Source organism: Mediterranea sp. ET5 (genome assembly GCF_023337025.1).
GTDB lineage: Bacteria > Bacteroidota > Bacteroidia > Bacteroidales > Bacteroidaceae > Phocaeicola_A.
This window is the reverse complement of sequence record NZ_JAMBLN010000014.1, coordinates 57,672-110,668: the sequence shown is the minus strand read 5'-3', so window position 1 is coordinate 110,668 and position 52,997 is coordinate 57,672. Positions and strand designations below refer to the sequence as shown.

Annotated in this window: 34 protein-coding genes (1 of these 34 only partly in view); 20 read left to right on the top strand and 14 right to left on the bottom strand. The window is 56.5% G+C overall.

Annotated features, from left to right (window positions below):
- Nucleotides 1–983 (top strand): glycosyltransferase (locus tag M3087_RS09695; RefSeq protein WP_249095347.1); only part of this gene is annotated, 983 nt, incomplete at its 5' end.
- Nucleotides 984–1,013: 30 nt separating this feature from the next.
- Nucleotides 1,014–1,706, top strand: a complete 693-nt coding sequence (gene radC, locus M3087_RS09690) for a RadC family protein (RefSeq protein WP_022383609.1) — start codon at nt 1,014–1,016, stop codon at nt 1,704–1,706.
- A 71-nt stretch (nt 1,707–1,777) separates the two neighbouring features.
- Here the strand turns inward: radC and M3087_RS09685 are convergent, their stop codons facing one another.
- From M3087_RS09685 to gltB, 10 genes are all read right to left on the bottom strand, one after another.
- Entirely contained in the window at nt 1,778–3,238 is a 1,461-nt protein-coding gene (locus M3087_RS09685) for a RagB/SusD family nutrient uptake outer membrane protein (RefSeq protein ID WP_249095343.1), read from the bottom strand.
- A 21-nt stretch (nt 3,239–3,259) separates the two neighbouring features.
- The gene (locus tag M3087_RS09680) at nt 3,260–6,784 is read right to left on the bottom strand and encodes a SusC/RagA family TonB-linked outer membrane protein (RefSeq protein WP_249095340.1); all 3,525 of its coding nucleotides are present in this window, start codon (nt 6,782–6,784) and stop codon (nt 3,260–3,262) included.
- 40 nt (nt 6,785–6,824) lie between these two features.
- Nucleotides 6,825–7,994 (bottom strand): FecR family protein, encoded by a 1,170-nt coding sequence (locus M3087_RS09675; protein ID WP_249095338.1) that lies wholly within the window; start codon nt 7,992–7,994, stop codon nt 6,825–6,827.
- A gap of 864 nt (nt 7,995–8,858) precedes the next feature.
- Nucleotides 8,859–11,048: a glutamine synthetase III gene (locus M3087_RS09670; RefSeq protein WP_249095335.1), complete on the bottom strand. Its 2,190-nt coding sequence runs from the start codon at nt 11,046–11,048 to the stop codon at nt 8,859–8,861.
- 37 nt (nt 11,049–11,085) lie between these two features.
- A complete protein-coding gene (locus tag M3087_RS09665) occupies nt 11,086–12,348 on the bottom strand; it encodes an ammonium transporter (protein WP_106625476.1) in 1,263 nt (420 codons plus the stop codon).
- Between the two features lie 31 nt (nt 12,349–12,379).
- A complete protein-coding gene (locus tag M3087_RS09660) occupies nt 12,380–12,736 on the bottom strand; it encodes a P-II family nitrogen regulator (protein WP_249095332.1) in 357 nt (118 codons plus the stop codon).
- A gap of 73 nt (nt 12,737–12,809) precedes the next feature.
- Complete coding sequence (locus M3087_RS09655) at nt 12,810–13,499, bottom strand: hypothetical protein (RefSeq protein WP_249095329.1); 690 nt, start codon at nt 13,497–13,499, stop codon at nt 12,810–12,812.
- A 676-nt stretch (nt 13,500–14,175) separates the two neighbouring features.
- Nucleotides 14,176–15,852, bottom strand: coding sequence for an asparagine synthase B (asnB, locus tag M3087_RS09650; RefSeq protein WP_249095326.1), 1,677 nt, complete (start codon nt 15,850–15,852; stop codon nt 14,176–14,178).
- Nucleotides 15,853–15,885: 33 nt separating this feature from the next.
- Nucleotides 15,886–17,238, bottom strand: a complete 1,353-nt coding sequence (locus M3087_RS09645; RefSeq protein WP_249095324.1) for a glutamate synthase subunit beta — start codon at nt 17,236–17,238, stop codon at nt 15,886–15,888.
- Nucleotides 17,239–17,264: 26 nt separating this feature from the next.
- Complete coding sequence (gltB, locus tag M3087_RS09640) at nt 17,265–21,785, bottom strand: glutamate synthase large subunit (protein WP_249095322.1); 4,521 nt, start codon at nt 21,783–21,785, stop codon at nt 17,265–17,267.
- Between the two features lie 1,282 nt (nt 21,786–23,067).
- Here gltB and M3087_RS09635 point away from each other — a divergent pair.
- The gene (locus M3087_RS09635) at nt 23,068–23,481 is read left to right on the top strand and encodes a DUF5053 domain-containing protein (RefSeq protein WP_249095320.1); all 414 of its coding nucleotides are present in this window, start codon (nt 23,068–23,070) and stop codon (nt 23,479–23,481) included.
- A 76-nt stretch (nt 23,482–23,557) separates the two neighbouring features.
- On the opposite strand, the gene M3087_RS09630 is transcribed toward M3087_RS09635, so the two are convergent.
- Entirely contained in the window at nt 23,558–24,547 is a 990-nt protein-coding gene (locus M3087_RS09630; protein ID WP_249095318.1) for a DUF5106 domain-containing protein, read from the bottom strand.
- 604 nt (nt 24,548–25,151) lie between these two features.
- Here M3087_RS09630 and M3087_RS09625 point away from each other — a divergent pair.
- The 14 genes from M3087_RS09625 (at nt 25,152) to M3087_RS09560 (ending at nt 46,628) form a co-directional block, all read left to right on the top strand.
- A complete protein-coding gene (locus M3087_RS09625) occupies nt 25,152–25,718 on the top strand; it encodes a DUF3575 domain-containing protein (protein WP_022383726.1) in 567 nt (188 codons plus the stop codon).
- A gap of 20 nt (nt 25,719–25,738) precedes the next feature.
- On the top strand, nt 25,739–27,181 hold the full coding sequence (locus M3087_RS09620; protein ID WP_249095316.1) for a DUF3868 domain-containing protein: 1,443 nt from the start codon (nt 25,739–25,741) through the stop codon (nt 27,179–27,181).
- A 69-nt stretch (nt 27,182–27,250) separates the two neighbouring features.
- Nucleotides 27,251–28,966 carry an Mfa1 family fimbria major subunit gene (locus M3087_RS09615; protein ID WP_249095313.1) on the top strand — a complete coding sequence of 572 codons (1,716 nt, stop codon included), beginning with the start codon at nt 27,251–27,253 and terminating at the stop codon, nt 28,964–28,966.
- Between the two features lie 171 nt (nt 28,967–29,137).
- The gene (locus tag M3087_RS09610) at nt 29,138–30,082 is read left to right on the top strand and encodes a FimB/Mfa2 family fimbrial subunit (protein ID WP_249095312.1); all 945 of its coding nucleotides are present in this window, start codon (nt 29,138–29,140) and stop codon (nt 30,080–30,082) included.
- 33 nt (nt 30,083–30,115) lie between these two features.
- On the top strand, nt 30,116–32,065 hold the full coding sequence (locus tag M3087_RS09605; protein WP_249095310.1) for a hypothetical protein: 1,950 nt from the start codon (nt 30,116–30,118) through the stop codon (nt 32,063–32,065).
- A 94-nt stretch (nt 32,066–32,159) separates the two neighbouring features.
- Entirely contained in the window at nt 32,160–33,716 is a 1,557-nt protein-coding gene (locus M3087_RS09600; RefSeq protein WP_249095309.1) for a hypothetical protein, read from the top strand.
- Between the two features lie 12 nt (nt 33,717–33,728).
- Nucleotides 33,729–35,624 (top strand): hypothetical protein, encoded by a 1,896-nt coding sequence (locus tag M3087_RS09595; protein ID WP_249095307.1) that lies wholly within the window; start codon nt 33,729–33,731, stop codon nt 35,622–35,624.
- 76 nt (nt 35,625–35,700) lie between these two features.
- Nucleotides 35,701–39,975, top strand: coding sequence for a hypothetical protein (locus M3087_RS09590; RefSeq protein ID WP_249095305.1), 4,275 nt, complete (start codon nt 35,701–35,703; stop codon nt 39,973–39,975).
- 470 nt (nt 39,976–40,445) lie between these two features.
- Entirely contained in the window at nt 40,446–41,765 is a 1,320-nt protein-coding gene (locus tag M3087_RS09585) for an ATP-binding protein (RefSeq protein WP_249095303.1), read from the top strand.
- 235 nt (nt 41,766–42,000) lie between these two features.
- Nucleotides 42,001–42,987, top strand: a complete 987-nt coding sequence (locus tag M3087_RS09580) for a hypothetical protein (protein WP_249095299.1) — start codon at nt 42,001–42,003, stop codon at nt 42,985–42,987.
- 19 nt (nt 42,988–43,006) lie between these two features.
- Nucleotides 43,007–44,068 carry a phosphate ABC transporter substrate-binding protein PstS gene (gene pstS, locus M3087_RS09575; RefSeq protein ID WP_022384431.1) on the top strand — a complete coding sequence of 354 codons (1,062 nt, stop codon included), beginning with the start codon at nt 43,007–43,009 and terminating at the stop codon, nt 44,066–44,068.
- A gap of 49 nt (nt 44,069–44,117) precedes the next feature.
- Nucleotides 44,118–44,975, top strand: a complete 858-nt coding sequence (gene pstC, locus M3087_RS09570) for a phosphate ABC transporter permease subunit PstC (protein WP_022384430.1) — start codon at nt 44,118–44,120, stop codon at nt 44,973–44,975.
- Nucleotides 44,976–45,000: 25 nt separating this feature from the next.
- Complete coding sequence (gene pstA, locus M3087_RS09565) at nt 45,001–45,870, top strand: phosphate ABC transporter permease PstA (RefSeq protein ID WP_022384429.1); 870 nt, start codon at nt 45,001–45,003, stop codon at nt 45,868–45,870.
- Complete coding sequence (locus tag M3087_RS09560; protein WP_022384428.1) at nt 45,858–46,628, top strand: phosphate ABC transporter ATP-binding protein; 771 nt, start codon at nt 45,858–45,860, stop codon at nt 46,626–46,628. Before pstA ends, M3087_RS09560 begins: the two co-directional genes overlap by 13 nt.
- 172 nt (nt 46,629–46,800) lie before the next feature.
- On the opposite strand, the gene M3087_RS09555 is transcribed toward M3087_RS09560, so the two are convergent.
- The gene (locus tag M3087_RS09555; protein ID WP_022384427.1) at nt 46,801–46,941 is read right to left on the bottom strand and encodes a hypothetical protein; all 141 of its coding nucleotides are present in this window, start codon (nt 46,939–46,941) and stop codon (nt 46,801–46,803) included.
- 154 nt (nt 46,942–47,095) lie between these two features.
- Here M3087_RS09555 and M3087_RS09550 point away from each other — a divergent pair, with 154 nt between their 5' ends.
- Nucleotides 47,096–48,733, top strand: a complete 1,638-nt coding sequence (locus M3087_RS09550) for an ABC-F family ATP-binding cassette domain-containing protein (RefSeq protein WP_249095297.1) — start codon at nt 47,096–47,098, stop codon at nt 48,731–48,733.
- A complete protein-coding gene (locus M3087_RS09545; protein WP_249095294.1) occupies nt 48,730–49,377 on the top strand; it encodes an HAD-IA family hydrolase in 648 nt (215 codons plus the stop codon). The genes M3087_RS09550 and M3087_RS09545 overlap by 4 nt, the downstream gene beginning before the upstream one ends.
- A gap of 89 nt (nt 49,378–49,466) precedes the next feature.
- Here M3087_RS09545 and M3087_RS09540 read toward each other — a convergent pair whose 3' ends face one another.
- Nucleotides 49,467–50,462: an AI-2E family transporter gene (locus M3087_RS09540; RefSeq protein ID WP_022384424.1), complete on the bottom strand. Its 996-nt coding sequence runs from the start codon at nt 50,460–50,462 to the stop codon at nt 49,467–49,469.
- A 79-nt stretch (nt 50,463–50,541) separates the two neighbouring features.
- Between M3087_RS09540 and M3087_RS09535 the strand changes: the two genes are divergently transcribed.
- Nucleotides 50,542–51,450 carry a helix-turn-helix domain-containing protein gene (locus M3087_RS09535; RefSeq protein WP_249095291.1) on the top strand — a complete coding sequence of 303 codons (909 nt, stop codon included), beginning with the start codon at nt 50,542–50,544 and terminating at the stop codon, nt 51,448–51,450.
- A gap of 174 nt (nt 51,451–51,624) precedes the next feature.
- Here M3087_RS09535 and M3087_RS09530 read toward each other — a convergent pair whose 3' ends face one another.
- Nucleotides 51,625–52,997 carry the 3' portion of an SUMF1/EgtB/PvdO family nonheme iron enzyme gene (locus M3087_RS09530; RefSeq protein ID WP_249095289.1) on the bottom strand. The gene runs 628 nt beyond the window's last position, so only the last 1,373 of its 2,001 coding nucleotides appear in the window; the start codon falls outside the window, past its right edge — the gene reads right to left on this strand; the stop codon is at nt 51,625–51,627.

Below are 52,997 nucleotides of genomic sequence, written 5' to 3'. Positions count from 1 at the left end.
ACTCATTGATTATTCCCGTTTACAATCGTCCCGATGAAGTGGACGAGTTGCTTGAGAGCCTGACACACCAGACGTTCACCGATTTTGAGGTCGTTGTCGTGGAGGATGGCTCGGCACGTCCGTGTGACAAGGTGGTGGAGCGGTATGCCGAACGGCTGACCGTCCGTTACTACATGAAAGCCAACTCCGGACCGGGGCAGACACGCAACTATGGTGCGGAACGTGCCCGGGGAGATTATTTCATCGTGCTGGATTCCGACTGTATCCTTCCGCCGAGCTACCTGCAGGCGGTGGAGGATGAGCTGCGTCGGGAGCCGGCAGATGCCTTCGGAGGACCGGACCATGCGCATGCCTCGTTTACGAACGTGCAGAAAGCCATCAACTATGCCATGACGTCCTTCTTCACGACCGGAGGTATCCGGGGCGGAAAGAAGAAGATGGACAAATTCTATCCGCGCAGCTTCAACATGGGCATCCGTGCCGAGGTTTACCGAGCCTTGGGAGGATTTTCCAAGATGCGCTTCGGCGAAGACATCGACTTCAGTATCCGCATATTCAAGGGGGGATACCGTTGCCGTCTGTTTCCGGAGGCATGGGTGTGGCACAAGCGGCGTACCGACATGAAGAAGTTCTTCAAGCAGGTACACAACTTCGGCATCGCGCGCATCAATCTTTACAAGAAATACCCGGAATCGCTGAAGCTCGTCCACCTGCTTCCGGCGGTATTCACCCTGGGGACCGTGTTGCTGCTGATTGGGGCATGCTGGTGTCGGTGGAGCTTGCTGCCTCTGGGCGTGTTTGCGCTCCTGATAGCCCTCGACGCTACGTGGAGGAACCGGAGCCTCGCCATCGGACTGCTGTCCGTGGTGGCTGCCTTCATCCAGTTGATTGGTTACGGCAGCGGCTTCCTGCGTGCCTGGTGGCAACGCTGTGTGTTGGGACGGGACGAGTTCTCTGCCTTCAGGAAGAACTTCTACAAGTGACGACGTCAGAATGTGTAATGTGGTAGAATGATGGAGAAGAAACTGAACATCAACGAATGGGCGGTGGAGGACCGTCCGCGTGAAAAGATGATGCTGCACGGGGTGGGAGCACTGAGCGACGCCGAACTGCTGGCCATCCTCATCGGGTCGGGAAACCGCGAGGAGACCGCCGTGGAACTGATGCGCCGCATATTGGCCTCCTGCCACAATGACCTCAACGAACTGGGGAAGATGGGACTGGAGGAACTGTGCACCTTCAAGGGGATAGGCGACGCAAAGGCGGTCGCGATTCTTGCCGCATCGGAACTGGGCAAGCGCCGGGCTTCCGCCGAACGGTCGCGCGAACGCACGACGATTACTTCCTCGAAAGACATCTATGCCTACTTCCATCCGCTGCTCTGCGACCTGTCGGTCGAGGAGTGTTGGGTGCTGTTGCTCAACCAGGCACTGAAAGTCATTGACCGCGTCCGTGTGAGCACCGGCGGCTTGGCTGGTACGGCAGTCGACATCCGGCTGGTGCTGCGTGAGGCACTGATACGCCGCGCTCCCGCCATCGCACTGTGTCACAACCATCCCTCGGGCAACACGCGTCCGAGCAACGAGGACAACCGACTGACGGAACGCCTGGCAAAGAGCGCCGCCGTCATGGACATCCGTCTGATAGACCACCTCGTGCTGACCGACGGAGCCTATTACAGCTATGCCGACGAAGGGAGGATTTGAAGAAACATCCGCAAAAGATAAACGATGAAGAGCTGCCGTTGCCCCGACGTGCAGCTCTTCATCGTTTGTACCTACTTGGAATTCTGCTCCAGGGCGCTGGTCTGCATGGCGCGGATGGGGAAGGGGAATGTGAGCAGGTGGGAGTCTGAAGGCAAGGTGAACGTGTGGGTCGTGCCTTGGCTGTCGACGTAGGTCTTGCTCAACGATTCGTGGAACTCCGTGCAGAAACGCCTCAGGTCGAAGAAGTCATTGTAGCTGGTCACCAGCTCGCGACGCCGCTCTTCACGGACGAAGGACAGCGCACGGGACGCATCATTCCCGAAGTCGGCTGCCGTCAGTGGCGTGTAGTCGAGTAAACGCTTCTCGCGCAACGCATTCAGGTATTCCACCGCCTGGGCGATGTTGCCCTGGCGGGCATGGCACTCCGCAATCATCAGATAGACTTCCGACAGACGCATCCCCGCCTCGTTGAGCTTGATGTTCGTCCCGTACATGAACGCCACGCTGCCCGGTTCGGCTGTCGGACGCTGCGGCATGTTCCAGGAGAAGACACCCCGGTAGCGCACATCGTTCGTCTTGTCATACAGGTCCGCGGTGCGCTGGTTGAGCATCGTGGCGTTGAAGACGGCGTTCATCGGCTGGTAAAGCAGGTTCTCCGGGTGGTCATAGTCGTGCTTGCCCGACATCAGCACCATGCTGTAAATCCAGTCTTGCGACAGGTCCGTGCCGGTCCCGTAGATGCCGTCCGCCGTCTGCTGGAGCCAGGCAGGCATGTCCCACAGCTCGTGGTTGCCATGCTTCAGTGCTTCCAGGGCGGACTGGAGCGCCTCGTCGTAGCGCCGCATGTACAGCAGGACCTTTGCACGGAAGGCATAGCCGAATGCCTTGTCGGGGCGATAGCTGTTCAGTGCATGTTCGGGCAGTCCGTCGAGCGCCTCGTCGATGTCCTGGCAGATGAGCCGGTAGGCATCCGCAACACTGCTCTGAGTGCCGGCAGCCTCCAGGTCGAACTTCGTATGAAGGATGATGCCGCGGTCGGTCTCCGCACGCGCCGGGTCATAAGGCGCGGCAAACGTATTGATGAGCCAGAAGTAGTTGTAGGCACGCATGACCTTTGCCTGTGCCGTCCCGAGGACCTTGTCGCTCTCCGGACCCTCGGCATCGCCGATGTTGTCAATCAGGATATTGTAACGGCTGATGCGGGCATAGCAATCGCTGTAGAGCTGCGACTCGCCCGCCTGGTCGTCCATGTATTGGGTGCGGTCGATGCTCTCGTCCCAGAAATACGAAGAGGAAATGAGCGGGTAGGAGTACCCGTCGAGCTGACTGCGGTCGTAGTGGGTCACCACATTGGCGAGATAGCCGAAGTCGCTTCCCGTGTACGTCGGCATGGACTCTTCGAGCAATCCCAGGTAGTCGGCGGTGGTGTTGAGCACGGCCTTGCCCTTCGGTGTGATGTCCAGATAGTTGTCGCAGCCTGCGAAGGTCAGCAGCAGGCAGGCGGCGATGCATAGATAGCTGTATCGTTTCATGATTCTGTTTCGTTGAGGGGGTTAGAAGTTGACGGTTAGTCCCAGCATGTAGCTGGTCAGTTGGCTGTAGGCGCGGCTGCCCTGATTGGCGTCGAACCGTTCGGGATCGATGCCGTGTCCGCAGGCTGCCCAGTAGAACGGGTTGTCCACTTGGGCGTGAAGACGGACACCCTGCAGCCCCCAGGGAGCGATGAGCGGTGTCGGCAGGTCATAGGACAGACCGATGTTGCGCACCTTCAGGAAGGAGGCATTCAGCACGTGGGCGTCGGCGTACTTCCATTGCTGGTTGCGGAAGCTCTCGTAGCCGTCGTGTACCCCCATGCGCGGGATGTCGGTGTCCGGATTTCCGGCTGTCCACCGGCGGGCGATGTCCTCGTGGATGCCACCGACTGCCGTACCGTCCACCCGGTCGAAGAGATTGCGGTAGAGCGGCGTGACGTCGTTGCGCAGGGCATGTCCGGTGTAGTAGACGAGCTTCGTGTAGAACGACAGCCGTCTCCAGCCCAGGTCCAGGGTGAAGGCGCCCTGCCACTTCGGTGTGAGCTGTCCCTTGTTGACCAGGGCGGCGATGTTGTCCACATTGACATTGCTCACCACCTCGCCGTTCTCGTTGTACACCGACGGGTCGCCTTGGGCATTCAGTCCGGCATAGCGATAGGCGTACACCGTGCCGTACGCATCCCCCTTCAGGTAGTTGTCATAAGGATTGGCGAGCATCTCCGAGGCGCTCGACGGGGTGTAGCCCACCTCTTCGATGGTGTTCCGGTTACAGGAGGCGGTGAGCGATGTGTTCAGCCTCCAGTCGCCCGCCAGTGCCCAGTCGTAGGACAAGTTCGCCTCGAAACCGATGTTCTTCATGGCGCCGTTGTTCACCCGTGCCGTCTCAAAGCCTGTCGACGGGTCGAGTGTCTTGTTGGCGAGGAGGTCGGAACTGTAGCGTCGGTAGAACTCCACGCTACCGCTCAGCCGGCGCAGGAATGCAAAGTCGACGCCGAAGTTGAAGGTCGACGTCTTCTCCCAGCGCAGCAGGCGGTTCGGCGGCGTGAGGATGTCGGTGATTTGCGAGTTCGTGACGGAGGAAGTGGAGTAGTTGCCGATGAGGTAGGGCGACGAGTTCTGGTCCACGTTACCCGTGATGCCGTAGGTCATGCGCACTTTCAGCATATCCACCCATTCGTAGGGCTGCATGAACGCCTCGTTGCTCACATTCCAGCTGGCACCCACCGACCACAAGGGACGGTAACGGTATTTCGGGTCGGTGCCGAACAGGTCGGCCTGCTCCACACGCACGCTGGCATTCACCGAGTACGTGTTGTTGTAGGTGTAGCCCGCATTGGCGTATGCCGAGACGTAGCGGTGGGTGACATCCGTCACGCTGAGCAGCTCCGACTTCTTGCGCACGCCGGAGTACAGCTGCCCGATGACGCCATCCTGTGTCAGCGTCGCCCAGTCCACCTGCGCATTGGTCAGCTTGCGGCTGTCGAAGCCGTAGCGTTCGCTGGCGGTGCCCGTTGCCTTGTCCTGACGGATTTCGCCGCCGATGAGTGCTACCACGTCGTGCCGTCCGCCGAACGTACGCTGGTAGTTCAGTTGCGCACGCAGGTTCATGTTCCCGTACCGTTCGTTGAGCGTCTGCTGGTGTCCGCCGTCGGGGATGTGATAGGTGAACTGCCCGTAGGAGTCGGCGGTGGCAAACTCGTTAATCATCCGACGCATCCGGTAGGACTCCGCTTCGTCGTACAACTCCTGGTCGCGGCGCGTGTCCTCATACTGGAACTTGATGCCCAGGTCCAGCCCCTTGGCTAGCTTGAAGTCGGCATGGGCGAAGAGGCGCAGGTAGAGGTCGCGGGTGTCCGTCAGGTTGTAGCGGTTCTCCTCGGCGGCATTGTAGCGCATGGACTTCAGTCCGTCGGTCTGCTCCAGCTCCTGTGAGCGGTAATAGTTGTACGGGTACTGGTACACCGGGTTTCCGGCATCGTCGTAGATGCGTTCGTAGGCAAGGAACGAGTTCATGCCGTAGTCCGACTGCCCGGTGCGGTAGTTCGTGTAGCTGACGTTCGACCCGTAGGTGAAGCGGAACCAGTCGGTGAAGTCGATGGCACTCTTCAGGTAGAGCGAGAGCTTGTCGGTGTCGGCGTTCTTTTCCGTGTGGTCCGTCCCCTCGTAACGGGCGGAGAAATAGGTGTTGATGTGCTCGCCGCCCTTGCTCACCGAGAGGTTGTAGTCCTGCTTGAACTGGAGGCGTTGCAGCCGGTCGCGGTATTCGCGCGCATAGTTGTTGCTTCTCAGGGCATCGAGGCGGCTGTCCAGCTCCGCCTGGGTGAGGTTGCCCTGATAGAGGTCGTAGTACAGCCGTTCGATGCGGCTCAACGCGCCGAAGTTCCCGTTGCTGATGTCGTTACGCTCGGCAAAGTAGGTGCCGGGGTCCTGGCTGTAGGTCGGGTCCGTCAGCAGCCATTCCTGCTCGTAGTCGATGATGTCGCTCGCCGTGGCATAGTGCATGTAGTCCAGCGACGGGCGCGGGGTGAAGTAGAAGTTCGCCGACGCGTTGACCCGCGTCTTGTTGTCCTTCGCCGTTCGTGTCGTCACGACGATGACACCGTTCGAGGCACGCACGCCGTAGAGCGAGGTCGACGCCGCATCCTTCAGCACGGTGATGCTGGCGATGTCGTCCGGGTTGAGGGTCGAGAGGTCCTGATTGATCACCTGCCCGTCGACCACCAGGAGCGGGGTGGTGCCGGTGGCGAACGAGGACACGCCGCGGATGCTCAGGGCGGAACCGTAGGAGTTGAGACCCGTCACCATGCCCTCCAGCTTGTCCGTCAGGGTTGGCGCCTGCACCTTCTCCAGCTCCTCCCGGCTGACGATGACCGCCGAACCGGTGTTGCGCTCCCGCGAGATGGTCTGGAAACCCGTGGTCACCACCTCGTCGAGCATCGTCGCGTCGTCCTCCAGCACGACCGTCAGTTCGCGGGCACGGGCGTTGACCACGATGTCGCGCGTCTTCATGCCGATGTAGGACACCTGCAGCACGTCGCCCACCCGCGCACGGATGGAGTAACGTCCGTCGAGGTCGGTCACGGCTCCCGTCGCCGTCCCTTTCACCCGGACGGTGGCACCGATGAGCGGCTCGCCGTTCCCGTCGGTCACCTTTCCCTGATACACCGACGTCTCGTCAGCCGACGCCGTCCTCCGGCGGGTGATGAGCACATAGTCGTCCTTCAGTTCAAACGTAAGCCCCGCCTGCCGGCAGACAGCCTCCAGCGCATGTTGCAGCGAGGCGTCCTTCAGGTCCAGGCGTATCAGCAGGGACGTGTCGATGTGGTCTTCGCGGTACATCACGTTCACGCCGCTTTGCCGGGCGATTTCGTCCAGTGCCGTGCGTACGCTGACCTGATGCTGACGCAGGGTCACGGGATGCACGTCGTCCAGGTTGATGCTCCAGGCGCACGTGGCGGACGCGAATGCCAGCAGCAGGGCAGGCAGGCGTCGCTGCACGCGCAGCCAGGCACCGGAATAGGTCTTTGAGGTTGGATGGCTTTTCATATTGCTTCTGTTTTTTTGATGGTTGATTCGTTGTCTTGCGTCAGTCGGCAGATTCACGGACGAGGATGCTGCCGTCCGTCTGCCGCTCAAAGGTCACGCCCGCTACGCGTTGCAGCAGTTCGAACGTGTAGCCCAGCTCGCGGTTCCGGTACACGCTGCCCGCCAGGCGGATGTCGCCCACCTGCGGGGTGGCGCAGCGCACGTCCACGCCGTACCAGCGGGTCAGCAGACGGGTGATGTCCTCCAGCCGCGTGTCCTTGAAGCGGAAGACGCCCCGTACCCACGACGTATACAGTTCCGGGTTCACGCGGCAGACCTCCAGACGTCCGTCCGCCGGTTCCGTCCGTGCCTGTTCACCCGGTTGCAGGCGGACACACTGACGGGCGGTGCTGACTTCCACACTTCCGCTGACCAAGGTGGTCACGGCGGCTTCTCCCCGGTATGCCGTCACGTTGAACACCGTCCCCAGCACCCGCAGGCGGCACTTCGGCGTCACGACCTCGAACGGCGTGCGTCCGTGCTGCACCTCGAAAAAAGCTTCTCCCTCGAGCGTCACCTGCCGCGTGCCGTGGAAGCTCACCGGATAGCTCATCCGCGACCCGGCATTCAGGTGTACCCGTGTGCCGTCGGCAAGGACCACCGTGTAGCTTCCCCCTTGCGGTACGCGTATGGAATGGAGGCGCGCCTCCCCGTCTTCCGGTGTCGGGGGCGCCGATGAATAGTCGATGACCCCCGGTTCGCTTCCCGCGGGGCAGAACACCTCGTCGTCTCCCGTCGGAAGAGCGGTGCGCGGGTCCAGCCCGATTTCGCGTCCGTCTGCCAGGGTGAGCACGGCAACCGTGTCCGTCCGGTCGGGGAACAAACGGACGAGCGCGTCCTCTTCACGCAGCCCGGTGCCCGTCGTCGGCTTCCACAAGAGCCACGTCGCGACGCCCAGCAGCAGTGCCAGTCCGGCAGCCAGCGGAAGCCAGCGCAGAGACCTTCGCGGACGCCGTTCCAGCCGCCTTTGCAGCCGTTCCCATGCTTTTTCCTCGTCCATCAGTTCCAGCTGACGCAGGGCGCGTCCCAGTGTCTCCGTCTCCCGCCAGTTGCGGAACGCCTCGGCGTCCGTGTCCGACGTCGTCACACGGCGGTACAACTCTTCAGCTTCCTCCGCCGAGAGCTTTCCCTCCGAATATCGGGTCAATAGTTCTTCAATGTCTTTTTCCATCCTGTCTGATATGATTTTGTTTGCAAATGCTTTCATCTATATATTCCCCTCCGGGATAAAATGTACTAGAAAGCCGATTCTTTTTTCTTTTCACTGACGTTGCCTTTCCTGTTCTCCGTTTCCAGTTTCCCGCAAAACATTTTGGCATTAGATACAGCATATCCAGCTCCTCACAAAACATTTTGGCTCTGGATACAATATATCTTTAACCTCACAAAACATTTTGGTGCTGGATACAACGTATCCTTAACCTTTCAAAACGTTTTGGTGCTGGAAATGACTGAATCTTCGTCCGCAGAACACAAGAGAGGGCTTTGCACGCCTATTCCGGCTTCGTGCGGAACAAAGGAAGGAGGATTTTGAAGTTTCCGGGAATTTATATGAAACAAACAAAGGTTTTCTGTTCAAATATGCATAGCTTTGTGGCACAGCTTTCGAAGAACGTTTAAAAACAAATAAATATCAATATTGCTATTGGTAGGTACTAACCTCATTTTCGTGCCGAAAAACAAGCGGGACGTGGTGCGTATGTTGTTGGGAGCCGGAGCGTCCGGAAAGTCAAATCTGCTGTTCCTGCTTGTCGGGATAATCGGTGTTGCTGCCGGCATATGGACCGGAAGCCTTTTCCACCTCATTGTATGGTGCTTCCTGTTGGCGATTGCCGTGATGTAGCTTGCCTCTCCGACGAAACTGGAGGAGAGGTAAGCGGGAGCATTCAAATCACATCCAGTGGCGACTGTTTGATGACCAACGGGTAGCGAAGATAGCAAAAAAAGAGGAGAGGCATACCTCACGTACACCTCTTCTCCGTGACATGCGTCAGTATCCCTGACACGTGCGAGTCTGGTCATTAGTAAAACCTTCTTATCTTATGAATAGCAACTCGCGGTATTTGGGCAGCGTCCACATCTGGTCGTCGACGATGAGCTCCAGCTTGTCGATGTGGTAGCGGATCTGCTCCAGCATCGGGGCGATGGTGTCGTGATAGGCGATGGCCTTCTCACGCTCGTCGGCTATCCGGTTGGCGACCTTGCGCGCTTCGACCATGGCGTCGACATGCTCCTTGATGTAGGAGGTGTGTTCGGCTATCTTGCAGATGATGGCGAGGTTCTCTGCCGACAGGCCGTCGGCTTTCTCCGTCGGGAAGAGTCCCTTCATCTTGTAGACGTTGTCGATGAGCTTCGTCTGGTATTCCGTGGCGACGGGGACGATGTGGTTCATCACCAGGTCGCCCAGCACGCGCGCCTCGATCTGTATCTTCTTCGTGTAGGTCTCCCACTTCACCTCGTTGCGTGCCTCCAGCTCCTTCCGTGTCATCACACCCACCGACTCGAACATGCGGACGCTGCCTTCGTCGAGGTAACGGTCGAAGATGAGCGGACAGCTCGTCTCGCAGTCCAGTCCGCGGCGTGCCGCTTCCGCTTTCCATTCCTCGCTGTAGCCATTGCCGTCGAAGCGGATGGGCTTGCTCTCCCGGATGTATTTGCGGATGACCTGTATGAGGGCGGACATCTTCTCTTCACCGCTTGCCATCAGCGCGTCGACCTCCTGCTTGAAGAGCTTCAGCTGCTCGGCGACGGCGGTGTTGAGGGCAATCATCGCGCTGGCGCAGTTCGCTTCCGACCCCACGGCACGGAACTCGAAGCGGTTGCCGGTGAAGGCGAAGGGCGAGGTGCGGTTGCGGTCGGTGTTGTCGATGAGCAGCTCGGGGATTTGCGGGATGTCGAGCTTCATGCCGTGCTTGCCCGCGAGCGTCACCAGTTCGTCGGTCGAGCTCTCCTCCATGTGGTCGAGCACGCGGCTCAGCTGGGTGCCCAGAAATGAGGAGATGATGGCGGGCGGTGCCTCGTTGGCTCCCAGACGGTGGGCATTCGTGGCACTCATGATGGAGGCTTTCAGCAGTCCGTTGTGCCGGTAGACGGCCATGAGCGTGTTGACCACGAAGGTGATGAAGCGCAGGTTCTCTTCCGGTGTCTTGCCCGGTGCCATGAGCGGAAGTCCCGTGTCGGTCCCCAGCGACCAGTTGTTGTGCTTGCCCGAGCCGTTCACGCCCTTGAAGGGCTTCTCGTGGAGCAGGACACGGAAGCCGTGGCTGCGTGCCACCTTCCGCATGAGCGACATGATGAGCATGTTGTGGTCGACGGCAAGGTTGCACTCCTCGTAGATGGGCGCCAGCTCGAACTGGTTGGGGGCAACCTCGTTGTGGCGTGTCTTCAGGGGGATGCCCAGTTCGAGCGCCTGGATTTCCAGGTCCTTCATGAAAGCGGCCACACGCGTGGGGATGGCACCGAAGTAGTGGTCCTCCAGCTGTTGGTTCTTCGACGCTTCATGCCCCATGAGCGTGCGGCCTGTCAACAACAAGTCCGGACGGGCGGCATACAGCCCTTCGTCCACTAGAAAGTATTCTTGTTCCCAGCCCAGGTACGCCATGACCTTCTTGACTTCGGGGTTGAAGTAGTGGCAGACGTCGGTGGCTGCCCGGTCGACGGCGCGCAGGGCTTTCAGTAGCGGCGCCTTGTAGTCCAGTGACTCGCCGGTGTAGGCGATGAATACCGTGGGGATGCACAGCGTGTCGTCCACCACGAAGACGGGTGAGGAGGGGTCCCATGCCGAGTATCCGCGTGCCTCGAAGGTGTTGCGGATGCCGCCGTTGGGGAAGGACGAGGCGTCGGGCTCCTGCTGTACGAGCAACTTGCCTGAGAACTCCTCCATCATGCCTCCCTTGCCGTCGTGCTCCACGAAGGCGTCGTGCTTCTCTGCCGTGCCTTCGGTCAGGGGCTGGAACCAGTGGGTGTAGTGTGTCACGCCCAGTTCGGTCGCCCAGCGTTTCATGCCTTCGGCTACCTGGTCGGCGATGTCCCGGTCGAGGGCAGCCCCGTGGTCCATGGCATCGACCAGGCGGCTGTAGACCGACGTGGGGAGGTATTTGAACATCTTTTCCCGGTTGAACACGTACTTGCCGAAATATTCCGACGGACGTTCTGCGGGGTTGGGTACTTCCTTCGGCTTGGCGCGGAAGGCTCTTTCTACGACTCTGAATCTTAGTGTTGACATATTGCTTTTGGTTTGTGAGTTCGTTATGCGGATGAGATTATCGGTTGTAGGCTGATTCGCCGTGCTCGTAGATGTCCAGTCCCTCTTCCTCTACGCGGCGGTCGACACGGATGCCCACGGTCTTGTCGGTGAACTTGAACAGCAGGAAGGTCATCACGGCGCTGAAGACGATGGAGACGACGGTGGCGGCAATCTGTACCCACAGCTGGTGCCAGTCTCCGTAGAGCGCGCCCTGCGCTCCTCCTTCGCCGGTGATGCTCTGTGTGGCGAAGACGCCGGTCAGGATGGAGCCGATGATGCCTCCCATGCCGTGCACGCCGAAGGCGTCGAGCGTGTCGTCATAGCCCAGCTTCGGCTTGATGACTGCCACCATGTAGAAGCAGGCGGCGGAGGTGATGATGCCGATGCAGAAGGCTCCGGCGATGTCCACGCTCCCCGCTGCGGGAGTGATGGCGACTAGTCCGGCGACGGCACCCGTGCAGACGCCTACGGTGGTCGGCTTGCGGTTGCATATCCAGTCGATGACCATCCAGGTCAGTGCGGCGGCGCAGGTGGCAAGGTGTGTCACGAGGAAGGCGTTGGCGGCAATGCCGTCGGCTGCCAGTCCGCTACCCGCGTTGAAGCCGAACCAGCCCAGCCAGAGGAAGGCGGTGCCCATGAAGACAAAGGTCACGTTGTGGGGTGTCATGGGGTGTCCCGGACGGTAGTCGCTGCGTCGGCCGACGAGCAGTGCCATCATCAGGGCGGAGATGCCGGCATTGATGTGCACGACGGTGCCTCCGGCAAAGTCGATGGCGCCCATCTGCTGCAGGAAGCCGCCGCCCCATACCCAGTGTGCCATGGGGATGTAGACCAGGACGCTCCACAGGAGGGTGAACAGCAGGAAGCCGGAGAACTTGACGCGCTCGGCAAAAGCGCCCAGGATGAGTGCCGGCGTGATGATGGCGAACATGCACTGGAAGAGCACGAACAGCAGTTCGGGGATGCGTCCGGTGGTCAGTGTCCCGGTGGTGATGCCTGACAGGCAGACTTTGTCAAAGCCGCCGATGACCGCTCCCAGCGGACTGCCGGCGTCCATCAGTCCCGTGCCGAACACGAAGCTGTAGCCGAACAGAATCCACAGCACACTGACGGCAGCCACGATGAGCAGGCTCTGCATCACGATGCTGAGCACGTTCTTCTGCCGGACGAGACCGCCGTAGAACAGGGCGATGCCGGGGATAGTCATCAGGAGAACAAGGATGGTGGCAACGATAATCCATGCGGTGTTGCCGGTGTCGAGTATGTAAGTTGTGTCCATAATCAATGGGTTTTTATCGGGTTGTGTTGTGTCATTTTTCAGTCTCTGCGTTGTAGAGCGAGGTATCTCCGCGTACGCCGGTGCGGATGCTGATGGCATCTTCCACGGGAATGATGAAGATGCGTCCGTCGCCGATGTCTCCGGTCCATGCGGCTTGCATGACTGCCCGGACGGTCTTCTCGACATTCTTTTCACGGACGACGATGGACAACAGGATGCGTTCGATGGAACTGGTGTCGTACATCACGCCGCGGTAGATACGTTCCTCTCTCATTTTTCCCACTCCTCTCACGTCATAGTAAGAGAACCATTCGATGTCGGCAGCCAAGAGTGCTTCCTTCACATTCTCGAAGCGGCTCCGTCGGATGATGGCTTCAATCTTTTTCATAATGGTCTTTGTCTGGTTGTTGTATTTGTATATTGTATGGTAATCAATTTATCCTGAAAACATCTGTTTACCGTCATAAGCTGATTCCTGCCACGAGGTAGGCGCCTCCTGTTGCCGGGTTCCATACGGCACGGGCGGACAGCGGGAGGGAGAAGCGTTCCGTGAGGGGGATCTCCTTGCTTACCCCGATGGCGATGTCGGTGACTTCGAAGCCGCCTGCTCCCTGGTTGTAGAAGGAGGTCTCCCACGGGGTGGCTCCCAGGGAGGCGGTCCAGTCGAGTCCGCCCAGACGGAAGGGCGCCGTGAGGCTGACGTAGGAGGAGTAGGCGCGTTTGCCCTTGTCGTTCACGCCGTCATTCCCGGCGAAGTTTGTGTACCAGTTGACGGCAAGGGGACCGAAGTCATAGCCCGCCTGCACCTCAAACACGTGTGCCGTTGTGCCTGCTCCGTAGCGGAAGTAGCCTGCTCCGCCATTGAACCAGTAGTCGGTGATGGAGAGGCTGAAGCCTCCGGTGGCATATCCCAGCGTCAGGTCAAGTTCCTTGGTGTCGTTCTTGTCGATGCCGACCGAGCCCCATGCCGTCAGCGAAAACCCCCGAAAACTCACCGATGCGGACGGCTGGATGCTCACGTTGCCCAGGTCTTGCCCGCGCCAGATATAGCCACTCACCAGATCGGCACCTGCCGTAGCTTCCACACGGTCCTGTGCCATTGCCCCGAAGGGCAGCAACGCCGCCGCAGTTGCCAGCAGCGTTGCTTTCATTTGCTTTTTTCTCTCTATAAACATAATCGTATTGTTTAGTGAATAGTCTGTTATACTATCTTCTTGTTTTGCTTACGCTGCAAAGTTATGACATAAAGAAAGCATATCTCGCATAAAGGAATCACAATAATGCTGTATTTCTTCGATTACTTACATATTGTAATGTTTGCGTACTCTCGTGTGATAATGTGTAAGCCGATGCGACCGAAAGCCTTATAATTTGCCATTTCCGTCCGATGCGGAGTTATTTTTTAGGATTCTTTTGCAGGGGTTGCAGTCTCATTCCGGAAGGGGGGAAACGGATTGATGGTTGTCTTCATGGGGTGGGCATGGGGCAAAAAGAAAGCGTGGTCACCGAAGTGACCACGCTGAAAACAAAAAGCAAATGGTGTCTCAAATCAGGCATTGTCTTCTTTGCTGTATTCCACGGAACCCTTGTAACCTTTGTATTCCAGATAATCCATATTTCTTATATTAAACCGTTATTCTTCAAATGCTGATGAATCGCTTTCTCGAAGCGAGCACGGGAATCGGAAGTTAGTCCTTTACAGGCGTAAAGGTATCGGATTTAGTACTAGGTACAAAGTGTTTTGTGCTTAAAAAAACACAGGCCTTTGCAGGATAACGGGGTGTCTTCGTGTCTCTGTATTGGACCGGGCGACCAGACCGGTCGCCCCTACAGGGATGCCGGTTGGTCGTAAGCCTCTTCGTGGATGCCGGCGACGGCGCGTCCGCTGGGTTCGTTCAGGTGTCTGAATGCCTCGTCCCATGCCAGTGCTTCGGCGGTGGAGCAAGCCACGCTGGGGACGCTGGGTACACTGCGGGCGGCGCTCTCGCTCGGGAAATGCTCTTCGAAGATGCTGCGGTAGAAGTATTCCTCCTTGTTGCGCGGCGGGTTGATGGGGAAACGGACCGCGGCTTGTGCCATCTGTTCGTCGCTGACTGCCCGGGCGGCCGTGTCGCGCAAGGTGTCTATCCAGCCGTAGCCTACCCCGTCGCTGAACTGCTCCTTCTGCCGTCGGATGATGGCGGGCGGGAGCAGGTCGGCAAACGCCTCGCGCAGGATACGCTTCTCGATGGTCTGTCCCGGGCACATTTTGGCTTGGGGATTGAGGCGCATCGCCACGTCGAGGAACTCCTTGTCGAGGAAGGGGACGCGCCCCTCCACGCCCCATGCCGACAGCGCCTTGTTGGCGCGCAGGCAGTCGTAGAGATGCAGCTTGGAGAGCTTGCGCACCGTCTCTTCGTGGAAGGCGCGGGCGTCGGGCGCCTTGTGGAAGTAGAGGTAACCCCCGAACACCTCGTCGGCACCTTCGCCGCTGAGCACCATCTTGATGCCCATGCTCTTGATGACCCGCGCCAGCAGGTACATCGGGGTGGATGCCCGGACGGTCGTCACGTCGTAGGTCTCGATGTGGTAGATGACGTCGCGCAGGGCGTCCAGTCCCTCCTGGAGGGTGTAGTGTATTTCGTGGTGGACGGTGCCGATGTGGTCTGCCACCTCGCGTGCCTTGGCAAGGTCGGGCGCGCCTTCCAGTCCGATGGCGAAGGAGTGGAGCTGAGGCCACCATGCCTCCTGCCGTCCGCCGGTCTCAATGCGCCGGGCAGCATACTTCTTGGCGACTGCCGAGATGATGGAGCTGTCGAGTCCGCCCGACAGCAGCACCCCGTAGGGCACGTCGCTCATCAGCTGGCGTTGCACGGCGGCTTCCAGGGCGTCATGCAGTTCGTTCACGGACGCCGGGTTGTCTTTCACGGCGTCATAGTCCGTCCATTCGCGTTTGTACCAGCGGGTCATCTTGCCTTCGCGGCTCCAGTAGTAGTGTCCCGGCGGGAACGGTTCGTAGCGCTCGCACTGCCCTTCGAGAGCCTTCAGCTCGCTGGCACAGTAGACGGTGCCGTCGGCATCATACCCGATGTAGAGGGGAATCACGCCGATGGGGTCGCGTGCGATGAGGAACTCGTCGCGCTCCTCGTCGTAGAGGGCGAAGGCGAAGATGCCGTTCAGCTCTTCCAGGAAGTCCACGCCCCGCCGACGGTAGAGGGGCAGGATGACTTCGCAGTCGCTTCCCGTCCGGAAGGGATAGTCGAGCTGTTGCCGCAGCGTGCGGTGGTTGTAGATTTCCCCGTTGACGGCGAGGACCTGCCTGCCGTCAGCCGAGAAGAGGGGTTGTCCGCCGCTCTGCGGGTCGACGATGGAGAGACGTTCGTGTGCCAGGATGGCAGAGCTTCCGCAGTAGATGCCGCTCCAGTCGGGGCCGCGGTGACGGATGCGCTTGGCCATGTCCAGGGCTTTGCCCCGTAAGGCGGACGATGGCTGCTTGAGGTTGAATATGCCTACGATTCCACACATGGTTGTTGTCGTTTAGAGATGGATGGATGGGGTTCATTCCGCCGGTGCGGAGGTCAGGAAACGGTCGATGTCGGCAGCTGCCCGGCGTCCCGAGGCGATGCAGCGCACCACGAGGCTGGCGCCGGTGGCGGCGTCTCCTGCCACGAACACCTGAGGGGCGAATGCCGGGAGCTCCGGCTTGAGGAAGCCCATGGCGAGCAGGACGAGGTCGGCTTTCAGTACCTCTTTCTTGCCCGTGGGTTTCATCAGCGGACGTCCGCCGTCGGGGTTGGGCTGCCAGTCCACCGCCTCCACCTCGACGCCCGTCACGTGTCCCTTTTCTCCGAGAAAGCGGACGGACGAGAGGCTCCAGCGGCGCACGCATCCCTCCTCGTGGCTGCTGCTGGTCTTCAGTATCACGGGCCACTGCGGCCAGGGCGTTGCCGGGTTCTTGCCGACGGGCGGTTGGGGCATGATTTCAATCTGGGTCACGCTCTTTGCTCCCTGCCGGTTGCTGGTGCCGATGCAGTCGCTGCCGGTGTCTCCGCCGCCGATGACGAGCACGTCCTTGCCTTTGGCGGTGACACGTTCCTTGTCGGAGAAGGTCTGTCCGGCGAGCACGCGGTTCTGCTGGGCGAGCATCTCCAGGGCAAAGTGGATGCCCTTCAGTTCCCGTCCCGGGATGTTGAGGTCGCGTGCCTGCGGCGTCCCGGTACAGACGCAGTAGGCGTCGAAGCCCTCGGGGAGGTGGGTGAGGTCGATGTCGGCGTTGACCTCAAAGCGGATGCCCTCGGCCTCCATCACGCGGATGCGCCGGTCGATGATGGGCTTGTTGAGCTTGAAGTTGGGGATGCCGAAGCGCAGCAGTCCCCCGACGTACTCCAGCCGTTCGAAGACGGTGACCTCATAGCCGCGCCGGTTGAGCTGGTTGGCTGCCGCCAGTCCGGCAGGTCCCGAACCGATGACCGCCACCCGCTTCCCGTTCCGTCGGTAGGAGCGGGGCTGCACGTAGCCTTCGCGGAAGGCGGCTTCGATGATGGCGGCTTCGTCCTCCCGGATGGTGACGGGTGCGTCGATGCTGAGCTGCAGCACACAGCTCTTCTCGCACAGTGCCGGGCAGATGCGTCCGGTGAATTCGGGGAAGTCGTTCGTCTGTGTCAGGATGTCGTATGCCTCGCGCCACTTCCCCTTGTAGAGGGCGTCCTGGAACTCCGGCGGGCGGTTGCCCAGCGGACAGGCCCAGTGGCAGAACGGCACGCCGCAGTCCATGCAGCGCGAGGCCTGTAGTTTGCGTTCACTTGTGTTCAATGTCTGTTCCACTTCACCGAAGTCGGTGATGCGGTCGTGCACCGGGCGGTATTCCGCCTCCTGGCGCGGTATGGTAAGAAATGCTTTCGGGTTTCCCATAAGTCTGTTGTCTTGTCTCAAATCGGTCAGTAATCTCTCTGTACTTCGGCAATCTTCTCCTGGAGTTTGCGCATCTGTTCTTCGGCGAGCACCTTCTTGTATTCGATGGGGGTCACCTGGATGAACTCGTCGACGTAGCGGCTCCAGTTGTCGAGCATCTGGCGTGCCAGCTCCGAGCCGGTGTAGCGGTAATGCTGGCGGATGAGCTCGTGTACCTCCTTGCGTGCGGTGGCGTCCTCCAGCAGCGACAGCTCGACCATGTCCATGTTGCAGAAGTAGTCGAAGTGGTGGTTCTTGTCCCACACGTAGGCGACGCCTCCGCTCATGCCGGCGGCAAAGTTGCGTCCGGTCTCACCCAGCACGACGACCCGTCCGCCGGTCATGTATTCGCAGCAGTGGTCGCCCACGCCTTCCACCACGGCAATGGCGCCGGAGTTGCGCACGGCAAACCGTTCGCCTGCCCGTCCGTTGATGTAGACCTCGCCGCTGGTGGCTCCATAGAGGAGGGTGTTGCCCGCGATGGTGTTGTCTTCCGCAGCAAAACCGCTGCGCACGGGCGGCTGTACCGAGATGTGTCCGCCGCTGAGCCCTTTGCCCAGGTAGTCGTTCGCCTCTCCTTCCAGACGGAAGCTGATGCCGTGGGCGAGGAAGGCACCGAAGCTCTGTCCTGCCGACCCCTTGAACTTCACCTGGATGGTGTGGTCGGGCAGTCCTGCCTGTCCGTAGCGGGAGACAACCGCCCCCGAAAGCATGGCGCCCACCGAACGGTCAGTGTTGGCGATGGCATATTCCAGTGAGATTTCCTTCCGGCTCTCCAGCGTGTCCCTGACTGCCGACAGGATGGCGGTGTCCATCACCCGGTCGATGTCATGCTGCTGCGGGACCACCTGACGGATGGCAGCCTCGTTGTCCACCCGGTGGAGGATGCGGCTGAAGTCGAGCAGCGAGGCCTTCGTGCCTGCCGTTGCCGGTGCCAGCTCGATGAGCTCGGTGTGTCCCACGATGTCGTCGAGCTTGCGGAAGCCCATCTCAGCCAGGTATTCGCGCACCTCCTGGGCGAGGAAGCGGAAGTAGTTGACCACGTATTCATAGTGTCCCCGGAAGCGTTGGCGCAGCACCGGGTCCTGGGTGGCGACACCGACGGGACAGGTGTTGGCGTGGCACTTGCGCATCATCACGCAGCCCAGCACGATGAGGGCAGCCGTGCCGAAGGCGAACTCTTCCGCTCCCAGCAGTGCCATGCAGATGATGTCGCGTCCGGTCTTCAGCTGGCCGTCGGTCTGCAGGCGAACCTGTCCGCGCAGCCCGTTGAGGACGAGGGTCTGCTGTGTCTCGCTCAGCCCTATCTCGGGCGGGATGCCGGCATAGCGCATGGAGGAGGCGGGCGATGCACCCGTTCCCCCTTCCGCGCCGGAGATGACGATGAGGTCCGCCTTGGCTTTTGCCACGCCGGCAGCGATGGTCCCCACGCCGCTCTCTGCCACCAGCTTGACGCTGATGCGTGCCCGCGGATTGACGTTCTTCAGGTCGAAGATGAGCTGTGCCAGGTCCTCGATGGAGTAGATGTCGTGGTGCGGTGGCGGCGAGATGAGCGAAATGCCGGGGATGGAGTGCCGCGTGCGGGCGATGACCTCGTCCACCTTGAAGCCGGGCAGTTGTCCGCCTTCTCCGGGCTTCGCTCCCTGTGCCACCTTGATTTGTATCTCTTCGGCATTCACCAGGTAGGCAGTCGTCACGCCGAAGCGTCCGGAAGCCACCTGCTTGGTCTTGCTGCACAGTGAGATGCCGTCGTGTGTTCCCCGGAAGCGGGCTTCATCCTCGCCGCCTTCTCCCGTGTTGCTGCGTGTCCCCAGCTTGTTCATGGCGAGTGCCAGTGCCTCGTGTGCCTCCTGACTGATGGCGCCGAACGAGATGGCTCCCGTGACGAAGTGCTTCACGATGCTCTCCACCGGTTCCACTTCGTCAATGGGGATGGGGTTGCGCCTGAAGCGGAAGAAGTCGCGGAGGAAGAGGGGCTGTTCCTTCCGGTCTGCCTGCGCGGTGAACTCCTTGAACTTCGCGTAGCTCCCCAGCCGGGTTGCCAGCTGGAGCTTGCTGATGGTCTCCGGGTTCCAGGCATGCCGCTCCCCGTCCTTGCGGTAGGAGAACTGACCGATGTGCGGCAGCAGGTCGGAGTCACTGTCTTCCCCGTCGGCAAATCCTGCCCGGTGGAAGGCTGTATAGTCGCGGGCGATCTCCTCCAGGCGGATGCCTCCGATGGTCGAGGAAGCCGTCCCGAAGCAGGACCTCAGGAGTTCCGCACTCACCCCGACGGCTTCGAATATCTTCGCGCCCCGGTAGGAGCGGATGGTGCTGATGCCCATCTTGCTCATGATTTTGTACAGTCCCTTGCAGACCGCCTTGATGTAGTTTTTCTCTGCCGTCTCGTAGTTCATCTGCACCTCACCCCGTTTCACCCGGTCATCGAGCACGGCGAACGCCATGTACGGGTTGAGGGCGCTGGCACCGTAGCCCAGCAGCAGGGCGGCGTGCATCACCTCGCGGATTTCCCCGCTCTCGACAATCAGCGCCGTCTGTACACGCTTCTGTACACCGATCAGGTGGTGATGCACGGCACTGACGGCAAGCAGTGACGGGATGGCGGCATGGTCCGCATCCAGTTCCCGGTCGGAGAGGATGATGTAGTTGACACCTTCCTTCACGGCTTCCTCTGCTCGGCGGCACAGTTCCGTCAGTGCCTCCTGCAGGGCGTTGCGTCCCCCGCCGACGGGGAAGAGGGTCGGCAGCTTCACGGTCTTGAACCCCTTGTAGCGTATGTTGCACAGGATGTCGAGCTGCGTGTTGGTCAGTATCGGGTGGGGCAGACGCACCATCTTGCAGTGGCTCTCGTCCGGCAGCAGGATGTTGCAGCCCACGGCGCCGATGTATTCTGTCAGCGACATGACCAGCTCTTCGCGGATGGGGTCGATGGGCGGGTTCGTCACCTGGGCGAACTGCTGACGGAAGTAGTTGAACAGCAGTTGCGGCTTGTCAGACAGGACGGCGAGCGGCGTGTCGTTGCCCATCGAGGCGGTCGGTTCCGTCCCGTTGACCGCCATCGGGATGAGGATGCGCTCGATGTCCTCCCGCGTAAAGCCGAAGGCACGCAGCCGCCGGTTGTAGTCCGGCACGGCATTGTCCGGTTTCCGTCCGCTGCGCAACGTGTCCAGCTCGATGCGGTTCGCTGCCAGCCATTGGCGGTACGGTCTGGCGGAAGCCAGTTGTGCCTTCAGTTCCTCGTCGCGGAAGATGACCCCTTCCTGCATGTCCACCATCAGGAGCTTGCCCGGCTGCAGCCGTCCCTTCTCCTTGATGTTCTCCGGTTCGAAGCCGATGACTCCCGCTTCACTCGCCACGACCATCATGTCGTTCCGGGTGATGAGGTAGCGTGCCGGACGCAGTCCGTTGCGGTCGAGCATGCCCCCCGCATAACGTCCGTCGCTGAAGAGCAGCGCCGCCGGTCCGTCCCACGGCTCCATCAGGATGGAGTGATATTCGTAGAACGCCTTCAGGTCTTCACTGATGGGATTCCGGTCGTTGAATGACTCCGGGACCAGCATCGCCATGGCGTGCGGCAGGCTCAGTCCCGACATCACGAAGAACTCCAGCACGTTGTCGAGCGAGGCGCTGTCGCTCATGTTGCTCTGCAGGATGGGGCGTATCTCCTTCACGTCCCCCAGCAGCGGCGTCGACAGGACACTCTCGCGCGCCTCCATCCAGCCCCGGTTTCCCCGGATGGTATTGATTTCCCCGTTGTGTGCCAGCAGACGGAAGGGCTGTGCCAGGCTCCAGGTCGGGAACGTGTTCGTGCTGAAACGCGAATGGACGATGGCGAGTCCGCTGGTGAAGTAAGGTTGCGTCAGGTCGCAGAAGTACTCGCGCACCTGGACCGATGAGAGCATACCTTTATATATAATGGTCTTGCTGGACAGCGACACGATGTAGAACTCCTTGTCCGTGACGCGCCGTTCGATTTTCTTGCGGATGATGTACAAGGTGCGTTCGAGGTTCTCCGGGTCTGTCGTGCCGGTGATGAACACCTGCTTGATGTCCGGTTCCGTAGCCGCGGCGCTCGCTCCCAGTATTTCCGGACGCACCGGGACCTGTCGCAGGTGCATCAGCGAGAGCCCTTCGCGTTCGATTTCCTCGATCATGATGCGCAGGATTTCCGCCTGTGCCCCCTTGTCTTTCGGCAGGAACACCAGCCCCGTCCCGTATTTACCCTTCTCGGGGACCGGTATCCCCTGCAGCAGGATGAACTCGTGCGGTATCTGGAGCAGGATGCCTGCGCCATCCCCCGTCTTGTTGTCCGCCCCTTCTGCACCACGATGTTTCATGTTCTCCAGCACCTTCAGTGCGGCATCGACCAGCTCGTGCGACTTGTTGCCATGAATGTTGACAATCATGCCTACGCCGCAGGCATCATGCTCATGCTCCGGGCGGTAAAGCCCCTCTCCGGCATGCTGCGGCACTTTTCTCTTCTCTTTGTCAAATGTGTTGCTTTTCATTGAATAATACTTTCTTTTTGTATAATAAAATAAGTATTTATATTTCGTATTGCCTGCAAATATATTGTTTTGCTATCATTTGAACAATGATTTCGCTGTTTCTTCTGACAGAAAATGAAGCCCTTCGGGCGTTTGCTTACAATCGTGTGTTAAAACAAAGGAATTTAACACTGCAGTGTAATCACTTTTCGACTTTTTCATTTCAATCTATCAAAATCGAGTCGAAAAAGATATTTTAATGAAGTTTCTCACCCCTCCGATTTCCCCGTTGGAAACTCCCTGTATCGTTTTGTCGGCATTCCCTCCCTTTCCCTATACAAAACACCCTAAATCCCCCTTTTCGTCTGACGCGTACTTTCCCGTTTTCCATCAAACTAGCGCGCGATTGCAAACAAATGCAAACAAAATCCCCCGAAAAGCCCTCTTATTTTAGAAAACTATACATCTCATTTTCGAAATACTTACATTTTAGCGCCCAAACAATATTGTTTCACGCGTCAAACACTTGTGTTTGGCAACTCAAACAATATAGTTTCACCACCCAAACCATATTGTTTCATCCGCGGAAGTCAAATGTTTGAAGAATGAAACGCAAAAATCCCAGGTTTCATTCTCCAGAAGGAGTACCGTGTCAACAAATCGGAAGCTATCACTACGCCCATCCTATTTCCCTCCCACTGTCATTCAGAAACCACTACCGCTCCATGAACATCCGAATAACACCCCTTCTCCCGAATCCGCATCAATCTGTATTTTGCGAATCGCCCGAGAACGCCCTCGGAATCCACCCAATCGTATTTTTGTGCGAGCAAGGCCTCTGTAGAGCCCTTCGTTTGACATTTTGTCAATTGGAACGATTGCCATCAGGTGACGATGTATTGCACCTCATACATTATTACCCCTCTTATTCCGCATTTTGATTCGATTGAAATCCTCCAATAGAAATCCCTACAATTGTACCATTCCTGATTGGACCGGGCGCCCAGACCGGTCGCCCCTACATTTTGTTTTATTGGACATCGTGCCGGGAGGATAATTGTATAATTGAAGAGGTTACCGTTTGTCATTTGCATCAGATGATGGACGATAACAAAATAATTATCAAAATACTTGTGCGGCGATAATAGAAATGTTATCTTTGTGCCGTCATCAAAAAGAGCTCTTTGAATGACTGATGAAGCAGCTCACAGGCAAACAGTAGAAAGGTGGCCTGTCGCAAAGCTAGCAGCGGCAGGCCTTCCTTCATCACTTATGAGTGTAAAACCCCAAAATCTCCAAAAATATGGATACAATACAGGAATACAGGATGCTGAAACGTCGTTGGGTTGAAAGCCGCGGCGAAGAGCGCGAACAGGTTCAGAAGGAGCTTGATGTTTTCTTTGATTCACTTGATGAGGCAGAGCGTCGTCAGGTTATTGAGGCTGTTGATGATGATTTTGAAGCGATTCATCAGTGTATAGAGGAAGCAAAGGATTTGAAATTGCGTTCACAAATGGAGCAGGTATTGCCTTTCCTGTCGATTTCAGCCCTTGCCAAGCATTATTTCGGAAAAAGTGCCTCGTGGTTTTATCAACGTTTAAATGGTAACATCGTTCATGGCAAACCTTGCCGTTTTACTCCGGAAGAGTTGGAGAAGGTGAAGCTTGCACTCAATGATATCAAGGATAAATTGTCGGCAACAGTGTCAAATATTTGAGACGATGCTAGGGGCGACCAGACCGGTCGCCCCTACGGACATACATGCCGCAAGGAACATTGTCAATTGTCAATTGTCAATTATCAATTGTCAATTGAATAGGATTGCCAATTGAATCAAACAGGCTCGCCGCAATCAACACATACGGGCGGTCCTTCACCAACACATTCTTGGCGGCATCGAGCAGGTAGAGGGAGGGCAGCGCCTTCAGGTCATACAGCGCCTGTTCCTGGACGACGTAGCGGTCTGAACCGACGAGCCATCCCTCAGGGAGCGACGAAAGGGTCGACTTCCAACGCTCCTGGTCCTCCTCCGCATAGATGGCAAGGACCGTCAGCCTGCCATCCGCCACAGCCTGTGACAACTGGTCGTCCTGCTTCATCCTTGCCAGCGTACGGCGGCAGTTCGGGCAGTCGGCATCGTAGAAGAAGAGCAGCAGGCGGTCGCCCTTGACAGCGGTCTGCAGCAAGGTGTGGCGACGTCCGTCCGGTGAAAAATACACGAAGTCGGTCGCCCGTGTGCCCGGCATGTTCCGTTCGACCAGATGCAGGCGGAATGCCAGCGTGCTCTTCCGCGCATCATCCAGCATGCGGCTCTCCAGCATCCGCCGGAGGTAGACGAGGTAGAGCTCTTCGTTGTAATAAGGTGAATTGGCATCGTAGAGATAGGTGTCAATCATGTCCATGAACACCCGCCGTGCCTGTTCGTGCGGTTCCATCTTCTCGCAGAGCGCACGGATGCCTGCTTCAGCGGACGCCTTCTCGATGGGCACCTGCAGGTAGAGGTTCAGCTGGTTCAGGAATCCCCGTTCGCACAGTTCCCGGTCGCCCGTCAGCGTCGTGTCTGCAAAATCGAAGTTGTCCCACAGATGGGCGAACAGGTAGTTCGCCTTCCCCTCCTGGGTGGTGTACAGGGGCGGAATCTCCGGAAATGGAAATTCCTTGGTCACACGGACGGAATCGCGGTCCTGCACCTCCGCCGTCCCGGTCTGTCTGCCGGACGAACTGCATGAATAGCCGGCAAATGCCATCCATCCTGCCAATACGCAAAAAATGATTTTCTTCATAGTCATGTCGTTAAAGCGCGACAAAGATAATTATTCAATTGACAATTGACAATGGACAATTGACAATTGACAATCTCTTCAATTGACAATGGACAATCTCTTCAATTGACAATGGACAATTGACAATGGACAATTATCCTTGCGGCATGTATTCCTGTAAATAAAATGTAGGGGCGACCAGACCGGTCGCCCCTACATTCTCCGCCTGATGCCGCAGGGTTGTTGTCAATTGTATGAATGACACTTCTATTAAATTTTTCATCATAATGTGAAGGCTCTATAATCTTAATTTGGTTAATCTAAGTTAAATGGGGGGGGGTAATTCTGTCTATGACGTTGCGAACCTTTACTCCGACGGGGAAGGTGTATGCCTTTAGAAACAGGGAAAATAAGGACTTTGATAATTCATTTATTTAACTTTTCTATCTTGGAAGAAATTGCAGAAGTGGAATCAATGTGTTGCAGATATGAAATAAATACAATAGCTTTGCAATGAAACTTGAACAAAAGTTTACACATTTTTAATCGGGCGTCTGTCTTTCTTGCCCGGTTGGATGAGTGACTTTAGGAGACAAAATATAGAATGAAAAAGACGAGTTGTTGTATGATTCTTGTTGCCCTGACTCTCTTTATATGGGGCATACAAACCGCATCGGCGCAAACATGGGGCATCAAGACCAACGCGCTGTACGATGCAACCCGGACCGTGAACATCGGAACCGAATTCGCCTTGTGCAAGAAATGGACACTGGACGTCAGCGGAAACTACAACGGATGGAACGCCGGAAGCCGCTGCGAGAAGATGAAGCATTTCATGGTCCAACCCGAACTGCGCTACTGGACTTGCGACGTGTTCAACGGTCACTTCTTCGCCCTGCACGCGATGGGCGGAGGATACAACATCTCAAACGTCCGCTTCCCCTTCTTTACCCGGAAATTTGATGACGGCAACCGCTACGAAGGCTGGTTTGTCGGGGCAGGTGTCGGCTACGGCTACTCCTGGGTGCTCGGCAAACGCTGGAACCTCGAAGCCGAAATCGGAGCGGGCTATGCCTATTCCCCCTACGACAGCTACGAATGTCTGGAGTGCCGGCGGAGCCTCGATTCCGGTACGCGGCACTACTGGGGCATCACCAAGGCTGCCATCTCACTGATTTATTTCCTTAAATGAAAAGACACGGAGGAACCATCATGAAAAGATATACGTTCATTCTCGCAGCGATGCTGATCGCCGGTCCGCTCTATGCCGACGGCAGAAAAAGCTACCTCGAACAGATTCAAGTCAATGACCTCAACGTCCGCAGGGAAGGGCAGAGGGTCAATCTCTCTTTCTTGCCGGACTTGAGCAACCTCCGTGTGCGGACGCAGGACCGCCTCTCGCTGGTCCCGGTACTGGTCAGTGCCGACGGACGCCACGAGCGTGCCCTGGAACCGATTGTCATCTACGGACGGGTGCGCGGCGTAAAGCTGGACCGCCAGCTGATGCGTCAGGCGGACGTTCAGGACTACGGCGTCACGGTCCGTCGGAAGGGCGGACACTGGGAGGCGCCTGCCTACACGGCTTCCGTGCCTTTCGAACCCTGGATGCGCAACGCCACGCTCAACCTGCGCGAGTATGTCACCGGCTGTGCCGGCTGCGAGAAGGGCGACTTCGTGACCACCATCGACCCTCACATCCTGCCGTTCGTGGCGCCTGCCTATGCACGGGCAACCGTCGCTCCGCGTGAGGAGGGGGTGAAGCACCGCAGCGTGACCTTCCGCGGACGCTTCCAGTTTGAGCTCGACCGCCACGATGTCTTGCTGGACTACAAGGGGAATCGCGCGAAGCTCGACGAGATGCGTGCCCGCATCGACTCGGTGGCAAACGACCCGACGGTGACCATCTCCGCCATCGAGGTGCAGGGTTACACCTCACCCGAGGCTCCCGTGGAATACAACGAACGCCTGGCACGGAACCGCGCCATGGCACTGGAAGAATACATGAAGCAGCAGTTCCCGCAGATTCCTGCCGACAAGTGGAAGGTGTCCTGGCCCAACGAGGACTGGACGGAACTTCGCCGGCAAATCGAGGCGGACCGTACCCTGGAGGGGCGCGACCGCGTGCTGCACATCATCGACACCGAGCCGGATCTCGACCGGCGCGAGTGGCTCATCAAGATTCTCCGTCCGGAGAGCATCTACCGCACCATCTACGAACGTTATTATCCTTATTTGCGACATAATGATTACGTGGTGAGCTTCACCGTACGCAATTTCAGCGTGGAGGAGGGGCGGCGCATCATCCTGGAGAAACCGCTCCGCCTGAGCGCTGCCGAGGCTTACCAGGTGGCAATGAGCTATCCCGAGGGCTCGCCCGAACGGTTGCGTTCGATGCAGATTGCCGCCGCTACGTTCAACCGCGATGAGGCTACGCTGCACAACCTGGCGGTGGAGCTGATGTCGAGAGGCTTGCATGCCGACGCGCTGAAGGCGTTGGAGGAAGCACCCGAAACGGGCGACCTGCTCAACCTGCGCGGAGCTGCCCTGGTGAACCTGAACCGTTACGCAGAGGCAGTCAAGGACTTCCGCCGGGCGGCTGAACTGGGCAATGCCGATGCACGGACGAACCTCGACGAACTGGACGGGGTGCGTTGATACGTCCCTATATATAATAAGGAAGAGATTTTTTTAATTAACTATATTACTAATCTAAACTCTGTAACAATGAAGTTGAACAAGTTTTTTCTTTTCAGCGCAGCCGTGGGCTTAGCCCTCGCGTCTTGCTCTGACGATGTTGTCAACAGCGTTGACAATGGTAAGGATGTCAAAGGTGATACTTATGTATCTCTCTCTGTGGAATTGGCTGCCCAAGGTGGTACTCGTGCTGCCGGAGATGAGGCGAGCTCAGAAGCGGGCGAATTCGTAGGTGAAGGTGGCGAACGCAAGGTAGCTAAGCTTCGTTTCCTGATGGATGACGGAAAAGAGGATATGACGATTGCTGACGGCACTTATTATCAGAATCTGCCCATCAATAGTATAGAAAATGAAAAATTCTATAAATGGAATGCAGATACTGATGAGTACCATTCTTATATCTGGGAAACTCAAGAGTCTACAGCTGCTAAGACGATGAATATCATCTTGAATGGTAATACTGCAACTGAGAATGCTCGAGCTCTTACGAATCCTGAGATTGACACGAAGGATAACCTGGCAATGATTGCCGATTTTGCTTCGGCAGATGGATTCACCATGACCGGTGCTAAGAAGTCTTATCCTATCTTCAAGAAGACCAAGCAGGAAGTGTTTGATGGAAAAGACTTAGGTCCTGCTGCAAACAACTTCCAGTTTAATGTAACACGCGTTTTGTCAAAGGGTGTTGTAGTATACAACATTGCTGATGGCGATGAAACGGTGAAAGCCGGTACTGTAACTTTGGGTAAGATTGCCAAGGATGCAGGTGAAATCACATTCTCCGGAAAGAATGGTGCTACCAAGTTCTACCTCTTCGATGGTGAAGGTAAATCTGCTATTGCTGGTTCTACTTATGCTGCCAGTCCTGCAGATGCTGCAACACAAGGTTTGTTCCGTATGTCCAACTTGGCTACACAGTATGCTGACAAGAACTCTAAACAAGTAAGTGAGGTTAAGAATGAAGATCTTGCAGCTGCTTATCAAGCTAAAAAGGCTGTCGCTCTTGCCGGTGGTTTCACTGCTGCTACTCAGTTGGAGGGTAAGGCTGGTGTGTACTTCTTCGAGAACACAGCCGACTCTTATACCGGTGACAACATGCTCCACGGTTACAACCGTTTCGCTACGGCTAAGGTATATGTGACCTTTACTCCGTCTGAAGTTTACTCATATGACGATGCTGATTTCATCACGAAGGAAGCTTATGAGGCACTTGATGATGCAACGGTAGAACAGACTTTGGGTAAGGATGCTTACGAAGCTGTTGAGTATAAGTCCGACGCGACTAATAAAACAACTGTTTACTTGAAGAAGGCTGCTGAGTTGAAAAAGAACACCAGCTATGAAGTGGGTAAAACTTATGTATTGGGTCAACAGACCGGTAAGTTCTATGCTAACAAGCAGTCTGCTATCGCTGACGATAATACGACAGCTGTGACTTATGCTAACGGTCGTGGTGGTTACCAGGCTTTGTGGAATGTGAAAGCTCTGGATGATCAAAAGAACCCGACAAATGCTGAAACATGGCGTAACAGCATCTACGTACTTGAAATCAACGGCTTCACCGGTATTCCGTTCGCATGGGATCCCTCTGACCCCAACGACCCGAACTTGCCTGAGACTCCGGGTGATGACAAACCGAACGTAGACGATAACCCGGGTCAAGGTTCTGCAACCTATATGCGCGTGAAGGCTACCGTCCTGAACTGGAAAGTTTCCAAGCGTAAGGTAAACCTCGGTGAATATTAATCCCATATCCAATAACCTAAATCATCCGGCGCGGAATGTCAGGCACATTCCTGCCTGACTCACGCCCGGAGCACATTCTATCGGGCAGGCGCACTGCCTGCCTGATAGAATGTTTGATATCCCCCTTGACGGGGTATCCCCCCAACTAGAAACAGTACTTTTGAGAAGATTATGAAAAAGAAATTGCTTACATACCTCGCACTGATTCTCCTCGCACCGCTTGCCGGGTCCTGTATCTATGACCATCAGGACGTCTGCCAGCCCGACCTGCAGGTGGAGCTTACCGCCATCGCCGACGATGAATGTGCCACTGCCGGTGGGGAAGGGGACTACTACAAGTATGACCTGAGCGCACTGCATGAGGTGCAGGTGGCTGTCTTCGACCGCAAGACGGGAAAGCTCGTGGATGTCCGGTCCGAGAAGAACGCGACGGCACTAAGCAATTACAAACCCATTTTCCCCATGCTTCCTGCCGGCGACTACGTCATCACCGTCTGGGCTGCCGAGACGCCCAACGACTACAACACCGTGACCGATGCCGTGCCCTGGAAGATGGACCTGCAGAAGGTGGCTGCCAACAACGGAAAGCTGCCCCAACTGTTCTACGGCGTGACGGAACTCAGCGTCCCCGTAAACCAGGACGAACATTTTACCCTGATGAATGCGACTGTGAATTTGCGTCCTTACGTCCAGACCTTCAGCGTCGGTTTCTCCGGTGCGAAAGCGGGCGAACAGCTGACCCTTACCTATAAGGACGAAAACCCACAGGTGAACTTCAGGCAGGGCAACATCGAACGTCCTACCCGGTACACCTCCACCACCACTGCCCGCGGTGCGGATGATGCCCTGCGCGTTGCCGTCCTCCGCATGGGAAACAGCTATGAGGGTGTACGCCTCACCCTGGCTTCTCCCGAGACAACCTATCTCGACAAGAGCCTTGCCGCCCTGCTCGACGACATCAGCAAGGCGAACGGAGGTATAAAGTGGAATCTGAACTGTCTGGCGGACATCCCCATCCATGTCGATGTGGAACCGCAAGAAACTTATATGCGCGTCACCGTACGCATCCTCGACTGGCAAGTCATCTACCGCCCCGTGAACCTCGGCGAGTATTGATAAAGCCCACGTCAACTAAAATACGAATTCTCTATGCGAAGAATAACGAACATACTGCTGACCACACTGGCTGCCGGTTCGCTGGTGGCATGCTCGGATGAGCGTCTCGTGCCTGCCGACCCTGACGGAAAGGCAGGACTCGGTGGAAGCTCCTATATGAACCTCAGCGTTTATGTGGGCGATCTGCCTTTTGGAGGTACCCGTGCCGGAGAGACGGAGGAGGAGACCACCACCACTGAAGGACTCAACGACGAGTACACCAAGGAGGGACGGGTGGCGTTCTTGCATCTCGCCATCAAAGACCCGGATGCGGACCAGGTAGTAGACAAAGGCTTTTTCACTGACGAGAAGACGCCGGAGGAAAGCTTGCTCATCTACGAGCCCCCTTACTATAAGTCAAAACATGCGTGGGAGATACGCCCCAAGAAATACTACTTCGGGATGTTTGCCAATCACCCCTGGAAGTGGGATCGTTACCCGGATACGGAGGACCAGACTCCGGACATTGATGTGGAGAGTCATCACGATTATTTCGACTCTGTCATCCTGAATCCTGAGTTGGGGAAGTTTGTCCTGATGTCGGATGTCAACCAGCTGGTGGACAACGGCTACCTGATGCAGCCGCAACTTGCCTTGGGTGACTATTGCTACACACACGACTTCACCATGTTGGCGAAGACCACGCAGGCTAAGACCATCATCCCCGGTGTAACGAAGGAGCAGGCGGAAAGCCCCATCTTCAATCCGCAACTGAACAACAACGTGGACTTCGACCTGGAACGTGTCGTGGCGAAAGCTGCAGTGACAGGTCCGATGTCGGCTCCGCTCACCCTCCGGGGCGAACAGGTCGGCACGTTTTATTTTGACTACTACACGGTGACCCGCCAGCCGGACCGTTTCTATGCACTCAGTGGTGCCGGGCAGAACCCTCCGCACACCATCTTCCTGAACAACGGGACTTATTCCACGGATGCGAATGCCGACGAGAACATTCCCATCGGGTTGCGCAGCCGTATTGACGAAGCCTATGACATTGGTATCTATGAATACGGTGTCATCGGACAGGACGGTTACCGGGATGGTTATCCCTCGGTTTACAAAGTGCTGCGTGTCAGCGATACCAATACGCCGCTCAACAAGTTGTACGGCATCTACCTGCCGGAGAACTTCCTGACCCGGGGCGAAGAGATGCGCTGGTTCAACACCTCGCACTTCAAGGTCTATGGTGTCTTCGACCCCAACGCGGACTTGTTTGTGGATGCCGAACTCTACAAGAGCAATGCGGACAAACGTCCTGCCGGCTGGGATCATACCTTCTACTACAACAAGACACTCAACCGCTTTTGTTATAAGCTGGCAAGCCTGTCTTCGGTCAATACTTCGACTGAAGCCGAGCGTGAGCAGATGAAGCCGGAGTATTGGTACAAGTATACCAACGGGCGTGGGTTCTACCGTACCCCCGTACACGTTTATCCCGCGGATGCCGACTTCAACCTCTACAGCAGACCCGTGACCAATGCTGATGTGGTGCGAAACAACTTCTACATCGTGGACATAACCGGTATCTCGGACATGCCCTCCAACTGGGACAACGTGGACAGCGGAAACCCCGGTCTGACAGCCGACAGACGACGCAAGCATGGCAACAGCGATTACCCCAGCCATCTCTTCCGAGACGAGGATCATAGATACGACACAGAGGCTGATCTAGGACACACAGAAGGCGCCGACCTGATAACGCCGCCCGATTATGTGGGCTTGACTCGCGATGTCCCCAACCTGAAGTATAACTACGAGTGGGGCAACCAGCTCTACATTGCCAAGCCTACTGACGGCAAGACCGACAAGCCCTATGACAACATCGACGAGAACACGCCCATCAACAGCAAGCGCGTGACCCTGCGTGTCCGTGCCCGGGTGATGAGGTGGAATGTGCGTATGGTGGACAGCCCCATGGGGTTGGGAGATGCCTCGACGTACTAATCCCGGAGAATCCCTTGCTGTCTCCCTTTCGGAGACGTGGGGGAAGAGACTGGAGTAAAACTTTTAACCTGATGAATAAACAAACGTGTAACCTATGAAACATACCTTATTCTATGTTTTCCTGCTGGGACTGCTGGCTGCCTGTGCCGACCGAGACTGGGAGCCGAAGGGGAACCCGGGACTGGAGGCTGGAGAGACCAAGCTGGTGATACGCACCACGCTCAAGCTCTTTGGCGACCAACCGGCAAACGGGATAACGTCGCGTGCTGCAGAAGAATACACCGATGCACCGGGTACCTCGGACGATGAGACTGCCTACCAGGAGCTGGTGAATAAATATTCCCTCACCAACGATTACGAGAACTATGTGGGCAATCTGCGCGTCTTCCTGCTGAAGGGAGATAACATCTACTATACGAAATCATTCACTTCAGCGACACCCATCCTCACCGAAGGCATGGAAGAGGGGTATCTCGCCCAGCCGGGGAACGAGACCATGGGTGGCGAATCGACCTATCAGGTGGAAATCGACCTGAGCGACCTGGAGCCGGGTGAGGTGACTGACTGGAGTCAGAAGTTCGACCGGGTGGTCCTGATTGCCAACCAGCCTTATGATACGGATGGCAAGAACCTCTATTTTGACGGGTTGAAGAACAAACCGGAGAGCATCACTTCCTTTGCCAGTTACAACGTGCCGCGCCGGATGGTCGTCCGAACCGATGACGAGCTGGAGGAGAGCATCGGCCGTCGGCAGGTGGGACTGCTGATGGTGGGGTATGCCGATGCCCTGTTTACTACCATCGCCGAACTGCAGGAGTTCAACTCCAACACCCTGATCAACCTGTGGCGTACCACGAACAAGACGGTGGTCGATGTCATCCGCGACAAGACGCAGAGTACCACGCAGTATCAGGTTGTCTACGGAGGTACGCTCATCAACCTGCCGCGTGTGATGCCGCTCGTGGCACCCATGTACTATACGCCGGCTGGCTCTACCTCGAAATACGGTACGGGCGAGTATCCCTACCTCCCTCTTTGGCAGGGGTACAACGGGGGGCAAAACCTGAAGCATCAGAACCTCAAACAATACATCGACGACAACACCAATCTCTATCCGGAGCTGGTGAAGGCGGATACCATCACACGTCCGGAAATCTATTGGAAGGAGGAAAAGGCTTACTTCCGCCTCGGCAAGGGATACGACCCCAACTATGATGAGTTCGATGCGTCGACCGACCGGAATGACAAAATCCGTTACGTGTTTTACCTGCCGCCGTTCTTCTATGCAAATGCCGACCAGCAGAAGACGGAGCCTTCACCGGGTGACCTGCCCAAGCTGAACATCTATTCCGCCTATCCCACGGAGGGGGTATCCGTGCCCTACGATGAGGAGAAGGAGCTCGCAGACCAGAACCTCCAGGTGAAGGCCTACACCTTGTTCCTGTATGGGAACGGCGACCCGGCAAAAGATGCCATGAGTGAAGAGAACAAATATTACCTGTCCAACCGCCTCAACTACTACCGCGTCATCTTCAAGGGCGACAAGCCGCGCGTGGTGCAGATTCAGTTTGACCTGCAATTCAACGAGGTGTTTGAGCGCGAGGTCTCCATCCTGGAGAAGCAGTTGGACTATGTGGACTCTGACCAATAAACCCGAGAGACAATGAAGAAGAACACTTATCTATATGCAATCATGCTCTGTGCAGGCGCTGCCCTGAGTGCCTGTACGGACAACACCCCTGTGCCCGGCGCGGGGGAAGGGGAGAAGCCCTTGGGCGGTGTGGCTATCGACTTGTCGCAGACACGTGCTTCGTCCGATTTTGTCGATGCTGGGCAGCTGATTGACCGGGTGACCATCTCCCGGACGGATGTCGACCCGCAGAATAGGACCAACTGGATTAAGAATGCGGATGGTGACCCGTCGAACCGGATTGACCTGCCCGAGAATGGAGACGGCTCCTACTACGACAAGGACCGCGACCTCTTCTTTATCAAGAAGGACAAGAATGCCGAGCTGTTCACAAACTGGCTGCAGAAGGACGGCACGTTCGTATATCTAGGCTATCATAACTCCGACCAGTTTAGCGGCTATCCCGACCCGGCGAAGTATGGCAACTACAATCCGAAGGGCATCAAGCAGTATGGCGGAATCCAGTGGTATGACTTCAAGCCGCTGGATGTCATCAAGTACAATGCGAAAGACTGGCAACCCAAGTATTCGCAGATGGGTAATCCGAATGACCCTTCGGAAGCATACCATACCCTGTCGACCAACGGCGTCTATGGCTATGCCAAGGACTTTCTGAATATCTGCGGACTGCGCTGGATGAATTACGCTTCGTTCAATGACTTCCCCAAGGATACGTGGAAACCGCTGTTCGGTGGTCTAGGCTATCGAGATAATGAGGGGTATCTGTCGGCTGAATATGTGCGAGGTGCCATGGTTTACCAGTGGCGGACGGATGTCATTGGGGCTTTGTCCAAACAGCGGCTGATGTTCTTCGGCCGCCAGCCTTACAAGGCAAACACCGCCCCGAGCGACGCTGCGGCGGGCTTCAGTCCCTACGTGTATCGCAACTTCCCGATGCAGAGTGTCATGAGTCGCCTGATTGTGAAGGTGCAGGTCAACAAGGATGTGCTTATTAAGGATTTTGTATATATAAACGACTTGCTCGTGATGCAGATTCCGCAATTCTTCCGGGTGGACGGGCAGAAGATGGACTTCCCGCTTCTGGATAGAGATGACCACTCAGACCAAGGATTTGCATACGATGGAAAGACCGACCAGAATGACTTGTTTGGTAACAATGGTTATTCGCAATACAACTTTTTGTGGCTTGAAGGCTTTGAAACCGCTTCAGAACTGACTGAGGGTACCATCAGTGGAAAGAATTATCAGGTAGCCATGAAGTTCCATCCCATCCGTTTTCAGAGAGGAAAACTTTATACCGGTTCTCCAAGAGACAAGGACGATTTGGAGGTTCCTGCAAACTATGAAGAGTTTAATGATGGCGCGTTGCACACGGTGCTCGATGTCTATATCCCCCCGTTTGACCCGGTGGGGACGAAGGTGGAACGCTTCGTTCGCGGCAGGGACCGGCGCAACAATCTGTATGATTTCAACAGTCCGAACTTCCGGCAGGGGCAGGGACTGACAGAGACAGATGCCACCTACCTGAACCAGAATAAGAAGGAGTGGCTGAACACGCCCTACTTCCCGCATATCCGCGTAGACTATGTTTCTCCCAACTCCACAGGTACGGGTGTGGTTGCTGCCAACTACGACGACATCCCCATCGGGGAGTTCAACCGCGCACTGCAAAACCAGAATGGGCTCTCCGAACGCGGTATCCGTTTCGTGCCCTCCATCATCCGCCCGGGACACACCTACGTCGTGACCATCCGGGTGGGCTTCGGCGCCGACCTCATAGTGGAGACGTACGACCCCGACCCGCAGAACGGCTGGTCTCGTGAGATGGTTTTCGACAAACGCGGAATGGTGCACAGCTCCATTAAGGACCTCTACGAACCTTATGAGGAGGTGTATACGACCTTCTAGGAGGAGGCATCCCTGTACCGGATGCTGGAGATAACGTATATTGATTAGACAATCGTGAAAGACAATGACTGACAAGATGAAAAAGATACTGACATTATGCTTGACGTTCATGGCGCTGACCTGGCTGACCGCCTGCGTCGACGATGACTCGGAACTGAAACAGACCGTGGAGAACGATGTGCTCAACATCGACCTCAGCATCGACCGCTATCCGCACGTGCAGGTAGGGGCGACTCGTGCTGCCCTGGAGCAGGCGGAAGAGAACATCCCGGAGAACGTGTATGTCATGCTCTTCGACAAGGACGGACTCATCATCGAGCTGGAGCCGGGCGTATTCACGGCTGAATCGGCCATGACTTCTTACACTGACCCCAAGAATCCCCAGTTGCGGGCGCAATACCGTGTGAGCCTCTCCGTGCTCCGGGCGCACGCCGAGAAGTATAACTTTTCCAATGAGGATATACAGAAATTCAAGCTGACAGCCGTCTCCATCGGCAACATGCAGCTCAACTCGCCCGAATACTGGTTCGGTGAGAACGGAAAGCTGGAACGCCTCAAGGATTTTGTCAACGACAAGGGAGCAGACCTGACGCTGGCTGCACTGCAGCAGCAGGTGGCCTATTTGGCAAAGCTGAGACGTGGAGAAGGCTACATCGGTGGCGACCGAAATGACAACCGGGGGTACGTGGACGATGCCTCGCTCGTGCCTGACCGCGACGGCATCACGGAATATGACGGACTCACCGAGCGTGCACAAGGCTTGCTCATGTCCGGTCTGGGTACACAGACGGTCAATGCGGCTTCGGTGCGAGGGGCGACCATCCCTGTCAAGCTGACCCGCGTGGATGCCAAGGTGGAAATCCGCATCAAGAGCGGCAATCCCAATCTGCGCTTCCTGCCTCGTGGCGTGCGCTTTCACAACATGCCTACGGGCTCCTACCTGATGGCGGATGCCAATCGTGCGACCTATTTTGACCAAGACCTCTACAATCCTGCTGCAATGAGCTGGCGTCAGTTCGAGTATGAAGGCAAGCTGGAGGAGCATGGGCTGAAGTCTCCCCGTACCGGCAACGACTCGCTTGTGGTGGCAGACATCTATACGGGCGACAGTACCAACGTTTCCGGCATCGTGTTCTACATGCCCGAGGTGAAGCTTAAGGCGAAGAAGAAAATCAATGCTGCGGAGTGGGATGCGAAGTACAGCAAAATCTTCGGTCCCGGTTCCTCCGTCACTTCCATCAAGCAGTTTGATGAGGCGGACCGTCTGCGTTACCTCTACGGCATGCGTGCCCGGTTGGAGAAGAAGGCGAATGCCAAAGCCGGGTCGGGTGCAGTGACTTTCAACCCGCAGAACGGACAGTACTACCATAACGGACAACCGCTGACCAACCTGGATGACAGCGGCAACTTCCTGCCCTTCGAATATGCGCCGGACAAGGCGGTGTGGGTGGAAATCGTCGGCGATGTCTATGAGACCGTTACCTCCGGAGTGGCAGGAGGCAACCAGATGAAGAAAGAGCGTGTGGCACACAACGTGGTCTACCGGCTACTCTTGGGCGGCAACGCCGAGTCGGAAGACGGAATCAACTCGTACAGCATTTCCCGTGACAAGTATTACACCTACAATGTCAGCATCTATTCGCTGGAGGACATCAAGGCGGAGGTGCGCGTCAACAACCTGAAAGACGAAAACCAGCAGTTTGAGGACAACTCCCATGACGACGCTTTCGTCACCGAGGCTTCGACTGCCATCCTGGACAGCCACTTCGACGCCCGGGCGGTGCTCATCAACTTCTTTGACCTGCGCAGCAAGATGCGGGTATCAGAGTGGCAAAACATCAATCCCACTGCCACGAATGATGCACGCAACCACTTTGAGGTGAATACTCCCTTTGACCCGCTGCCCCAAGGTGGTCGCAACGGCTATATGCCTTCCAAGACCGATACAGCCTGGGTGAGCTTCTTCATCCATCCGCTGACACATATTTACAGCAGCCAATATGCGAGCCAGGACGAATCAACTCCTCCCCGCATCCCCCGTTTCACCATCGGCAAGCCGCTTGCTTATGAGATGTTCCCTCCTCAGGATGACCGGTACAAGGACTGCTACCGCAAGGGTCCCCAGGACCTGATACGCTACATCCGTCTGGCGATGAAGGACCTGACCACCAAGTGGGAAAACAAGACGGCATCCGACCTGATGTCGCGTCCGGAGTTTAAGAAAGACCTGGAGAAGTGGCATTTCGACTCTGAAACAGGTGATATGATTATCTCCGTGCATGCCCATGAGTTCTATTACGATGAGATGCCGTCTTGGGCGACGGGTTTCCAGGTGAACGGCAATGGTGTAGCTTTCGCCGTGAACAGTACCAACTGGGAGAACAACGGCTGGCGACTCTTTGTCAACCGTCCGGACCGTATGATGAAGATTTTCTTCTCCGACCGTCGTCCGTCCTATTCATCCGATGGACACAGCTCGTGGGACGATGCGGAAATCAACGTACAGCAACACTCCATCATGGCTCCCTACAACATCGACAGGCTGCCCCAGGACTACGTAGGCTTCGGCGTGGAGTTGGTAGAAGAGGAAGAGTGGATGGAGAACAAACCCGATAACATCACTGCCAGTTCCAAACAGCTTCGCCAGGCACACTGTCACGTGTGGAACGAGAACTACTACGTGCCGGTGCAGGGAACGACCAATATCTATGACGGTCGGTTGCTCTTCACTACACTGGTCCACCCCGGTTGGCTGGACGGGTCGCATAAGTGGAAAGACTTGCTCGACTATACTTTCAGTGGCAACAATGTGAATGCCCGTGTCTACATTCCCCGTGGTTCCATTGAGAACCGTCCGGGCTATGTCTACCAGTGGCAGATTATCTATCCGCGCCACATCAACAACGGCTCGTTCAAGTCGCAGGGTGGTTGGGCAGGACTGGCGGTGTTGAGCCGTAACGAGCCTTCCAACCCGTACGACCTCCAGAGCGGTATGATTTATGACAAGGATGTGAAGTGGTATCTGCCTTCGCTGCCCCAGTTGGAATACCTGTGGATGGCACAAGTCTCACTGGCTCCTGCCTACCGTCTGCGCAACGACTATCCCTACATCACCTCCACACGTCTGACCAAGTCGGACGACGGTCGCTGGAGTGAACCGTTCATGTTCATGGCACGCTATGGCGCGACCATGCGCCAAAAGATGGCGGAGGCACGTGCCCACCTGATGTGGTGGCCTTGGGCATGGGACCTCGGGGACATCAAGACCCGTTACTACTACGGCTATCAGAGCTTCAACCAGCCCATGGGCGGTAGCTATGACAGTTGGAAGAGTAAATATAAGGATGAGTTCTGGGATGCTCCGTTGCGCGTCCGTGCGGTGCGCACCTTGGGCAAGTATGACCCGAACAAGATTTACCGTCCTGCCCAGCGTTGGCTGACCGAGAGCAATGACTGGACCCGTGACACGTCTGTTCCTGCTGACAACAATGCGGGTGGTGTGTCGACTTCCGGCTTGATCATCGACTGTTCGCGTTTCCCCTCTGACCTGATTCGTCAGAACTATGTGGCAAACGGTCCGTTGCCCAAGCACACCATGAATTCGGTGTGGGCACGTCCGTACAAGTATTTCCGTGTCGCCCGTCTGTCGGTGGCTGTGACCAAGCGTTCCTTGGGTTGGGGCAAAGACCAATATGTCTACCGGATGACTACTGATTTCGGCTATCCGGCTCGTTCTACAAATCCCGACTATAAGTCCGTGTATGATGCCGAGGCTTCGCGTCCGTCCATTATGCTGGATGACAGCCGCGACGAGCATCCGTGCGCCCACTACATCGAGGTGGACCGCTATACGGGTAATAAAATCATACGCGGCTGGCGCATGCCGAATGCCTACGAGCTGATGTTGATGATACGTCTCTTCCCACCGCAGCAGATGCTTGACATGCGTACGCAGAACTGGAATCCGACCTGGTGGGCAGCATCCAACGGTTGGGGTGTCGGTTCGGAAAACAATTGGTCGAGCAACAATGACCCGAATACGGAAGGACGCATCGAGACCCTCTCGACCTCATCCAACAACGTGGCCTATTATATGACCAAGACCGATACCGAGGAGGGTTACCGCTTCTACGGCGCCCACTACTGGGCACAGCAATACGGTTTCCGTGCCCGCCCGATGGACTTGAACCGTTGGACTCGTCAGGAGTTGGTCAAGATGACCGGTGGCAGCATCTGGCTCACCGAGTTTGATGTCCGCTGTGTGAAGGATGTATCCGAGGCCGAGATGCAGCAATACATCACCAACCAGGGCGGTTCATCGTCACACGACGATTTCATCAAGCCGTACTAAGTAATTGACAATGGACAATTGACAATTGACAATTTCCGTTCGGCATGTACATCTGATAATAAGGGAATCAGCTTCTATCCGACCGTGACACACGGTCTCATGAAATGCCGCTGTTTGGACGCATCTAGCCTCCGGACAGCGGCGTTTGTTTTCATCCGGCATTTGGGGGGGATATTGGACTATCAATGGATTGGACCGGTCTGGTCGCCCGGTCCAACATACGTCCAATATCACATCCTCGTGCACGTCCAACAGTATACATCCTCATACATTGCTGTCTTTCATCCTGCATTTTGGGCGATATTGGACCATCGATGGATTGGACCGGGCGACCAGACAGGTCGTCCCTACAGAGGATCTCATGCTGCATGGAAGCATTGTCCATTGAAATAAATACGTTACATTTGCAGTAGCGAAACGGCTGTTTCGGAAATGGCTGTTTCGGAAGTCGAAAGAAAAGGAAGAAGGATATGAGATTTTTTGATAGAACAGAAGAGATTGCATCGCTGCGTGAAATCCGCGAGATGTCAAAAGACAACGCACAATTCACGGTCGTGACCGGACGACGCCGTATCGGCAAGACCTCCCTTATCTGGCAAGCCTATGAGGACGAGGCTATTCTCTATTTTTTCGTCGCTCGCAAGGCTGAAGGCGATTTATGCGAAGACTACCGGCTTGAGATTGAAAACAAGTTGGGGATTCCGACGATGGGACGGGTGGAACGTTTCATTGATGTCTTTGAATTTCTGATGAAACTGTCCATGGAACGCCCCCTGACGCTGTTCATTGATGAATTTCAGGAGTTCTTCCGCGTGAACAAGTCGGTGTACAGTGACATGCAACGTATTTGGGACCTCTACAGCCCGAAATCCCGTATCAATCTGATTGTTTGCGGTTCCATCTATTCCATGATGTCGAAGATATTCAAAGACAAGAAGGAACCACTGTATGGCAGGCAGACACGTTTTATGACAGTACGCCCCTTTACACCTGCCGTCCTGAAGGAAATTCTGACAGAGTATAACCCCGGTTACACGGCAGAAGACCTGTTGGCACTGTATTCCTTTACGGGAGGTGTGGCAAAGTACGTACAGCTGCTTATGGATGTCCGGGCGACGACCCGTGAAAAGATGCTGAATCAAATCGTGAAGGCAGACTCCATATTCCTGGGAGAAGGAAAGGCCATACTGATTGAGGAGTTTGGCAAGGACTACGGAGTTTATTTTTCCATCTTGTCAGCGATAGCAAGAGGCAAGACCTCCCGTTCAGAGATAGAAAATGTGGTAGGCAGAGAGGTCGGTGGTTACCTGACGAAGCTGGAAAATGAGTATGAGGTGATTGCCAAGAAACAGCCTCTGTTTGAGAAAAGCACCAGTAAAAATGTCCGTTATACGATAGAAGACAACTTCTTCACGTTCTGGTTCCGCTTTATCTACAAGTACAGCTACATGCTGGAAATTGAGAACTACGAGAGCTTGAAGACCATCATAAACCGGGACTACGAGACATTCAGCGGTCTGATGCTTGAGCGTTATTTCAGGCGTGTGCTGATTGAGCGTAAAGCCTATACACGCATCGGCGGCTGGTGGGACCGTAAAGGTGAAAATGAAATTGATATCATAGCCGAGAATGAACTGAATGATGAAGCTACGTTTTTTGAGGTAAAACGTAAAGCTGCGAACATTGACAGGAAGTTGTTGGAACAAAAGGCTGCCGTATTCCAGCGTGCCACGGGCGAGTTCAAGGGCTATCGCATCTCCTGCAAGGGACTGTCAATGGACGATATGTAGACATACGTTCCCCTTGCTTATCTCCCCACTGCCTTTTCGGGAAAAGATACCAGTGAGAAGCTCATCTCGTCACGGTGAGAAGCTCATCCCGTCACCGAGCTGATGCGCATCAGCCGAATTGTCCATTGTCCATTGTCAATTGTCCATTGCATTGTAATACGGATGTAAAATGTTTTGCATCTCATTGTAACATCCCCTCCCTACATTTGCAGCGTCAAAACAACAATAGGACAACATGATGAAGAAACACCGGATGATTGCTGCTTTGGCTTGTTGTGCACCTCTTCTTGCCGGAGCACAAACCAACGACAACGAACCGAAGGCTGAAGGGAAAGCCATCATCGCTATCTTCAGCGATGTACATACGGGCTTCGGAAGCAACAACAACGACCGCGGATTTACACTCGACCGCAGCTACCTGGGCTATCAGTACACGTTGAAAAACGGCTTGCAGTTCAAGGCCGTCATGGATGTGGGACAGTCCGACGATGTGCATGACTACGAACGCATTGCCTACATCAAGAACGCACTCGTCACGTGGAAGTACAAGAACCTGACGCTGAGCGGCGGACTCATCTCGACCACCCAGTTCAAGACACAGGAATCCTTTTGGGGCAAACGCTATGTCATGAAGTCGTTCCAGGACGAATATAAGTTCGGCAGCAGTGCCGACATGGGTGTCTCCCTGGCTTATGACTTTACGCCGTGGTTCTCGGCGGACGTCATCCTCGTCAACGGAGAAGGATATAAAAAGGTACAGGTGAACGACGGATTGCAATACGGTGTCGGACTCACCTTCACTCCGCTCCGTGGACTGACTCTCCGGGCCTATGCCTCCTACAACGAGGCGTCCGATAAAACACTGGAGGGCATCACCAACTGGAACCTCTTTGCCGGATATGCCACCGGGGCGTTCAGCCTCGCAGCCGAATACAACAGCCAGACCAATGCACGGAACATCAAGGACCATGACCAGAGCGGCTGTTCGGTCTACTCCACCGTCGGCGTCGGCAAACACGTCAACCTCTTCGGTCGGTGGGACTACCTCACCTCAAAAGACCACTGGAACGAGGCTGCCGACGGTATGGCAGGCGTCGTGGGCGCGGAGTTCAAGCTCGGCAAGTATATCAAGCTGACGCCCAACATGCGCGTCTGGTCTCCCAAGGCGGACGATGCCAAGAAGAGCTATTACGCCTATCTGAACTGTTCATTTACGATTTGAAAACCAAATACTAGCAGTTATGAAGAAAATGTATGCTTTAGTTGCAGGCTTGCTGGCACTGACCATCAGCTCCTGCGGCGGACAGAAGTCAAACTCGGTAGACGGTCGCGAAGCTGTGGAGCTGACCGGTGCAGGGGCAACCTTCCCCTTGCCGTTCTATACGATGACCTTCAACACCTATAATGAGAAGGGTGGGGACAACGTGTCTTACGGAGGTATCGGAAGCGGTGGCGGTGTGCGCAACCTGAAGGACGGCATCGTGGACTTCTGTGGAAGCGATGCTTACCTGAGCGATGAAGAAATGAAAGAGATGAAGCCCGTGGTGCACGTGCCGACCTGCATGGGAGCCGTCGTGCTGGCTTATAACCTGCCGGGCGTGGAGAAACTCAACCTCGCGGGAGACGTGATTGCCGACATCTTTGCCGGGAAAATCACACGCTGGGACGATGCCCGCCTGAAGGAACTCAACCCCGACGCCAAGCTTCCGGCTGCCGACATCATGCCGGTCTACCGTTCGGATGGCAGTGGGACAACCTTCGTCTTCACCGACTACCTGAGCAAGGTGAGCGAGAACTGGAAGAATACGCTCGGAGCTGCCAAGTCGGTCAACTTCCCCGTCGGACAGGCTGCCAAGGGAAATCCGGGAGTGGCAGGCATCGTGGGCAACACCCCGAACACCATCGGCTACATCGGTTCTGAATATGCCTTCGCACAGAAGCTGGCTTACGCCAATGTGAAAAACAAGCAGGGCGAGATGATTACTCCGTCCACGGAAAGCATCTCGGCTGCCGCAGGAGACATCCCGCAGGACACGCGCTGTTCCATCACGGACGCCGATGCTCCGGGAGCTTACCCCATCAGCTGCTTCACCTGGCTCATTATCTACCAGGAGCAGAACTACTCCGGACGCAGCAAGGCACAGGCACAGGCTACGGTTGACCTCCTGGAGTATGTCCTCAGCGACAGTGTCCAGCAGACGACTACGACCGTACACTATGCACCGCTGCCCCGACAGGCTGTCGACCTGAGCCTCCAGAACCTGAAGACCGTCACTTACGACGGACAGCCCCTTGTGAAATAAGGACTGGTTCAACGTTCACAAGCGAAACCAAACCAACGCAGACACAACTATGCAAGACAAGATATTCAGGTTTATCCTTATTCTGTCGGCAGTGGTCATCCCGATCATCGGTGGGGGAATCATCTATTCCCTCACCAATGATGCCGCAAGCGCGTTCCGCCAGTTCGGCTTCTGGGAGTTCATCTGCTCCGACGACTGGAACTACACGCCCGGCAACGAGAGCTACGGTGCACTGCCCTTCATCACGGGTACGCTGCTGACCACGTTGCTGGCACTCATCTTCTGCATCCCCTTCTCGCTGCCCGTCGCCCTCTTCGTGGGCGAATACTTCCGCGGGAAGAAGATTGCCACCATCCTGAGCACGGTGACCGACCTGCTTGCCGGTATTCCCTCCATCATCTACGGACTCTGGGGTTTCTACACCCTGCGTCCCCTCTTCATGGAGCTGAACATCTCGCCGCAAGGCTCCGGCATCCTGACCGCCTCCTTCGTCCTCGCCATCATGATTGTACCCTACGCCGCCTCGCTGAGTGCCGAGTTCATCAAGATGGTGCCCTCTGACCTGAAGGAAGGAGCCTACGCCATGGGTGCGACCCGTGCCGAGGTCATCCGCCGCGTGGTGTTCCCCACTGCCGGTTCGGGAGTCTTTTCCGCCTACATCCTTGCCATCGGACGTGCCCTGGGCGAGACCATGACCGTGACGATGCTCATCGGCAACACGAACCAGATTCCCACCAGCCTCACCACCACCGGAAACACCATGGCGAGTATCATCGCCAACCAGTTTGGTGAAGCCGACGGGCTGAAGCTCTCTGCCCTGATTGCCATCGGACTGATTCTGTTCCTCATCACTGCCATCATCAACCTCATTGGCAAGATTCTCATCCGGCGTGCCCAACATGTCTAACCGTATGCTCTAATCACAGATAGTTATGTTACAAGATAAAAACCTACAAGTACGCATCTTCAAGAACCGTCTGCTCTACTTCGTGGTCTGCTTCTTTGCCGCCCTGACAGCCATCCCGTTGCTGGCGATTCTGGGCGAAGTGCTGGTGCGGGGCTGGAAGCAGCTCTCCTGGACCTTCCTGACCGAGGCGACGCCCAACGCCTACGAGGCGATGATGGCGATGTCGGCAGGCGAGGCGTTGCCGGGCGGTATTGCCAACGGCATCGTCGGCACGTTCCTCATGCTCGTCGTGGCTGCGGTCATCGCCATTCCGGTGGGCATCTTCTGCGGAATCTGCCTTTCGGAATACAAGGGAAACTGGTTTGCCACGACGGTGAGCTACATCACCGACCTGTTGCAGGGTACGCCCTCCATCATCATCGGTATCATTGTCTACATCTGGGTGGTCGTGCCGATGAAGGGCTATTCGGGCTTTGCCGGCAGTGTGGCGCTGTTCATCATGATGCTGCCGCTCATCATCCGTTCCACCGAGGAGACCATGAACATCCTGCCCGAGACTCTAAAAGAGGCAGGTCTTGCCCTGGGCGGAAGCTACTGGCGCGTGATGCTGCAGGTGATGCTCCCCTCGGCGTTCGGCAGTATCTTCACCGGAATCCTGCTCGCCATCTCGCGCGTCATCGGCGAGACTGCCCCGCTGATGTTCACCGCCCTGGGTGGAGCAGCCATCAGCTGGAACATCAGCCGACCCATGTCAGCCGTTCCCCTCATGATTTGGGAGTTCTTCAACGACCCCAACCTGCAGAGCCTCATCTGGGGAGCTTCCCTCTTCCTCCTCACCTTCGTATTATGCCTCAACTTGTTAGCTAAAAGAATTCAAAAGAAATGGAAAGTATAAAAGACCCTATCCTTCAGATAAAAGACGTATCCATCGCTTACGGCTCGAACAAACTTGCCGTGAAGCACGTGACAGCCGACGTGGCAAAGAACACCATCACGGCCATCATGGGACCTTCGGGGTGTGGCAAGAGCACCCTGCTCCGTGCCGTGAACCGCATGCACGAGCTGTACAAGGCCATCCATGTGACCGGTGAAATCCTGCTCAACGGCGAGAACATCCTGTTGATGCACCCCACGGAGGAACGTCGGCGGGTGGGCATGGTGTTCCAGCGTCCGAATCCTTTCCCCACGATGAACATCTACGACAATGTGCTGGCGGGTTACATCCTCAACGGCATCAAGTTGTCGAAGGGGGAGAAGGATGAGATTGTGGAGCGCAACCTGCGCAATGTCATGCTGTGGGACGAAGTGAAAGATTCGCTCACCAAGCGGGGAACCTTCCTCTCGGGCGGACAGCAGCAGCGCCTGTGCATTGCCCGTTCGCTGGCACTCCAACCGGACATCCTGCTGATGGACGAACCGACGTCGGCGCTCGACCCCATTGCCACCAAGTACATCGAGGACCTGCTCGTGCAGCTGAAGAACGAGGTGACCATCATGATTGTGACCCACAACATGTCGCAGGCAAAACGCATCTCTGACTATTCCATGTTCATGTATCTGGGCGAACTCATCGAGTACGATGACTCCAGTGTGATGTTCTCCAACCCGAAGGACGAGCGTACCCGTTCCTACCTGACGGGAAAGATGGGATAACCGGTTTCAATTGACAATTGACAATGGACAATTGACAATTGCCGTTCGGCGTTGGATGTTCGGCATTGGACGTTTGGCAATCCATTATTATACAGAAAGGACAGGATGGAATGGCTCATGCCAGACCGTCCTGTCCTTTTGAGTGATGTCCGATGACACCGTCGGGTGTCTGTCAGTCTTCTTCTTCCACTTCTTCCTCCTTTTCGAGCATCATGGGTTCATGACAGCAATAAGGCGGGTTCTGTTCGGTTCCGTCAGTCTCTACCACTCTGCCACACAAGGGGCATACATACGTTCTCACAATTTTCTTCATAGGATTTCTGTTTAATTGGTTGCCGCAAAGATAAAAAGAATTTCGTATTTACAATCATTTCAATTGATAATCGTTTCCAATTGTCAATTGTCAATTGTCAATTGAAATGTTCTTCGTACTTTTGCACGCACAAACCTAAAAACGCATAAACTTAATGATATCTGTAGAAGGACTTGCCGTAGAGTTCGGCGGAACTACCCTGTTCAGTGACATCAGTTTCCAGATTAACGAGAAAGACCGCATTGCCCTCATGGGGAAGAATGGTGCCGGAAAGAGTACCCTGCTGAAGATTCTGGCAGGCGTGCGTCAGCCTACACGCGGACACGTCGGTGTGCCCAAGGACTGCACGGTGGCTTATCTTCCGCAACACCTCATGACCGAGGATGGGAGGACGGTGTTCGAAGAGGCTTCGCAGGCGTTTGCCCACCTGCACGAGATGGAGGCGGAAATCAACCGGCTGAATGAGGAGCTCACCACCCGCACCGACTATGAGAGCGACGACTACATGGCACTGATTGAGCGAGTGGCGTCGATGAGCGAGAAGTTCTATGCCATCGACCTCACGCACTTCGAGGAGGATGTGGAGAAGACGTTGCTCGGACTGGGTTTCGAGCGCACCGACTTCGCACGCCCCACGAGTGACTTCAGCGGAGGATGGCGCATGCGCATCGAGCTGGCGAAGCTCCTGTTGCAGAACCCGGACGTGCTCTTGCTCGACGAGCCGACGAACCACCTCGACATCGAGTCCATCCAGTGGCTGGAGGACTTCCTGATCAACAGCGGGAAGGCGGTCATTGTCATCAGTCACGACCGTAAGTTCGTGGACAACATCACCACGCGCACCATCGAGGTGACCATGGGACGTATCTATGACTACAAGGTGAACTACTCCCACTACCTGGAGCTGCGCAAGGAACGCCGCGAACAGCAGATGAAGCAGTACGAGGAGCAGCAGAAGATGATTCAGGAGACGAAGGACTTCATCGAGCGTTTCAAGGGGACGTACAGCAAGACACTCCAGGTGCAGAGCCGCGTTAAGATGCTGGAGAAGCTGGAGCTGGTGGAGGTGGACGAGGAAGACACGTCCGCCTTGCGGCTCAAGTTCCCGCCCTCGCCACGCAGCGGCAGCTACCCGGTCATCATGGAAGGGGTGGGCAAGGCGTACGGCGACCACGTCGTCTTCCGGAATGCCACGCTGACGGTGGAACGGGGAGACAAGGTGGCGTTCGTGGGACGTAACGGCGAAGGCAAGTCCACGCTGGTCAAGTGCATCATGGGCGAACTGGAGCATGAAGGGACGCTGACACTGGGACACAACGTACGGATTGGCTACTTCGCGCAGAACCAGGCATCCTTGCTCGACGAGAACCTGACGGTGTTCCAGACCATCGACGACGTGGCGAAAGGGGAGATACGCAATAAGATACGCGACCTGCTCGGTGCGTTCATGTTCGGTGGCGAAGAGAGCACGAAGAAGGTGAAGGTCCTCTCCGGCGGCGAGCGCACCCGCCTTGCCATGATCAAGCTCCTGCTGGAACCGGTGAACCTGCTCATCCTGGACGAGCCGACGAACCATCTCGACATGAAGACCAAGGACATCCTCAAGCAGGCGTTGATGGACTTTGACGGGACGCTCATCGTCGTCTCGCACGACCGCGATTTCCTCGACGGACTGGTGACGAAGGTCTACGAGTTCGGGCATCAGCGTGTGCGCGAGCACCTCTGCGGCATCTATGAATTTCTCGAAACCAAGAAAATGGAAAACCTGCAAGAACTGGAAAAGAAAGCATGAAAACCTATCCTTACTTGTTTCTCGACCTCGACGGAACTATTTCCGACTCCGCGCCCGGCATAGTCCGTTCGGCGCAATACGCCCTGGAGGCGTTCGGCATCACGGTCAGCAATCCGGACGATTTGCTCTGCTTCGTCGGTCCTCCGCTGGAAGACTCCTTTCAGGAGTTCTACCACTTCACGCCGCAACAGGCGGATGAGGCGGTGAAGAAGTACCGCGAACGTTATGAGGTGACGGGGGTGTATGAGAATGCCCTCTATCCCGGCATCACGGACTTTCTCGACGCGGCACGTCGGGCAGGGAAGACCCTGATGGTGGCGACCTCGAAGCCGCAACGCATGGCAGACCTTGTGCTGCGTCATTTCGGCATTGCCGACCGTTTCGCCTTTGTCGGCGGACGGGACGATGCCACGCGCCGCACCAAGGAAGAGGTCATCCGCTACGTCATGCAGTGCAACGGCCTGACCGACCCTTCGCAAATCGTCATGATTGGCGACCGCAAGCACGACATCCTCGGTGCCCGTGCCGTAGGTCTCGACTCCGTAGGTGTGCTCTACGGTTATGGCAGTCGCCAGGAGTTCGAGGCGGAAGGTGCGACTTACATCGTCAACGACTTGGACGAGCTGCAACGGCTGTTGCTGTGACGGGAAGCAAATCCGACACTTTAAACCCCAATCGGTCATTAGACATTGAGCTGTCTGATGTCCGATTGGGGTTTTATGCAGGTTGCGGTTTACTCATTCAACAGATACTCCTTGCGGAACATCTCGACGAAGAGCAGGAAGAGCGACACGATGAGCGGTCCGAAGATGATGCCCATGAAGCCGAAGATGGGCAAGCCCGCCACGACACCGAAGATGGTGATAAGGGGATGGATGTTTGCCATCTTCTTCTGCAGGATGAAGCGGATCAGGTTGTCGCTCTGTGCCACAATCAGTCCGCCGTAGGCAAGGAGAATCAAGGCATGCACCCAGTCGCCCATCAGCAGGAAATAGATGGAGATGGGGACCCAGATGATGGTCGTCCCGATGATGGGGATAATGGATGCGAAAGCCGTCAGCATGGCAGCCAGCACCGGATTGGGGGCGCCGCTGAGCAGGTAACCGCCCAACGAGATGACGCCCTGGATGATGGCGAGCAGAGGGATGCCGATGGCATTGGAACGGACGATGAGCTGCACCTTGTCGAGCACTTCGCGCTTGTTTTCCTCGCGGAAGGGGAGGACCGTGGAGATGTAGTGCTCCATCGCGCGTCCGCCGGAAAGCATGAAGAAGAGCAGCATGATGGCGACGCAGAGGTTGATGACGAAGTCACTCACGCCGCTCATGACCGACTGCCCGATGGAGGAAGCCTGTGCCACGACGAACGACAGGGTCTGCTCCGAGAACAAGTCGTAGCCCGTCCGCTCCTTGATGATGGCAATGACCTGCTTGGTCGGTTCGATGATGCTCTGTGTGTCGAAGTGTAGCCCCGACAGCTGGCGGATGACTGCCCAGCTGAAGAGTGACAGCGGGATGAGGATGAAGAGGGTCGTGCCCAGTGTCACCAGCCAGACGGCAAGCGAACCGTTCATCTTCTGTTGCAGCCAGTGGGTCGGATTGCGCAACAGCAGGTACAGCGTGAAGCCGCCCAGGATGCCGTTCATGAACGGTTGTGCCTGACGGAACAGGAGGATGCCCAGTCCGATGATGAGGATGATGAGTGAATATTTCCAGTAGGTCTCTTTCATACGTTGGAGGATTTTGGTTTAGATGGGGCAAAGGTACGATAAAATGTGTATTTTTGTCACACGCTAATGGCTCTATGTTATGAATGAAGAAATTATCCATCTCGACACGGTCGATCAATACAACAAGCTGTTCGGTCTGGAGACGCTCCATCCGCTGGTGAGCGTGGTGGACATGTCGCAGGCACAGTGCCATCCTTCCCACTTTACCATTAACTATGGGGTGTATGCCCTGCTGCTGAAAGAGACCAAGTGCGGGGACATCCGCTACGGACGGCAGGTCTATGACTACGAAGACGGGACCATCGTCAGCTTTGCTCCCGGACAGGTCATCGAGGTTTCGCTCACCGAAGGGGTTAACCCGACGGCACGCGGCATTGTGTTCCATCCCGACCTGATTAAGGGGACGTCCCTCGGTCAGGAAATCAAGTCCTACTCGTTCTTCTCTTACAATTCCACCGAGGCATTGCATCTCTCGGACGACGAGAAGTGCATCATCCTCGACTGTCTGGCAAAGATAAGGATGGAGCTGGAACGTCCGATAGACAGGTTGAGCAAGCGGCTGATTGCGCGGAACATCCAGTTGCTGCTGGACTATTGCATGCGTTTCTACAACCGTCAGTTTGTCACCCGCACCCAGTCGAACCTGGATGTGCTGACCCGCTTCGAGGCGCTCCTCGACGACTATTTCCGGACGGGGATGGTGCAGACGGAAGGGCTGCCCAGTGTGAAATATTTTGCCGAGCGCGTCTTCCTGTCGCCCAACTACTTCGGTGACCTGATCAAGAAGTCGACCGGAAAGACGCCGCAGGAATACATCCAGGCGAAAATCATCGACACGGCGAAAGACTTCCTGCTCGGCACGGACAAGACCGTCTCCCAGATTGCCGACGACCTCGGCTTCCAGTATTCCCAGCATTTCAACCGTCTTTTCAAGCGGAACGTAGGCATGTCGCCCAACGAGTATCGGAAGGCGCAGGCGATGAAGTAAGTTTGTCCGGTGCAAGGATACGGCTTCAGTCGGATATGAAGCCGGGAAGTACCCGGACTAAGCCGGGCTTATGCAGACCTAAGTATAATACTTTGGCAGCCTAAGTATAATACTTAGGTAGGCTAAGTATCATACTTAGGTCTGTCTATGTGCCGGTTTGTGCTCGTCTGTCCCTTACTTCTTCACTGCTTCCAGCCAGGCCAGGTTGAAGCGGTAGTAGAAGCGGCTGCTGACGAGGTGTATCATGCCGTCGGGCGTCTGGGTGGCGGCAAGGTAGCCGCGTGGCTCGGCATGGGTGGCGTCCGCCTCGAACCACTGGGTCCATGCTCCGGCATTCAGGAGCTGGCGGCGTCCGTCGGTCAACAGACGGCGGGTGTCCCACGTCTTGCCTTCGTCGTAGGAGACAGCGGCATACAGTCCGTGCCCGCGGAAACGGTGTCCGTCGGGGTCGGTGAACCACAGCTCGCTGTCACGGTCGGACGTGCGGAAGGGGTGCCCGGTGAACGAAACCAGCAGGAGCGGCCCCTCGTTGAGGCGCATCAGCACCAGCCGTTGTCCCCCGTCGATGGGCGGAAGTTCCGAGGCATGGTAGGTCCATGTCTTGCCCATGTCGTCTGAAAGGCTCATGGGCATGCGCAGGCGGCCTTCCTTGTCCTTGATGTTGTTGTTGCGTCCCAGTGCCATGAGGCGTCCGTCATTCAGCTGGACCACTCCGGCGTGGATGCCGGCGATGGTACTTCCCGTCGCCCCTTCGGCAAAGGTCGGCAGGGGCTTTCCATCCCACGGGTCGGTCCAGGTCTGTCCCTTATCCTTGCTGATGTGGACGGCTGCTCCGTCGCTGCCGCCCGAGCCGGCGTCACAAGCTTGCACGAGCCAGCCTTCGCGGGTCATCATCGTGCCGGCAATGACCTGGTGGCGCAACGTGTGTTCGGGAGCGATGATGCGCGGACGTGTCCACGTGGCACCGTTGTCCGTGCTGGTGCGCAGGGTCATGGCGAGGTTCTTCCATCCGCCCAGCGCCTCCACGCCGTTGATGTGGTAGAGGGTGCCGTTCCCGTCATGGAACAGGGCGGAGCCGGTCATGTTGCGGTCGGGCACCTTGAAAAACAGGCGGGCAGGTTCCCACTCCGTGCTGCCGCGGCGCAGGCGGGAGGAGAGGACTGTCAGCTCCCGTCCCTTCTCATCATTGGTGGAGAACCAGATGGCGAGCAGGTCGCCGTTCGGACACCAGGTGATGGCAGGCTGGTGGTTGTGGCTGTAGAACGGGGTGCCCGAACCGGGTGCCGGCTCTTTCACGTAGACGATGTAGGGGTCGAACACCGGGGTGTCCCCCCGTTGGGCTTCCCAGTCGCACGGTTCGTGGCTCACGGTGTAGGCATACGTGTCCGGGATGACGGGCAGCGGTTCCGTCGTCGGATAGTCAGCCTGTACCACGCGGAAGCCCACGTGCACGAACTTGTCCTCCGGTATCATGGCGGAGCGGTTGCCCGAACGCAGGTACTGGGTCGGTGTGTTGTGGCTGCCGCCCCGCGTCACCCGGTAGAGAC

Excerpts from the sequence above, each read along its gene's own strand:
- M3087_RS09540 (WP_022384424.1), bottom strand. The coding sequence starts at position 50,462 with ATGAAAGAGACCTACTGGAAATATTCACTCATCATCCTCATCATCGGA.
- M3087_RS09610 (WP_249095312.1), top strand. The coding sequence starts at position 29,138 with ATGAAAAAGAAATTGCTTACATACCTCGCACTGATTCTCCTCGCACCG.
- M3087_RS09580 (WP_249095299.1), top strand. The coding sequence starts at position 42,001 with ATGATGAAGAAACACCGGATGATTGCTGCTTTGGCTTGTTGTGCACCT.
- M3087_RS09545 (WP_249095294.1), top strand. The coding sequence starts at position 48,730 with ATGAAAACCTATCCTTACTTGTTTCTCGACCTCGACGGAACTATTTCC.
- M3087_RS09630 (WP_249095318.1), bottom strand. The coding sequence starts at position 24,547 with ATGAAGAAAATCATTTTTTGCGTATTGGCAGGATGGATGGCATTTGCC.
- M3087_RS09560 (WP_022384428.1), top strand. The coding sequence starts at position 45,858 with ATGGAAAGTATAAAAGACCCTATCCTTCAGATAAAAGACGTATCCATC.
- gltB (WP_249095322.1), bottom strand. The coding sequence starts at position 21,785 with ATGAAAAGCAACACATTTGACAAAGAGAAGAGAAAAGTGCCGCAGCAT.
- M3087_RS09555 (WP_022384427.1), bottom strand. The coding sequence starts at position 46,941 with ATGAAGAAAATTGTGAGAACGTATGTATGCCCCTTGTGTGGCAGAGTG.
- M3087_RS09550 (WP_249095297.1), top strand. The coding sequence starts at position 47,096 with ATGATATCTGTAGAAGGACTTGCCGTAGAGTTCGGCGGAACTACCCTG.
- M3087_RS09680 (WP_249095340.1), bottom strand. The coding sequence starts at position 6,784 with ATGAAAAGCCATCCAACCTCAAAGACCTATTCCGGTGCCTGGCTGCGC.
- M3087_RS09665 (WP_106625476.1), bottom strand. The coding sequence starts at position 12,348 with ATGGACACAACTTACATACTCGACACCGGCAACACCGCATGGATTATC.
- M3087_RS09625 (WP_022383726.1), top strand. The coding sequence starts at position 25,152 with ATGATTCTTGTTGCCCTGACTCTCTTTATATGGGGCATACAAACCGCA.
- pstC (WP_022384430.1), top strand. The coding sequence starts at position 44,118 with ATGCAAGACAAGATATTCAGGTTTATCCTTATTCTGTCGGCAGTGGTC.
- M3087_RS09535 (WP_249095291.1), top strand. The coding sequence starts at position 50,542 with ATGAATGAAGAAATTATCCATCTCGACACGGTCGATCAATACAACAAG.
- M3087_RS09585 (WP_249095303.1), top strand. The coding sequence starts at position 40,446 with ATGAGATTTTTTGATAGAACAGAAGAGATTGCATCGCTGCGTGAAATC.
- M3087_RS09670 (WP_249095335.1), bottom strand. The coding sequence starts at position 11,048 with ATGTCAACACTAAGATTCAGAGTCGTAGAAAGAGCCTTCCGCGCCAAG.
- M3087_RS09655 (WP_249095329.1), bottom strand. The coding sequence starts at position 13,499 with ATGAAAGCAACGCTGCTGGCAACTGCGGCGGCGTTGCTGCCCTTCGGG.
- M3087_RS09595 (WP_249095307.1), top strand. The coding sequence starts at position 33,729 with ATGAAGAAGAACACTTATCTATATGCAATCATGCTCTGTGCAGGCGCT.
- M3087_RS09620 (WP_249095316.1), top strand. The coding sequence starts at position 25,739 with ATGAAAAGATATACGTTCATTCTCGCAGCGATGCTGATCGCCGGTCCG.
- M3087_RS09590 (WP_249095305.1), top strand. The coding sequence starts at position 35,701 with ATGAAAAAGATACTGACATTATGCTTGACGTTCATGGCGCTGACCTGG.
- M3087_RS09685 (WP_249095343.1), bottom strand. The coding sequence starts at position 3,238 with ATGAAACGATACAGCTATCTATGCATCGCCGCCTGCCTGCTGCTGACC.
- asnB (WP_249095326.1), bottom strand. The coding sequence starts at position 15,852 with ATGTGTGGAATCGTAGGCATATTCAACCTCAAGCAGCCATCGTCCGCC.
- M3087_RS09600 (WP_249095309.1), top strand. The coding sequence starts at position 32,160 with ATGAAACATACCTTATTCTATGTTTTCCTGCTGGGACTGCTGGCTGCC.
- M3087_RS09645 (WP_249095324.1), bottom strand. The coding sequence starts at position 17,238 with ATGGGAAACCCGAAAGCATTTCTTACCATACCGCGCCAGGAGGCGGAA.
- radC (WP_022383609.1), top strand. The coding sequence starts at position 1,014 with ATGGAGAAGAAACTGAACATCAACGAATGGGCGGTGGAGGACCGTCCG.
- M3087_RS09675 (WP_249095338.1), bottom strand. The coding sequence starts at position 7,994 with ATGGAAAAAGACATTGAAGAACTATTGACCCGATATTCGGAGGGAAAG.
- M3087_RS09615 (WP_249095313.1), top strand. The coding sequence starts at position 27,251 with ATGAAGTTGAACAAGTTTTTTCTTTTCAGCGCAGCCGTGGGCTTAGCC.
- pstS (WP_022384431.1), top strand. The coding sequence starts at position 43,007 with ATGAAGAAAATGTATGCTTTAGTTGCAGGCTTGCTGGCACTGACCATC.
- pstA (WP_022384429.1), top strand. The coding sequence starts at position 45,001 with ATGTTACAAGATAAAAACCTACAAGTACGCATCTTCAAGAACCGTCTG.
- M3087_RS09660 (WP_249095332.1), bottom strand. The coding sequence starts at position 12,736 with ATGAAAAAGATTGAAGCCATCATCCGACGGAGCCGCTTCGAGAATGTG.
- M3087_RS09605 (WP_249095310.1), top strand. The coding sequence starts at position 30,116 with ATGCGAAGAATAACGAACATACTGCTGACCACACTGGCTGCCGGTTCG.
- M3087_RS09635 (WP_249095320.1), top strand. The coding sequence starts at position 23,068 with ATGGATACAATACAGGAATACAGGATGCTGAAACGTCGTTGGGTTGAA.